Source organism: Bradyrhizobium erythrophlei, from assembly GCF_900142985.1.
GTDB classification, from domain to species: domain Bacteria; phylum Pseudomonadota; class Alphaproteobacteria; order Rhizobiales; family Xanthobacteraceae; genus Bradyrhizobium; species Bradyrhizobium erythrophlei_B.
Map to the genome: position 1 here is coordinate 6401191 of NZ_LT670849.1, position 55704 is coordinate 6456894.

General features: G+C 62.2%; 54 protein-coding genes and 1 tRNA gene (2 of these 55 cut by a window edge). 39 read left to right on the top strand and 16 right to left on the bottom strand.

Features of this window, described 5'->3' with window-relative positions; genetic code table 11:
• Positions 1-335 carry the 3' portion of a winged helix-turn-helix transcriptional regulator gene (locus tag BUA38_RS30710; RefSeq protein ID WP_072823927.1) on the top strand. 70 nt of this gene lie to the left of the window's left edge, so only the last 335 of its 405 coding nucleotides appear in the window; its start codon lies off the left edge, out of view; its stop codon occupies positions 333-335.
• A gap of 2 nt (positions 336-337) precedes the next feature.
• Here BUA38_RS30710 and dprA read toward each other — a convergent pair whose 3' ends face one another.
• Complete coding sequence (gene dprA, locus BUA38_RS30715; protein WP_072826564.1) at positions 338-1450, bottom strand: DNA-processing protein DprA; 1113 nt, start codon at positions 1448-1450, stop codon at positions 338-340.
• 173 nt (positions 1451-1623) lie between these two features.
• Here dprA and BUA38_RS30720 point away from each other — a divergent pair, with 173 nt between their 5' ends.
• On the top strand, positions 1624-2862 hold the full coding sequence (locus BUA38_RS30720) for an amidase (RefSeq protein WP_072823929.1): 1239 nt from the start codon (positions 1624-1626) through the stop codon (positions 2860-2862).
• On the opposite strand, the gene plsY is transcribed toward BUA38_RS30720, so the two are convergent.
• The 3 genes from plsY to BUA38_RS30735 are packed head-to-tail and all read right to left on the bottom strand — an operon-like array spanning position 2863 to position 5758.
• On the bottom strand, positions 2863-3456 hold the full coding sequence (plsY, locus tag BUA38_RS30725) for a glycerol-3-phosphate 1-O-acyltransferase PlsY (RefSeq protein WP_072823931.1): 594 nt from the start codon (positions 3454-3456) through the stop codon (positions 2863-2865). It lies immediately after the preceding gene.
• Positions 3457-3495: 39 nt separating this feature from the next.
• Complete coding sequence (locus tag BUA38_RS30730; protein WP_072823933.1) at positions 3496-4797, bottom strand: dihydroorotase; 1302 nt, start codon at positions 4795-4797, stop codon at positions 3496-3498.
• A gap of 7 nt (positions 4798-4804) precedes the next feature.
• Positions 4805-5758, bottom strand: a complete 954-nt coding sequence (locus BUA38_RS30735) for an aspartate carbamoyltransferase catalytic subunit (RefSeq protein WP_072823935.1) — start codon at positions 5756-5758, stop codon at positions 4805-4807.
• 194 nt (positions 5759-5952) lie between these two features.
• On the opposite strand from BUA38_RS30735, the gene BUA38_RS30740 reads away from it, so the two are divergent.
• Both BUA38_RS30740 and BUA38_RS30745 read left to right on the top strand, forming a co-directional pair.
• Complete coding sequence (locus tag BUA38_RS30740; RefSeq protein ID WP_072823937.1) at positions 5953-7599, top strand: acyl-CoA dehydrogenase family protein; 1647 nt, start codon at positions 5953-5955, stop codon at positions 7597-7599.
• Positions 7600-7624: 25 nt separating this feature from the next.
• Positions 7625-8410 (top strand): CPBP family intramembrane glutamic endopeptidase, encoded by a 786-nt coding sequence (locus tag BUA38_RS30745; RefSeq protein WP_072823939.1) that lies wholly within the window; start codon positions 7625-7627, stop codon positions 8408-8410.
• Here BUA38_RS30745 and ruvX read toward each other — a convergent pair.
• Both ruvX and BUA38_RS30755 read right to left on the bottom strand, forming a co-directional pair.
• Positions 8405-8878, bottom strand: coding sequence for a Holliday junction resolvase RuvX (gene ruvX / locus BUA38_RS30750; RefSeq protein WP_072823941.1), 474 nt, complete (start codon positions 8876-8878; stop codon positions 8405-8407). The genes BUA38_RS30745 and ruvX overlap by 6 nt on opposite strands.
• 6 nt (positions 8879-8884) lie before the next feature.
• Entirely contained in the window at positions 8885-9775 is an 891-nt protein-coding gene (locus BUA38_RS30755; RefSeq protein WP_072823943.1) for a LysR family transcriptional regulator, read from the bottom strand.
• 105 nt (positions 9776-9880) lie between these two features.
• On the opposite strand from BUA38_RS30755, the gene BUA38_RS30760 reads away from it, so the two are divergent.
• From BUA38_RS30760 to BUA38_RS30795, 8 genes are all read left to right on the top strand, one after another.
• The gene (locus BUA38_RS30760) at positions 9881-10846 is read left to right on the top strand and encodes an NAD(P)H-dependent flavin oxidoreductase (RefSeq protein WP_072823945.1); all 966 of its coding nucleotides are present in this window, start codon (positions 9881-9883) and stop codon (positions 10844-10846) included.
• Between the two features lie 62 nt (positions 10847-10908).
• The gene (locus BUA38_RS30765) at positions 10909-11985 is read left to right on the top strand and encodes an NAD(P)H-dependent flavin oxidoreductase (protein WP_072823947.1); all 1077 of its coding nucleotides are present in this window, start codon (positions 10909-10911) and stop codon (positions 11983-11985) included.
• Between the two features lie 90 nt (positions 11986-12075).
• Positions 12076-12363: an Asp-tRNA(Asn)/Glu-tRNA(Gln) amidotransferase subunit GatC gene (gatC, locus tag BUA38_RS30770; protein WP_072823949.1), complete on the top strand. Its 288-nt coding sequence runs from the start codon at positions 12076-12078 to the stop codon at positions 12361-12363.
• Positions 12364-12443: 80 nt separating this feature from the next.
• Positions 12444-12668 carry a hypothetical protein gene (locus tag BUA38_RS30775; protein WP_072823951.1) on the top strand — a complete coding sequence of 75 codons (225 nt, stop codon included), beginning with the start codon at positions 12444-12446 and terminating at the stop codon, positions 12666-12668.
• Positions 12665-14140, top strand: coding sequence for an Asp-tRNA(Asn)/Glu-tRNA(Gln) amidotransferase subunit GatA (gatA, locus tag BUA38_RS30780; RefSeq protein WP_072823953.1), 1476 nt, complete (start codon positions 12665-12667; stop codon positions 14138-14140). Before BUA38_RS30775 ends, gatA begins: the two co-directional genes overlap by 4 nt.
• Positions 14131-14424 (top strand): hypothetical protein, encoded by a 294-nt coding sequence (locus tag BUA38_RS30785; protein WP_072823955.1) that lies wholly within the window; start codon positions 14131-14133, stop codon positions 14422-14424. The genes gatA and BUA38_RS30785 overlap by 10 nt, the downstream gene beginning before the upstream one ends.
• Before the next feature lie 5 nt (positions 14425-14429).
• Positions 14430-15908, top strand: a complete 1479-nt coding sequence (gene gatB, locus BUA38_RS30790) for an Asp-tRNA(Asn)/Glu-tRNA(Gln) amidotransferase subunit GatB (protein WP_072823957.1) — start codon at positions 14430-14432, stop codon at positions 15906-15908.
• 1385 nt (positions 15909-17293) lie between these two features.
• Positions 17294-17560, top strand: a complete 267-nt coding sequence (locus tag BUA38_RS30795; RefSeq protein WP_072823959.1) for a hypothetical protein — start codon at positions 17294-17296, stop codon at positions 17558-17560.
• Between the two features lie 61 nt (positions 17561-17621).
• Here the strand turns inward: BUA38_RS30795 and BUA38_RS30800 are convergent, their stop codons facing one another.
• Positions 17622-18467: a helix-turn-helix transcriptional regulator gene (locus BUA38_RS30800; RefSeq protein WP_072823961.1), complete on the bottom strand. Its 846-nt coding sequence runs from the start codon at positions 18465-18467 to the stop codon at positions 17622-17624.
• A 91-nt stretch (positions 18468-18558) separates the two neighbouring features.
• Between BUA38_RS30800 and BUA38_RS30805 the strand changes: the two genes are divergently transcribed.
• Positions 18559-19455 carry an SDR family oxidoreductase gene (locus BUA38_RS30805; protein ID WP_072826565.1) on the top strand — a complete coding sequence of 299 codons (897 nt, stop codon included), beginning with the start codon at positions 18559-18561 and terminating at the stop codon, positions 19453-19455.
• A gap of 1 nt (position 19456) precedes the next feature.
• Here BUA38_RS30805 and BUA38_RS30810 read toward each other — a convergent pair whose 3' ends face one another.
• Positions 19457-20350, bottom strand: coding sequence for a LysR family transcriptional regulator (locus BUA38_RS30810; protein WP_072823963.1), 894 nt, complete (start codon positions 20348-20350; stop codon positions 19457-19459).
• A gap of 119 nt (positions 20351-20469) precedes the next feature.
• On the opposite strand from BUA38_RS30810, the gene BUA38_RS30815 reads away from it, so the two are divergent.
• The 6 genes from BUA38_RS30815 (at position 20470) to BUA38_RS30840 (ending at position 26639) form a co-directional block, all read left to right on the top strand.
• Positions 20470-21912 carry an MFS transporter gene (locus BUA38_RS30815; RefSeq protein WP_083588117.1) on the top strand — a complete coding sequence of 481 codons (1443 nt, stop codon included), beginning with the start codon at positions 20470-20472 and terminating at the stop codon, positions 21910-21912.
• Positions 21913-22061: 149 nt separating this feature from the next.
• Positions 22062-23363, top strand: a complete 1302-nt coding sequence (locus BUA38_RS30820) for a PQQ-dependent sugar dehydrogenase (RefSeq protein ID WP_072826567.1) — start codon at positions 22062-22064, stop codon at positions 23361-23363.
• A 260-nt stretch (positions 23364-23623) separates the two neighbouring features.
• On the top strand, positions 23624-23827 hold the full coding sequence (locus tag BUA38_RS30825) for a DUF2934 domain-containing protein (RefSeq protein ID WP_072823965.1): 204 nt from the start codon (positions 23624-23626) through the stop codon (positions 23825-23827).
• 488 nt (positions 23828-24315) lie between these two features.
• A complete protein-coding gene (locus BUA38_RS30830; RefSeq protein WP_156898811.1) occupies positions 24316-25179 on the top strand; it encodes a DUF5677 domain-containing protein in 864 nt (287 codons plus the stop codon).
• Positions 25180-25272: 93 nt separating this feature from the next.
• A complete protein-coding gene (locus BUA38_RS30835) occupies positions 25273-25830 on the top strand; it encodes a hypothetical protein (protein WP_156898812.1) in 558 nt (185 codons plus the stop codon).
• Between the two features lie 80 nt (positions 25831-25910).
• Entirely contained in the window at positions 25911-26639 is a 729-nt protein-coding gene (locus tag BUA38_RS30840) for a TIGR02391 family protein (protein ID WP_072823971.1), read from the top strand.
• Between the two features lie 66 nt (positions 26640-26705).
• On the opposite strand, the gene BUA38_RS30845 is transcribed toward BUA38_RS30840, so the two are convergent.
• Both BUA38_RS30845 and BUA38_RS30850 read right to left on the bottom strand, forming a co-directional pair.
• A tRNA-Ser gene (locus tag BUA38_RS30845) sits at positions 26706-26799 on the bottom strand.
• A gap of 472 nt (positions 26800-27271) precedes the next feature.
• Complete coding sequence (locus BUA38_RS30850) at positions 27272-28414, bottom strand: tetratricopeptide repeat protein (RefSeq protein ID WP_156898813.1); 1143 nt, start codon at positions 28412-28414, stop codon at positions 27272-27274.
• A gap of 509 nt (positions 28415-28923) precedes the next feature.
• Here BUA38_RS30850 and BUA38_RS30855 point away from each other — a divergent pair.
• Positions 28924-30027, top strand: coding sequence for a SphA family protein (locus BUA38_RS30855; protein WP_072823975.1), 1104 nt, complete (start codon positions 28924-28926; stop codon positions 30025-30027).
• Positions 30028-30224: 197 nt separating this feature from the next.
• Here BUA38_RS30855 and BUA38_RS30860 read toward each other — a convergent pair whose 3' ends face one another.
• Complete coding sequence (locus BUA38_RS30860; protein ID WP_425304934.1) at positions 30225-32531, bottom strand: lytic transglycosylase domain-containing protein; 2307 nt, start codon at positions 32529-32531, stop codon at positions 30225-30227.
• Positions 32532-32850: 319 nt separating this feature from the next.
• Here BUA38_RS30860 and dapA point away from each other — a divergent pair, with 319 nt between their 5' ends.
• From dapA to BUA38_RS30880, 4 genes are all read left to right on the top strand, one after another.
• On the top strand, positions 32851-33741 hold the full coding sequence (dapA, locus tag BUA38_RS30865) for a 4-hydroxy-tetrahydrodipicolinate synthase (protein WP_072823979.1): 891 nt from the start codon (positions 32851-32853) through the stop codon (positions 33739-33741).
• 47 nt (positions 33742-33788) lie between these two features.
• Positions 33789-34202: a large conductance mechanosensitive channel protein MscL gene (gene mscL / locus BUA38_RS30870; RefSeq protein ID WP_072823981.1), complete on the top strand. Its 414-nt coding sequence runs from the start codon at positions 33789-33791 to the stop codon at positions 34200-34202.
• A gap of 213 nt (positions 34203-34415) precedes the next feature.
• Complete coding sequence (smpB, locus tag BUA38_RS30875; RefSeq protein ID WP_072823983.1) at positions 34416-34889, top strand: SsrA-binding protein SmpB; 474 nt, start codon at positions 34416-34418, stop codon at positions 34887-34889.
• Between the two features lie 106 nt (positions 34890-34995).
• Positions 34996-35571, top strand: coding sequence for a peroxiredoxin (locus BUA38_RS30880; protein WP_072823985.1), 576 nt, complete (start codon positions 34996-34998; stop codon positions 35569-35571).
• A 144-nt stretch (positions 35572-35715) separates the two neighbouring features.
• On the opposite strand, the gene BUA38_RS30885 is transcribed toward BUA38_RS30880, so the two are convergent.
• Positions 35716-37026, bottom strand: a complete 1311-nt coding sequence (locus BUA38_RS30885; RefSeq protein WP_072823987.1) for an MFS transporter — start codon at positions 37024-37026, stop codon at positions 35716-35718.
• Between the two features lie 243 nt (positions 37027-37269).
• On the opposite strand from BUA38_RS30885, the gene BUA38_RS30890 reads away from it, so the two are divergent.
• Positions 37270-38760 carry a winged helix-turn-helix domain-containing tetratricopeptide repeat protein gene (locus BUA38_RS30890; protein ID WP_244553107.1) on the top strand — a complete coding sequence of 497 codons (1491 nt, stop codon included), beginning with the start codon at positions 37270-37272 and terminating at the stop codon, positions 38758-38760.
• 121 nt (positions 38761-38881) lie between these two features.
• Here BUA38_RS30890 and BUA38_RS30895 read toward each other — a convergent pair whose 3' ends face one another.
• Positions 38882-39547 (bottom strand): uracil-DNA glycosylase, encoded by a 666-nt coding sequence (locus BUA38_RS30895; protein WP_072826568.1) that lies wholly within the window; start codon positions 39545-39547, stop codon positions 38882-38884.
• A gap of 155 nt (positions 39548-39702) precedes the next feature.
• Positions 39703-40332, bottom strand: a complete 630-nt coding sequence (locus tag BUA38_RS30900; RefSeq protein ID WP_072823991.1) for an NYN domain-containing protein — start codon at positions 40330-40332, stop codon at positions 39703-39705.
• Between BUA38_RS30900 and BUA38_RS37275 the strand changes: the two genes are divergently transcribed.
• The 13 genes from BUA38_RS37275 to BUA38_RS30960 all read left to right on the top strand — a co-directional run bounded on the left by BUA38_RS37275 (position 40316) and on the right by BUA38_RS30960 (position 53310).
• A complete protein-coding gene (locus BUA38_RS37275) occupies positions 40316-40528 on the top strand; it encodes a hypothetical protein (protein WP_156898814.1) in 213 nt (70 codons plus the stop codon). The two genes, BUA38_RS30900 and BUA38_RS37275, sit on opposite strands and share 17 nt — an antisense overlap.
• Positions 40529-40686: 158 nt before the next feature.
• Entirely contained in the window at positions 40687-41079 is a 393-nt protein-coding gene (gene rpoZ / locus BUA38_RS30905) for a DNA-directed RNA polymerase subunit omega (protein WP_024512695.1), read from the top strand.
• 322 nt (positions 41080-41401) lie between these two features.
• Entirely contained in the window at positions 41402-43741 is a 2340-nt protein-coding gene (locus tag BUA38_RS30910; RefSeq protein ID WP_072823993.1) for a RelA/SpoT family protein, read from the top strand.
• Positions 43742-43771: 30 nt separating this feature from the next.
• On the top strand, positions 43772-44530 hold the full coding sequence (locus BUA38_RS30915; RefSeq protein ID WP_072823995.1) for a pyridoxine 5'-phosphate synthase: 759 nt from the start codon (positions 43772-43774) through the stop codon (positions 44528-44530).
• Positions 44527-44946, top strand: a complete 420-nt coding sequence (gene acpS / locus BUA38_RS30920; protein ID WP_072823997.1) for a holo-ACP synthase — start codon at positions 44527-44529, stop codon at positions 44944-44946. Before BUA38_RS30915 ends, acpS begins: the two co-directional genes overlap by 4 nt.
• Before the next feature lie 311 nt (positions 44947-45257).
• Positions 45258-46016: a signal peptidase I gene (gene lepB / locus BUA38_RS30925; RefSeq protein ID WP_072826570.1), complete on the top strand. Its 759-nt coding sequence runs from the start codon at positions 45258-45260 to the stop codon at positions 46014-46016.
• On the top strand, positions 46013-46828 hold the full coding sequence (gene rnc, locus BUA38_RS30930; protein WP_083587844.1) for a ribonuclease III: 816 nt from the start codon (positions 46013-46015) through the stop codon (positions 46826-46828). The genes lepB and rnc overlap by 4 nt, the downstream gene beginning before the upstream one ends.
• The gene (gene era / locus BUA38_RS30935; RefSeq protein ID WP_072823999.1) at positions 46821-47750 is read left to right on the top strand and encodes a GTPase Era; all 930 of its coding nucleotides are present in this window, start codon (positions 46821-46823) and stop codon (positions 47748-47750) included. The genes rnc and era overlap by 8 nt, the downstream gene beginning before the upstream one ends.
• A gap of 45 nt (positions 47751-47795) precedes the next feature.
• Positions 47796-48161, top strand: a complete 366-nt coding sequence (locus BUA38_RS30940; protein WP_072824001.1) for a hypothetical protein — start codon at positions 47796-47798, stop codon at positions 48159-48161.
• A 59-nt stretch (positions 48162-48220) separates the two neighbouring features.
• Positions 48221-48970: a DNA repair protein RecO gene (recO, locus tag BUA38_RS30945; protein WP_072824003.1), complete on the top strand. Its 750-nt coding sequence runs from the start codon at positions 48221-48223 to the stop codon at positions 48968-48970.
• A gap of 246 nt (positions 48971-49216) precedes the next feature.
• A complete protein-coding gene (gene parC / locus BUA38_RS30950; protein ID WP_072824005.1) occupies positions 49217-51469 on the top strand; it encodes a DNA topoisomerase IV subunit A in 2253 nt (750 codons plus the stop codon).
• A 136-nt stretch (positions 51470-51605) separates the two neighbouring features.
• Positions 51606-52412 carry an N-acyl homoserine lactonase family protein gene (locus tag BUA38_RS30955; RefSeq protein WP_244553336.1) on the top strand — a complete coding sequence of 269 codons (807 nt, stop codon included), beginning with the start codon at positions 51606-51608 and terminating at the stop codon, positions 52410-52412.
• Positions 52413-52455: 43 nt separating this feature from the next.
• Positions 52456-53310 carry an alpha/beta fold hydrolase gene (locus BUA38_RS30960; RefSeq protein ID WP_083587845.1) on the top strand — a complete coding sequence of 285 codons (855 nt, stop codon included), beginning with the start codon at positions 52456-52458 and terminating at the stop codon, positions 53308-53310.
• Positions 53311-53462: 152 nt separating this feature from the next.
• Here BUA38_RS30960 and BUA38_RS30965 read toward each other — a convergent pair whose 3' ends face one another.
• Positions 53463-54650: an MFS transporter gene (locus BUA38_RS30965; RefSeq protein ID WP_072826572.1), complete on the bottom strand. Its 1188-nt coding sequence runs from the start codon at positions 54648-54650 to the stop codon at positions 53463-53465.
• Between the two features lie 79 nt (positions 54651-54729).
• The gene (locus BUA38_RS30970; protein ID WP_072824009.1) at positions 54730-55041 is read right to left on the bottom strand and encodes a hypothetical protein; all 312 of its coding nucleotides are present in this window, start codon (positions 55039-55041) and stop codon (positions 54730-54732) included.
• A 139-nt stretch (positions 55042-55180) separates the two neighbouring features.
• On the opposite strand from BUA38_RS30970, the gene BUA38_RS30975 reads away from it, so the two are divergent.
• Positions 55181-55704, top strand: partial view of an adenylate/guanylate cyclase domain-containing protein gene (locus tag BUA38_RS30975; RefSeq protein ID WP_072824011.1) — the beginning only. The gene runs 736 nt beyond the window's last position; only the first 524 of its 1260 coding nucleotides appear in the window; it begins with the start codon at positions 55181-55183; the stop codon falls past the right edge of the window.

Sequence of the window (55704 nt, forward strand, 5' to 3'; positions counted from 1 at the left end):
TCGCTTCGGTGCTGGCGCGGGTCGGCGATAAATGGAGCGTGTTCGTCATCATGATGCTGTTCGACGGACCGAAGCGCTTCAACGAGATCAAGCGCCTGATCGACGGCATCTCGCAGCGGATGCTGACGCTGACCTTGCGCGGCCTGGAGCGCGACGGGCTGGTGACGCGCACGGTTTTTCCGACCATTCCACCACGCGTCGATTACGAACTGACCGATCTCGGACGAGGTTTAAGCCAACCGGTCATGGCGCTTGGCGAATGGGCGAAAAACCATCAGATCGAAATCGAGACGGCGCGCGCTCGTTTTGACGGCAGGCGGGAGGCGGCCGAATAGCGCTAGATCAGGGAGATCAGCCCGCCGCCGTGCCGCTCCAGCCGTCCGGCGAGCTCAAGCTCAAGCAGCACGGTTCGCACCACCGCGGCCGAAGCACCCGACAGCCGGATCAGATCGTCGAGCAGGATCGGGCTCGGGCCGAGCAGGTTGACGATGTGCTCGCGCGCGGCTTCATCGGGATCGGGCGCGAGCGGTTCAGCGTCGTCTTCGCGCAACTCAATCGGCCGGCCCATGATCGGCTCGACGGCCTGAATGACGTCAGCGGCTTCGGTGATCAGCGTCGCGCCCTGCTTGATCAGGCCGTTGGTGCCGGCGGCGCGCGGATCGAGCGGCGAGCCCGGCACCGCGAAGACCTCGCGGCCCTGTTCGTTGGCCAGCCTTGCGGTGATCAGCGAACCCGATCGCATCGCGGCTTCGACCACGACCACGCCGAGCGAAGCGCCCGACACCAGCCGGTTGCGCCGCGGGAAATCATGGGCGCGCGCGACATAGCCGAGCGGCATTTCGGAAATCGCAGCGCCTGACGCAAGCAGGGTATTGAGCAGATCGACATGTTCGGGCGGATAGATCCTGTCATGACCGCCGGCGAGCACAGCGACCGTGCCGCCCTCGATCGAGGCGCGATGCGCCGCCTGATCGATGCCACGCGCGAGACCTGAAGCGACGACAAAGCCGGCATCCGAAAGATCGCGCGCCAGCACCTGCGCGAACTTCAAGCCGGCAGCGGAAGCATTGCGCGAGCCGACGATCGCGATCATCGGCCGCATCAAGTTTTCGATCGCTCCGCGTACGCCGAGCAGTGGCGGCGCATCGTCGAGTTCCGCGAGCCGCGGCGGATAGCCGTCCTCGCCTGGCGCGATCAGCCGGACGCCGAGTTTGGCGCTTGTCTCAAGCTCGGCGCGTGCATCCGCCTCGCTCGGAATGCGTTGCGGCTTTGAGGCGCCGCCGCGGCGCGCGAACTCCGGCAGCCACTCCAGCGCCGCCCGCGCACTGCCGCAATGACGAACCAGCGAACGAAAGGTCCGCGGTCCGACATTGTCGGCCCGTATCAGCCGCAGCCGATCGATGCGTTCAGCGTCGGTGATCTGTGTTTTCTCGGGCGCTCGCGTGTCCATGTCGTCCAGCATGGATCAACCGGAGCGCGTGGGGAAGGGGCCACGTCCCCGCAACCCAGCCATCGTCAGGCGCGGGCTTGTCCGGGCCATCCCTGCCTTGCTACGAACACGGGCCAATCAAGACGAGGACGCCCGTTACGACCGCGCCGGGCATGACAAAAGGGAAAACATCCATGATCTCGCTCGCCGACCAGAAGCGCCGTATCGAACAGGGAGCGCTCACCCCGGATGCCGCGCTCGCGGAGTCGCTTACTGCCATCGACAAGCGTGAAGCTGAGATCAAGGCCTTTGTCGCCCGCGCCAAAAATCCGAAAGCACAGAAGGACGGCCCGCTGCGCGGCATCGCCGTCGGCATCAAGGACATAATCGATACGGCCGATATGCCGACCGAGATGGGCGCACCGTCCATTTATAAAGGCAACCAGCCGCGCGCAGACGCCCCGATCGTGATGCAGCTCAGGCAGGCCGGGGCCACGGTGGTGGGCAAGACCACGACCACTGCCTTTGCCGCCAACGATCCGACGCCGACGCTCAATCCGCGCAACCTTGGCCACACGCCGGGCGGATCGTCGTCCGGTTCAGCCGCAGCTGTCGCCGCCGGCATGATCCCGCTCGCGGTCGGCACTCAAACCGGCGGTTCGGTAATCCGGCCGGCGTCGTTCTGCGGCGTCGCCGCGATCAAGCCGTCCTACCGGCTGCTGCCGCCGGTCGGCGTCAAGTGCTTTTCGTGGACGCTCGACACGGTTGGTTTGTTTGCGGCAGACGTCGAGGACGTCGCGATTGCGCTGGCGGCGATCACCGGTCGGAGCGAGTTGAACGCGCCGGAACTGAAATCGCCGCGTATCGGTGTGGTGACACAGGATTTTGCCGGTCCTCCCGAGGCAGGAGGGTCGGAAGCTTTGCAACATGCGGCCCGCGCTGCCGCGAAAGCCGGCGCGTCGGTGCGCGAGTTGAAAATGCCCGAGATCGTTCAGGAAGCCTGGCGCATCCACATTGTCGTGCAGCAGTTCGAGGCGCATCAGGCCTTCGCGTGGGAATATCGCGAGAATTACGACATCATGCCGCCGCTGTTGCGCAAGCGGCTCGACGACAGCCGTCATTTCACGCCGGCCGATTACGACGCGGCGCGCAACGTGACACTGAAAGCGCGCGCGGCGCTGAGCGATATCTTGAAAGACGTCGACGTGCTGCTCGCGTTGTCCGCTCCGGGCATTGCGCCGAAGGGTTTGGATTCGACGGGCGATGCCCGTTACAACCAGCTCTGGACGCTGATGGGGACGCCTTGCGTCAACGTGCCGGCCTATGTGGCGGACGGCAATCTGCCGGTCGGCGTGCAGACGATCGCGGACTTCGGCCATGATGCCAAGGCGATCGCGGCGGCGCGCTTCATGGGGCGGGCGCTGAAGTCGTAATTACTTCTGCCCGATCTTGCCTTCGGTTCCGGCCATCAGCCGGCTGATATTGGCGCGGTGCATGTAGAACAACAGCACCGTCAGCAGCCCGAATAATGCCGCAAGCGCCGGGTGACCGTACCACCACAGGAAGATCGGCGTGATGCTGCTCGCGACCAGCGCCGACAGCGACGAGTAGCGCGAGATCACGGCCGTTATCAGCCATATCGCGCAGAACAGCACCGCCGCCGGCCAGAGCAGGCCGATCAGGATGCCGATATAGACCGCAACGCCTTTGCCGCCCTTGAATTTCAGCCACACCGGAAAGAGATGGCCGAGAAAGGCGCCGAAGCCAGCGAGCATCGCGGCTTCCGCGCCGGCGAGATAGCCCGCGACGATGACGGCGACCGTGCCCTTGAGCGCATCGAGCAAGAGTGTCGCGGCTGCGAGTCCCTTGCGCCCGGTACGCAGCACATTGGTGGCGCCAATATTGCCGGAGCCGATCGAACGCAGATCTTGCGTGCCGGCGAGGCGCGTCAGGATCAGGCCGAACGGAATCGAGCCGAGCAGATAGCCGAGAACGAACGCGAGCAACAGCCATGCAGCCACGGACATCACAGCCTCCTCATCGTCTGACGTCGGCTGGTCGCCACGTTAGACATGTTCGTACACGGTCCGCCCACCGACGATGGTGCGCATCACGCGGCCGGAGAAGCGGGCCTCGTCGAAGGGCGTGTTCTTGCATTGCGATTTGAGGTCGTCGGGATCGAGTACCCAGGGAATGTCGGTGTCGATCACGATCACGTCGGCCGGTGAGCCCGGCCGCAACGTTCCGCCGGGCAGACCGAGCAATTCCGCAGGCCGTGTCGACATGGCGCGGATCATGGTCTTGAAATCCATCTCGCCCTGATGGATCAGCCTTAAGCCGGCCGGCAGCATGGTCTCAAGGCCAATCGCGCCGGGAGCTGCTTCCGCGAAGGGTAGCCGCTTGACCTCGACGTCCTGCGGATTGTGGTCGGACATGATCACATCGATCAGGCCGGATGCAACGGCCTCAACCAGCGCGCGGCGGTCGTCTTCGGTGCGCAGCGGCGGCGACAGCTTCAGGAAGGTGCGGTAGGGGCCGATGTCATTCTCGTTCAGCGTCACGTGATTGATCGAGACGGAGGCTGAAACGTCGAGGCCTGCGTCACGCGCGCGCTTGAGGATATCGAGCGACTCTGTACAGCTTACCGAGGCTGCATGATAGCGACCGCCCGTCAGCGCGACGAGGCGCATGTCGCGTTCCAGCATCACCGCTTCGGCGGCATTCGGAATGCCCATCAGCCCGAGGCGCGTGGCGAATTCGCCCTCGTTCATGACGCCCTCGCCGACGAGGTGCGGGTCTTCGGTGTGATGGACGATCAGCGCGTCGAAATCGCGTGCGTAAGTGAGTGCGCGCCGCATCACTTGCGAGTTGGTGATGCTCCTGTCACCGTCGGTGAAGGCGACGGCGCCGGCGGCCTTCAACAGGCCGATCTCGGTCATCTCCTCGCCGGCGAGACCTTTGGTCAGCGCTGCCATCGGATGGATGTTGACGATCGCGGTGTCGCGGGCGCGACGCAGGATGAAGTCGACGGTCGCGGAATTGTCGATGACCGGCGAGGTCGAAGGCTGGCAGACGATGGTGGTGATGCCGCCGGTCGCGGCCGCCTGGCTCGCGGACGCAAAGGTCTCGCGGTGGCTGGCGCCGGGTTCGCCGACAAAGGCACGCATGTCGATCAGGCCGGGGGCGACGACCTTGCCGGCGCAATTGATCACGTCGGTGCCTTCGGGCACGCCGGCCGCACTGATGCCGCGTTTCAAATCGCGGACGACGCCGTCGGCGATCAGGACGTCGCCCGGTCCGTCAAAATCGCGCGAGGGATCGATCACGCGGGCATTCGCAAGCAGGATGGGGCGGCGATCTTTCAGCATGTTCTTATCACGCGTTCGGCAGGTTGCGGGCGAGCGCTTCCAGCACCGCCATGCGAACTGCCACTCCCATTTCCACCTGTTCGCGGATCAGCGATTGCGCGCCGTCGGCGACGATCGAGTCGATTTCCACGCCACGGTTCATCGGGCCCGGATGCATCACGAGCGCATCGGGCTTGGCGTAAGCAAGCTTCTTCTGATCGAGCCCGAAGTAATGGAAATACTCGCCGGTTGATGGTACGAACGAGCCGTTCATGCGCTCGCGTTGCAGCCGCAACATCATGACAATGTCCGCGCCCTGAAGCCCCTCGCGCATGTCGCGCGCGACCTCGACGCCCATCCGCTCGATGCCATGTGGCAAGAGCGTGGATGGCGCCACGACGCGGACGCGCGCGCCCATGGTGTTGAGCAGGATGATGTTGGAGCGCGCGACCCGCGAATGCATGACGTCCCCGCAGATCGCAACCGTCAGCCCTTCGAGCCGGCCCTTGTTGCGGCGGATGGTGAGCGCGTCGAGCAACGCCTGCGTCGGATGCTCGTGCGCGCCGTCGCCGGCATTGATGACGGAACCGTCGACTTTTCGCGCCAGGAGTTCCACCGCGCCCGAGGCGTGATGCCGGACCACCAGAATATCCGGATGCATCGCGTTCAGCGTCACGGCGGTATCCATCAGCGTCTCGCCCTTGCGGATCGAGGACGAGGATACCGACATGTTCATGACGTCGGCGCCCAGCCGTTTGCCCGCGAGTTCGAACGAGGACTGCGTGCGCGTCGAGGCTTCGAAGAACAGGTTGACCTGGGTGCGGCCGCGCAGCGAGGTGCGCTTCTTGTCGACCTGACGGTTCAGTTCGACATATTCCTCGGACAGATCGAGGAGACCCGTGATGTCGGCGGCGGAAAGGCCCTCTATGCCCAGCAAATGCCGGTGACCGAGGACGAAGGTCGATTTCGATATAGATGTCATTAAAGCGAGAGCTATAGGCGCGCCGGAAGCGGGGGGCAAGGGCGAAGAGGGAACTTAAAAGTTATCCCCCGGTCAGTCCTGTCCGCCGCCACGATTTCCTGCAAGGTTTTGTCCACCATGCCGCTGGAGCGGCGCATTTTTCGCTGCGGCGAGGGTGCCGTCCCGCGTATGATTAACAGGCACGGGGATGTCCAATGGCCAAAGCTTCATTCGCGACCCATGAAGTGCTCAACCAGTCGCCGCCTTTCGTCGACGTGGATCTGTTCGCGCTGGATACGGCGCTGCGTGAGGCCGTCGCCGCCAATGGCGGCGCGGCGGCTGCGAAGGAACTCGCCCAATTCGGCCGTCACTGGGGTTCGGCCGCCATGGCCGAACGCGGGCGGCTGGCCAACGAGAACACGCCAAAGCTCCGCACTTTCGACTCCCGTGGCAATCGGCGCGACCAGGTCGAGTTTCATCCCGCCTATCACGAATTGATGGCCCACAGCGCGCACGCCGGATTGCACAATTCGACCTGGGGCGCGGACGGCCGCCCGGCAGGCGCGCCGGCCGAGGTGTTGCGCGCGGCGAAGTTCTATATGGCCGCCGGCGTCGAGACCGGGCACCTGTGTCCGATCACGATGACGCGTGCGTCCGTGGCCGCGCTTGCCGTGCAGCCGGATATTCTCAAGAAGACCATGCCGGTCATCGGCACGCGCGCTTACGACCCGGCGTTTGCGCCGTGGTCGTCCAAGCGCGGCATGACGCTCGGCATGGGCATGACCGAGAAGCAGGGCGGCACCGACGTCCGCAGCAACATGACGCGTGCCGAACGGGATGGCGGCGCTTACCGTATCACCGGGCACAAATGGTTCATGTCGGCGCCGATGTGCGACGCCTTTCTGGTGCTGGCGCAGGCCGACCAGGGCCTGAGCTGTTTCTTCATGCCGCGGTTTCGCACCGACGGATCGGTCAACGCCATCCAGTTCCAGCGGCTAAAGGACAAGCTCGGCAATCGCTCGAATGCCTCCTCCGAAGTCGAGTTTGTCGGCGCCTATGGCGAGCTTGTCGGTGAGGAAGGCAAGGGCATCCGCACCATCATCCAGATGGTGCAGCTGACGCGGCAGGATTGCGCGATTGCCTCCGTCGGCCTGATGCGCTCGGGGCTTGCCCATGCGCTGCATCACACCCGCTACCGCAGCGTGTTCCAGAAGCATCTCTCCGATCAGCCGTTGATGCGTGCGGTGCTGTCGGACATGGCGCTGCATGTCGAGGCCTCGATCGCGCTCGTGATGCGGCTCTGCCGCGCCTTCGACCATGCGCCGGTCAGTGCCGATGAAGCGGCTTACATGCGACTCCTGACGCCCGCGATCAAATACTGGACCTGCAAGAGCGCGCCCGGATTCCTCTACGAGGCGATGGAGTGCCTCGGCGGCAACGGCTATGTCGAGGAGGGCATTTTGGCCCGGCACTATCGCGAGTCGCCCGTCAATGCGATCTGGGAAGGCTCCGGCAATGTGATGTGCCTCGATGTGCTGCGGGCATTGTCGCGCGAGGCGGAAGCCGCCGCCGAAATCCTGAAAAGCTTGGCGCAGGAAACCAAGGGCCTGCCCGGCGCGGGCGAGGCGGTCAATCAGATCGGTCAGGCGTTCCGCCGGGGCGATGCGGAGGGCATCGCGCGGCTGGCTGTCGAAAAACTGGCGCTTTTGGCTGCGACAGCGGCGCTGAACGCCATATCGCCACGCCATGCCGAACTATTCGCGAATACCCGCCTTGCCGGGAATCACGGCGGCATGTACGGCGCTGTGGAGCTTGCGCCCGACGACATCGGCCGGTTGCTCGACCGCGCCTTGCCTGCATGAAACTTGCCTGCATGAAAGTCAGTTGATGGATTCGCTCAATCCGGAATCACTTGTTGTCGCCGACGCACCCGTGACGTCCAGCCCGCGCGTCTGGAAGTTCTGGGGCACGGCGTTCTGGGGCCTCGTTGTTTTCATAGGCATGTTCGTCGGCCAGCTGGCCGTCGTCGGCTGGTTTTTGCTGCGTCAGGATGCGCCGATCAACTGGGACACTTTTGGCGATGCCGTTACGGCTGTCGTCAGCAACGGCCTGACGATCTCGCTTTCGGTCATCACGGGATTGCCGGCTGTCGCCGCGGCGCTGTGGGTCGCGATCCGGATCAAGCGCGCCGGCTTTGCCGATTACCTCGGCTTGCGTTCTTTCTCATGGGCAAATCTTGGAATCGGCACGGTCGCGCTGTTCGTGCTGGTCATGGGATGGGATGCGCTGTCGCGGGCCACGGGGCGCGAGGTCGAACCCGGCTTCATGGGCGACGTGTTGAAAACCGCGCGCGCCGATAACGCACTATGGCTTCTGGTGATCGCCTTCTGCGTCGCCGCGCCGATCACGGAAGAATTCTTTGCCCGCGGCTTTCTCTACCGCGGCTGGTCGGAATCGTTTCTGCGGGTGCCCGGCGCGATTATCCTGTCGTCGCTGGTCTGGACCGGGCTGCACCTGCAATACAACTGGTACTTCCTTGGCGAAGTGTTCTCGATCGGCGTCCTGCTCGGCTACATACGCTACCGCAGCAACTCGACCTGGCTGACGATCATTTTGCACGGCCTCAACAACTTCGCCGCCGTGGCGCAGACCTTCCTGCTCACGAGTTCATAGCTTTTTTGAAAGCCGGTCCAGCGCGCCCTGGAGGATGAAGATCGCCGCGTGCTCGTCGATCACCTCGGCGCGGCGGGCACGGCTCATGTCCATGCCGATCAGCTCGCGTTCGACCGCCGCCGTCGACAACCGTTCGTCCCAGAGCGCTATCGCAAGCGCAGTCAGCTGTGAGAAATTGCGCGCAAAGGCCCGCGTCGATTGCGCGCGCGGCCCTTCACTGCCGTCCATGTTGATCGGCAGGCCCAGCACGAAGCCGACCGCGGCCCGTTCGGTAGCGATCTTGAGCAGACCTGCCGCGTCGGCCTTGAACGCCTTGCGCTGGACGGTGGTTACCCCCGTTGCCAGCCGGCGATCGGGATCGGATACGGCAACGCCAATGGTCTTGGTGCCGAGATCAAGGCCGATCAGCGCGCCTCGCGCGGGCCAATGCTGGGCTGCTTCGATCAATGGCAGGATGAGGGCGGGCATCCTGTTTTACGCCGCAATCACGCGTTCGGAGTCGTTAAGGCAGGACGTAAAGCCGCTCAGCGCACTGTATTGATGGGCGCTCCGGCGCTGGATGAACAGCGTGCTGACCCGTGACCATACTGTGTCGAGGGTATGTATGCTGACGTTTTCGCGCTGCTCGCTGCGTTCGACTACGGCGCGGGGTAATACCGAGACCCCCATGCCGGCGGCGACACAGCCGATCATGCCGTCAAGCGTGCCAAGTTCGAAGCGAACGGCTGACGGCCAACCGAAATCGGTAAATAGCTGCTCGAGCCGCTGGCGATAGGTGCAGCCGGTTCGAAACACCAACGCCGTCGGACCGGATTCAGGCGTGCCGGCACGCAAAGCGGCGAGGCTGGTGAACCGGCGCGGCGTAACGAGCACCAGTTCCTCATGGAAAGCGACGGTCGAGACGAGATCGGAATGCTCGATCGGAGCGGCAACGAAGGCGCCGTCTAGCGTGCCGGTCAACACGGCGGCGACGAGAGCTGCGGTCGTTGCGGTCGTGAGCGTCAGTCGTACTGCCGGGAACCGGTGGTGAAAATCGGCAAGAAGCCCGGGTAGCCGCACCGCCGCGGTTGTCTCCATCGAGCCGATCGAGAGCGGACCTTTCGGCTCGCCATCATCGCGTGCGGCGAGCATCGCTTCGCGCGACAACGCGGCCATCCGCTGGGCATAGGGAAGCAGCCGGCGACCAGCGCCGGTCAGGGTCATGCCACGGCTGTGCCGTTCAAACAGTGCGGTGCCAATTTCGGCCTCAAGCGTTTTCACGCGCTGGGTAACATTGGACTGCACGGTGTTGAGCTCTTCCGCGGCTCGGGTGATGCCGCCGTTGCGCGCCACGGCCGAGAAGGTCACGAGATCCGTCAATTCCATCGGTAAACGTCCGTTTTCATTTTCAGATGGTTGAGTTCTCTAATATTCGTTTTTTAAGAAAGGTACGCCGCGCTACGATGCCTGTCCATAGCGAGGAGGACGATCATGCCGATCACGACGCCACTGATTTCGCTTTTGGGCATCAAGCACCCAATCCTTTCCGCGCCTATGGACATCATTGCGGGCGCACGGTTGGTCGCCGCGGTTAGTGACGCCGGAGGCTTCGGTATTTTAGGCGGCGGTTATGGCGAGAAGGATTGGCTCGCGCGCGAAACCGCAAAGCTGAAAGCATGTACAGCATCCTTCGGCATCGGTTTCATCACCTGGAGCCTGGCGAAGCAGCCGGAGGTGTTGGACATCGCGCTGGACGCAAAGCCGCGCGCGATCATGCTTTCGTTCGGCGACCCAAAACCGTTTGCGCCGCACATCAAGTCGGCCGGCTGTCTCTTGATCTGTCAGGTCCAGACCGAGGATATGGCGAAACAAGCGCTCGATGCCGGTGCCGATATTCTGATCGCGCAGGGCACGGAGGCCGGGGGCCACGGCGCGTCTCGAACGACTCTCGACATCGTGCCCGCCATTGTCGATCTGGTGGCGGGCCGCGTGCCGGTCGTCGCGGCCGGAGGCATTGCCGATGGGCGAGGGCTGGCTGCGATGATGGCGTTGGGTGCGAGCGGCGTTCTGCTCGGCACGCGGTTTTATGCTAGCGTCGAATGCGACGGAGCCGAGGATGCCAAGCGGCGAATTTGCAAGGCGAATAGCGGCGAGACCATTCGCAGCTCCATCTTCGATTTTTCGCGCCGCCGGTGGTGGCCGTCGCCGTTTACCGGCCGCGTTTTGATCAACGACCACGCGCGCAAGTGGAGGGGGCGGGAGGTCGAACTGATCCAGAACCTGGACGTGGTTGTGGCCGAATACGCCGTCGCGCTCGAGACCGGCAATTTTGATATAGCTAGCGTCATTGCCGGCGAGGGCGTTGGCCTGATCCACGACGTTCCGCCAGCCGGCGCGATTGTCGAGCGGATCATCACCGAGGCCGAGCAGATTATCGCGGGCCGGCGCAACTCTTAGATTTACCAACCGGCGCAACGCTGCGCTGGAAACTCTTCTCAAGCAAGAAAAGAGGCTCACCTATGTGGCCGGATCGCCGCATCCTGAATCTGTTCAAGACCGAATTTCCGATCGTCCAGGCACCGATGGCAGGTGCGATGGACGCTGATCTGGTGATCGCGGCGGCGCAAGGCGGAGCGCTGGGTTCGCTGCCTTGCGCGATGCTCTCGGCGGAGAAGGCGCGCGAGCAGGTCCAAATCATCCGTCAGCGGGTGTCGGCGCCGGTGAACATGAATTTCTTCTGCCACAAGCTGGTCTCAGCCGACCCATCGCGCGAGGCCGCGTGGAAAGAACGGCTCGCGTCGTACTACACGGAGCATGATCTTGACCCCGTGGCGCCGGTGAACGCTGCCAACCGTGCGCCGTTTGACGGCGCGATGTGTGAGGTTGTCGAGGAACTCAAGCCCGAGATCGTGAGCTTTCATTTTGGTCTGCCCGAGAAAGGTCTGCTGGCGCGGGTCAAGGCGGCCGGCTGCAAGGTCATTTCTTCGGCCACGACGGTGAAGGAAGCGGTCTGGCTTGAAGAAAGCGGGGCGGACGTGATCATCGCGCAAGGCGCCGAAGCTGGCGGCCATCGCGGCATGTTCCTGACCGACGATATTACCCAGCAGCCCGGCACCTTCGCGCTGGTGCCGCAGGTGGTCGACGCCGTGCATGTGCCGGTGATCGCGGCGGGCGGAATCGCCGACGGGCGGGGAATTGCGGCTGCCTTTGCGCTGGGCGCGGCGGGGGTGCAGATCGGGACGGCGTATCTGCGTTGCCCGGAATCGAAGGTTTCCGCGCCGGCGCGAACCCTGCTGGCGCAAGGGCGGGACGATTCCACTGTGATCACCAATGTCATGACCGGCCGGCCGGCGCGGGGGCTGGTGAACCGGGTCATGCGCGAACTGGGCCCGATTTCGCCTGACGCGCCGGAATTTCCCCATGCGGCGACCAGTTTGGCCCCCTTGAAGGCGGCTGCCGAAAAGCAGGGCAAGCTCGATTTCACCAATCTTTGGGCCGGGCAGGCCGTGCGGCTGGGGCGGGACATGCCGGCGGCCGCGCTGACCCGGGCCCTGGCCGGTAGCGCCTTGGCGCGGTTGAGCAAAATGGCGGGGTAACCCGGTCGTACCGCGGCGGTTGCGGCGCAAAACCGGGCTCTGCTATACGCAGGGCGCTAGCCTGAAAATCCGCAATCGAGGCCATATATAATGTCGGTCGATGCTGACACCGTTCGCCGTATCGCGCATCTGGCGCGGATCGGGGTGAAGGATTCGGAGATCTCCCACCTCCAGGGCGAATTGAACGCCATGCTCAAGTTCGTCGAGCAGCTTGAAGAGGTCAATGTCGACGGGGTCGAGCCCATGACCTCGGTCACGCCGATGGCGATGAAGAAGCGGGCCGATGTGGTCAACGATGGCGGCATCGCCGACGACATCGTCAAGAACGCGCCCGAAACCCAGGATCATTTTTTCCTGGTACCGAAAGTCGTCGAGTAACATAGCGTTTTCGAGCGAAGTGGGTACGGTTCGCGTGAAGAAAACGCGTCAAATAAAGAGTCAAATACAAGAGTCATCCGATGTGCATGCTCTGTGACGATGAAAAGGCCTACCGCGCCTACATGGAATATCTCGACGCCCAGGAGCGGCAGGGCAAGGCCGCCGATCCCGACAAGGCGATGGACGCCGTGCTCGATGCGCTCGAAGCCGCCAGTCAGGCGCGCGGCGAGGTGAAGCGCGATGATCCCGCCAACGACAAGACATTGTCTCCCTTCTTCTGTAGCCCGGTTAACAACAATAAATGACCGACCTGACATCGCTGACGCTCGCTGAGGCCAAAGATGGCCTCGCGAAGAAGTCCTTCACTTCGCTTGAACTGACCGACGCGCATTTGAAGGCGATGGAGGCCGCGCGCGTCCTCAACGCCTTTGTGCTGGAGACACCGGACCGCGCGCGCGACATGGCGAAGGTCGCCGACGGCAACATCGCCAAGGGCGAGGGCGGTCCGCTCGCGGGCATTCCCTTGGGCATCAAGGATCTGTTCGCGACCAAGGATGTGAGAACCACCGCCTGCTCGAAAATTCTCGGCAACTTCGTGCCGACCTATGAATCGACGATCACCTCGCAGCTATGGCGCGACGGTGCCGTGCTGCTCGGCAAGCTCAACAACGACGAATTCGCGATGGGCTCGTCCAACGAGACCTCGTGCTTCGGACCCGTCGTCAATCCGTGGCGGCGCGAAGGCTCCAATACGTCGCTGGTGCCGGGCGGCTCGTCCGGTGGTTCGGCTTCGGCCGTTGCCGCGCTGCTCTGCATGGGCGCGACCGCGACCGACACCGGCGGATCGATCCGCCAGCCGGCCGCGTTCACCGCAACCGTCGGCATGAAGCCGACCTACGGGCGCTGCTCGCGCTGGGGCATCGTCGCTTTCGCGTCCTCGCTCGATCAGGCAGGTCCGATCGGCCGCACCGTGCGCGACACCGCGATCCTGATGCGCTCGATGGCGGGTCATGACCCGAAGGACACGACCTCGGTCGACGTCGCCGTGCCCGACTACGAAAAGGCGATCGGATCATCGGTCAAGGGAATGAAGATCGGCATCCCCAAGGAATATCGCCTCGACGGCATGCCGGGCGAGATCGAAAAGCTCTGGAGCGAAGGCGCGGCGTGGCTGAAGGCGGCGGGCGCGGAACTGGTCGAGGTGTCGCTGCCGCACACCAAATACGCGCTGCCGGCCTATTACATTGTCGCGCCGGCGGAAGCCTCTTCCAACCTCGCGCGCTATGACGGCGTGCGCTACGGCCTGCGTGTGCCGGGCCGCGCCATCTCCGACATGTATGAGAACACCCGCGCCGATGGCTTTGGCGCCGAGGTGCGCCGTCGCGTGATGATCGGCACCTATGTGCTCTCGGCCGGCTACTACGACGCCTATTACTTAAGGGCGCAAAAGGTGCGGACGCTGATCAAGAAGGACTTTGAGGATTGCTTCGCGAAGGGCGTGAACGCGATCCTCACTCCGGCGACGCCGTCGGCGGCTTTCGGCGTCGGCGAGAAGGGCGGTGCCGATCCGGTCGAGATGTACCTCAACGACATCTTCACGGTGACGGTGAACATGGCGGGCCTGCCCGGCATCGGGGTTCCCGCGGGCAAGGACAGCCAGGGTCTGCCGCTCGGCCTGCAACTGATCGGGCGTCCGTTTGACGAAGAGACGTTGTTCTCGCTCGGTGAGGTGATCGAGCAGGCCGCCGGCCGCTTCATGCCGGCGAAATGGTGGTAGTCATGGCGGCCCTGAGGTCCACGCTCGCTAACGCAGCTCCCGAAGGCGGCCTCTCGCCGCCGCTCGCCGCGTTGTGGTGGGCGGCCAAGGGCAATTGGGACGCCGCGCACAAGATCGTGCAGGACGAGAGCGACGCCAACTCCGCCTGGGTGCATGCCTATCTGCACCGCGTCGAGGGCGATCTCTCCAACGCCGGGTACTGGTATCGCCAGGCCGGTCAGCCGGTGGCGAAGGATTCATTCGAAAGCGAGTGGGAGCGCATCGCTTCCACCCTCGAAAGTTAAAACGCATGACGGCAACGAACGGCAAACTGATCAAGGGCGCGACCGGCGACTGGGAAGTCGTGATCGGCATGGAGGTCCATGCCCAGGTCACCTCGAACGCCAAGCTGTTCTCCGGCGCCTCGACCGAATTCGGCGGCGAGCCCAATTCCCACGTCTCGCTGGTCGATGCCGCGATGCCGGGCATGTTGCCCGTCATCAACGAGCAATGCGTCAAGCAGGCCATCCGCACCGGTTTGGGGTTGAACGCGCAGATCAACCTGCGTTCGGTGTTCGACCGCAAGAACTATTTCTATCCCGACCTGCCTCAGGGCTATCAGATCAGCCAATACAAGTCGCCGATCGTGGGCGAGGGTGAGGTGATGGTCGAGCTCGAAGGCGGCAAGACCGCCACCATCGGCATCGAGCGGCTGCATCTGGAACAAGATGCCGGCAAGTCGCTGCACGATCAGTCGCCGACCATGTCGTTCGTCGATCTCAACCGCTCCGGCGTGGCGCTGATGGAGATTGTTTCAAAACCGGACATCCGCGATGCGGAGCAGGCCAAGGCCTATGTGACCAAGCTGCGCTCGATCCTGCGCTACCTCGGCACCTGTGACGGCGACATGGAGAAGGGGTCCTTACGCGCCGACGTTAACGTGTCGGTGCGCAAGCCAGGCGGGCCGCTCGGCACCCGCTGCGAGATCAAGAACATGAACTCGATCACCTTCATCGGGCAGGCGATCGAATACGAGGCGCGCCGCCAGATCGAGATCATCGAGGAGGGCGGCGCCATCGACCAGGAAACGCGGCTGTTCGATCCCAACAAGGGCGAAACGCGTTCGATGCGCTCCAAGGAAGAGGCGCACGACTACCGCTATTTCCCGGATCCCGACCTGCTGCCGCTGGAATTCACCGACGCCTACGTCGCCGAATTGAAGGCGGACCTGCCGGAACTCCCGGACCAGAAGACAGCGCGCTTCATCGCCGAGTTTTCGCTCTCACCCTATGACGCCAGCGTGCTGGTCGCGGAGCGCGAGAGCGCGGACTTCTTCGAGACGGTGCTGACGAAGCTCGCCAACCAGCCGCGCGACGGCAAAGTAGCAGCCAACTGGGTGATCAATGAGCTGTTCGGGCGGCTGAACAAGGAAGGCCTCGCCATCGGCGCCTCGCCGGTGTCGGCCACGCAACTCGGCGGCATCGTCGACCTGATCGGCGAGGGCACGATCTCCGGCAAGATCGCCAAGGATCTGTTCGAGATCGTCTGGCAAGAGGGCGGCGACCCCCGCGGAATCGTCGAAGCGCGCGGCATGAAGCAGGTCACTGACCTCTCCGCGATCGAAAAGGTGGTCGACGAGATCATCGCCGCCAATCCGGACAAGGTCGCGCAGGCCAAAGCCAAGCCGCAGGCGCTCGGCTGGTTCGTCGGTCAGGTGATGAAATCATCCGGCGGCAAGGCCAACCCGCAAGCCGTTAACGATCTTCTGAAGTCGAAACTCGGCATCTGAGTTCTCTCATCGACACCGCGCGCGACGCGTGCGCGGTTCACGCGTGGTCACCGATCATTCACGATGTCCAGAGATCGGCGCCTTACCTGGCGTGAGGTCGCCGCGAATCGGCCCCAATCGAATCGAGCCGGAATCCGACGCTTGGCGAGCGACGACGGGCCGTAAACGCGCTTTCCGCAAAAAATTTTTTTGTTGCCAAAATCCCGATTCGGAGTCCGTGCGACTCGCCTCCGAGCGGACTTTCGAGCGCCGCGCGCGGTTTGACGCGCGAGCGCGATCGATATCGCGAGAAACAGAAAGTACTTCTACACCAGCGTTTCGTGCGTATTTTTGATTTTCGTTTCGGCTTCTCGTTCGGATTTTGCGCGTTAACGTTTGAGTGTTTGAGCGTTGCTGCGCGGCTCGCGCATCGCGCGCACGCGGCGCGAGGCGTCAACCCTTCCTTAAGCGGGAAGCTGTTTTTTTCGTTGTGTTGGTGTATTCGGGATGTAGTGCATCTCGATTCCCGAGTGCACGCAGCGATTAAGCCATCTCACATTGGAGGGCAACATGGCCAAGAAAGCGAAGAAAGCGAAGAAGGCGAAGAGCGCAGTGAAGAAGACTGCGAAGAAGACCCGCAAGGTCTCCAAGAAGAAGTAAGTCTCGCCTTTAAGAAGATGCCGGCGGTTTGATGCCGGCACGTCACACGAGCCTTCGACGGTTGCTTCCTTAAAGAAGCGGATTTGAAGAGCGGCTCTTGTCGACGAAAGAGGGTGTCGGCGAGACATCAGGTCAAACGGCTGGATCGTATTTTAGGGGAGCTTGCTCCTGCTAAAGGGCGGTCCGGCAGAAGAAACAGGTTTTCTTCGTTCGGTGCGGATCCTTATCGTGGTTCGCAAATTTCACCGGCCCGAGGGCGCGAATGCCTCAAGGTCTCTGAAATCTGGTCCTGACGTGTTCGCCGACGCCCTCGTTCCGAGCCGGTGTGCCCTGAGCCCGGCTAGCTATTCCCAACATCTATTCCAGCTTGATCGGCCGTAACCGGCAACCGGCTTTGTGCGCGGGGGCAGGCCAGGGCTGTCCCGTCGGCCGGCGCGACGGTGAGTTGGTCCGTTGCGGCAATGGTTACTGGCGCGCGAAACGACAGGGTAAACCGATTTCTCAAATAGACGAGAAACCCGCATAAAGCGGGCACTTCGCGCGTTTTGCTGTGGCAGCGGCCGGCAAACCGTTTACGCCCGATTCATCCCGACCTTTAAACTGTCCTTCAAATTTGAGCGGTCATGATCGCCCCCACAAGCCGGTCAACGGCGACGCGCAATCCAAGCGCAATGGGGAAAACAAACTGGACAGGGGCCGCGCGCGGAAAACACGCGCGGTACTCAACAAAAAATGGGGAGACTACAATGTTTCAGGGTTCTATCGATCTGGATCTGGCCATTCCGGTCACGGCGACCGCCATTCCGGATGTGCTGTTCGAGCGTGGGCTTTACTGGTCGAGCGGCCGCTCCGGCGTCGTCAACCTGATCGCCGCGCACAAATGGTTCAACCTGGCTGCCCTCAAGGGCCGCAACGACGCGGTTCAGATGCGCCGCGAGGTTGCCGAACTGATGTCGAACGTGGAAATCGCCGCCGCCCAGCGCGAAGCCCGCGACTGGATGAAGGCTCATTGATTGCCTGACGGCGTTTGGCGGGATCAAGGAGATAGGAAAGATCTGCTTTCCTATTTTCCGGCTACCGCGACGTGGCTTCACCTTTGTCAAGCAGCGCGGCGATCTGGTCGCGAAGCTCCGGCGTGGTCGGGTGATAGACGACGAGGCTGAGATCCGGCCGTCCATCGACGGCGAAGGCCGAATATTCGAACGTGACCTTGCCAAGAACGGGATGTTTGATGTGCTTGACGCGTTCGCCGTGATGGCGGACCTCGTTGTCGCGCCACATCGCCTTGAACTCCGGGCTTAGCCGGCACATCTCGTCGACCAGCAGCTCCATCTCTGCCGCCGCGCCCGCTCGCGCGACGTCGATCCTGAACGCCCCCAGAACGAATTCGGCGACGCTCTCCCATTCATACTGCGCGTCGCGTGCACTGGGATCGAGGAAGATGAAGCGCAGGATATTGCGTTGTTCCGGCGGCATCGCGCCGTAATCAGTCAGCATCACGGCCACCGCACGATTCCAGGCGACGACGTCCCAGGTTGCAGTTCTGATCAGGCCAGGGCTCGGCTCCAGCGCATCGAGCACGCGTTGCAGCCGCGGCGTGACGCCGTCGTCCTTCTTGTAATGCGCTTCGGGCGGATGACCGAGGCCGAGCAGGAAGAGATGTTCGCGCTCGAGTTCGGTCAGCATCAGTGCGCGCGCGATCCGGTCGAGCACATCGGCCGACGGCGAACCGCCGCGTCCTTGCTCAAGCCATGTGTACCAGGTCGGACTGATATTGGCGCGCTGCGCCACTTCCTCGCGGCGCAGTCCCGGCGTGCGGCGGCGCTGCGACGAAAATCCCAGCGCGACCGGGTCGAGTTTGGCCCGGCGCGTTCGCAGATAGGTCCCGAGCAGGCTGTCGTTGGCGACGGTCTCGCTCATCCTGTTAGCCATTATACTACGATAACGTCACTACTTTACCAGGATACACCGAAGACCGACATCTGTCTCCACCAAGCAAGGAGACTTGATCATGCATGTGTTCGTTACTGGCGCGACCGGATTCATCGGCTTGACCGTCACCAAGGAGTTGATCGCAGCCGGCCATCAGGTGTCGGGACTGGCGCGTTCGCCGGAGAAAGCGAAAGCGCTCGCGGCCGCCGGCGCCGAGGTCGTGATGGGATCGATTCAGGATCTCGACGGTGTGAAGCGCGCCGCCGCGAGAGCCGATGGCGTCATTCACCTTGCGTTCAACCACGACTTCTCGAAATTCGTCGAGAACTGCGAAGACGATCGGCGCGTCATCGCGGCGCTCGGCTCGGTGCTGGAAGGCTCCGGCCGGCCGCTGATCGTCACCTCCGGCACCTTGATCGCCAATAGCGCGCCAGGCCGGCTCGCCAGCGAAGAGGATGAAGCCATCAACTCCGAGGCGCATCCGCGCGCGGCGTCGGAAGAGGCCGCACGTGCGGCGGCGGCGAAAGGCGTCAACGTTTCCGTGGTGCGCCTTCCCCAGGTTCACGACAGAGCCCGGCAGGGCCTTGTTACGTTCGCGATCGGCATCGCGCTTGAAAAAGGCGTGTGTCCCTATGTGGGCGACGGACAGAACCGCTGGCCGTCGGCGCATATTCTCGACACCGCCCGCCTTTACCGGCTGGCGCTGGAGAAGGCAGAACCCGGCGCCACCTATCACGCGGTTGCGGAAGAGGGCGTCTCGTTTCGCGATATCGCCGAAGTCCTGGGGCGGCAGTTGAAGCTGCCGGTCAGGTCGATCAGCCCGGACGAGGCCAAGGATCACTTCGGTTGGCTTGCGGTGTTTGCCGGTTTCGATGCGCCGGCCTCCAGCGCGCTGACGCGACAGCGCCTGCAATGGCAGCCGAAGGAGCGGGGGCTGCTCGCCGACCTTGCAGAGCTGGAATATGCGGGCTGGTGATCTATCGGCGTATCGATCTCGGCCGAACCGCTGTCTTGATCGAGCCCTGTGCGCGATGCTCACGGAATGCTGCCGTGAGCGTCCGCAACGCGCTCCGCGATCTCGCATCCGACAGATTTGAATGCAGCACGATTTCGGAAAGTGGAAGCTGCGGCAGGCCGAGCTTTTCGCCGACCTCGATGACGCCAGCCGGCGCGACGCGATGCGCCAGCGCGCCGACCGCAATGCCGGCCGAAACCGCGGCGATGACGGCCGCCATCCCACCACCCAGGAAGACCTCGATCCATTCCACGTGGGCTGCATCCAGCACGCGAGTGGCCGCATTGCGAACGCCGCACGACGCCGAGAGCGAGGCCAGCCGCAGCGGTTCGCCCTTGCGATGCGCGAACTCCGGCGCGGCGAACCAGCTGAAGCGTTCCTCGCTCAGGACTTCGCCGTCGCGGCGATCGTCTTCCTTGCGAACGATTGCCGCATCGATCGTGCCACGATCGAACCCATCGAGCAGATCGCGCGATGTCCCCAACTGAACCTCGATCAACAGCGCGGGATCATGCGCACCGAGGCGGGCGAGCAGGACGGGAAGTTCGGGCCCGGCCACTTGATCGGCGATCCCGAGCGTGAAGCGGCGCGATGTCGTCGAAAGTCCGGCGACCGCGCGCTCATGCGCGGCGAGGAAGTCGCGCGCAACACTGAGAAACGAGGCGCCGCGCGCGGAGAGCCGAACCAGCCGTGGCGTTCGCTCGATCAGCTTCTCGCCGAGCCGGTCCTCCAGGCGTTTCAGCTTCATGCTGATCGCAGCTTGCGAGGTGTCGAGGGCTGCGGCAGCGCGTGTGAAGCTCTGAAAATCGGCTACCAAAACAAATGCTTGCACGGATTCGACGTCGAGGATCGTCATGGGAATTCATATCCAGGTGTTATCTCAAATATAGATACACATCCCAATTTGTTATTTCAAATCCAAAGCTACATCGGACGTCGCAGGCGGCGATTTTGGCCGCCGATCAGGAGCACATCATGAGTGTCGAAGCGGGCGCTGATGCCACGGCATTGGCGCGGCGAACGATTGTTGAAGAGGGCGATCCGCGCCGCTGGTTTGCGTTGCCGGTGTTGTTGATCGGCGCCTTCCTGCCGATCCTCGATTTCAACGTGGTCAATCTGGCGTTGCCTGCGATACGGCAAAATCTCGGGGCGACATCGAGCGAAGTACAATTCGTCATTTCGGCTTATGCCGCGACTTATGCGGTGCTGCTCATCACCGGCGGACGGCTTGGCGACTGGCTCGGCCGCAGACAGATGTTCATGCTCGGCGTCATCGGCTTCACGCTGGCCTCGATCCTGTGCGGCACGGCGTGGTCGCCCGGTGTGCTCATTGCCGGCCGCGTCCTGCAGGGACTGACCGCAACCGTGATGGCGCCGCAGGTGCTGGCCTCGATCCGGGTGCTGTTTCCGCCGGCCGAGCAGGGCAAGGCGCTGGGGCTCTACGGCGCGACCTTCGGGCTCGCCAATATCGTGGGCCAGATTCTCGGCGGCGTGCTGGTGTCGGCGCATCCGTTCGGGTTCACTTGGCAGGCGATTTTCCTGATCAACATTCCGATCGGGCTTGCCGCACTGGTTGGAAGCCTGTTGTTTCTTGGCGACTCCCGCGCCGATCACGCGCAGCGGCTCGACATCGGCGGCGTGGCGCTGTTGTCGGTGACGCTCGGTCTTCTGGTTTATCCGCTGGTCGAAGGACGCGAGAGCGGATGGCCGGCGTGGATGATCGTGATGCTTGTGCTGGCGCCGTTCGCGCTGTTCGCCTTCGTCGGGTTTGAACGGCGGGTGGCGTTGCGGGGAGGATCGCCGCTCGTCGATATGTCGCTGTTCCGTGAGCCGGGCTTTGCGATCGGGGTGGCAATGGCGCTCATCTTCTACACGCTGTCGTCCTTCTACCTGACGTTCTCGGTCTATCTGCAAGGCGGGTTGCATCTGACGCCGCTGGGTGCCGGATTGCGAACGCTGCCGTTCGGCGTTGGATATTTCGCGGCTTCATTTGCCGCGGCCGGCATCATGCAGCGGCTCGGCCCACGCGCCCTGACGTTGGGTTTTGCTGTCCAGGTGTTCGGCTTTGGATCGGTGGCGCTCGCCGTCATGGGACCATTGGCCGGCTATCTTGGCGCCGCGTTGGTCGTGGCGGGCGTCGGTTTCGGCATCGTGATGCCGTCCGTGATCAAGGCCGTGATCGGCGGCATCGACCCGCGTCACGCCGGGCTTGCCTCGGGTATCGTCATCTCGACCTTCCAGATCGGGGCAGCGCTCGGTGTCGCCGTCATCGGCGGCGTTTTCTTCAGCGTGCTCGGAAACGGGCAGGGGCTCACGGCCCACGCTCACGCGTTTGTTGTCGCGCTCGCCTGTAACGTCGCGCTGCTGGCGGTTGGCGGCGTGTTGTCCTTGTGGTTGCCGGCCAAAGGCCACGCATAACGATTTATGCCGCGGGCTCCTGCAATCGCGGGAGCGTGTGAAGTCGTGAACTGCCCGCCGGCGGCGTCGAATTGGCCGATCTGGCAATTTGCTCCGCATCATTTATGGTGCGCGGCCTCGGATACGGTCAGGTTGAGCAGGCAATTGTCATGAGCATGTCCAGCATTTTTGCGCGCGTGGTCGCGCTGGTCGGCGCGGGCGCGCTCCAATGGCGGCGGCTGCAAGGTGATCAGCCCCAGGCCGCCTGGGGCAGCTCGCCGATGATCCCGACGGCGAAGCCACAAGGTGCGCTTCCGACGCTCAAGATGCCGACGGCAAGGGGCTGGCGACAAGGGGAGAAGCCGGTCGCAGCGGCCGGGCTCAAGGTCAATGCATTTGCGGCCGGATTAGACCATCCGCGCTGGATCGACGTACTACCCAATGGCGACGTGCTGGTCGCCGAGTCGACACAGGTCGCAAGTCCGGCTCGGAGCGTGTTCCATTACGCGATGCAGGCGACGATGCGGCGCGCCAATGCGCTCGGCGTCAGCGCCAATCGCATTACGCTGTTGCGCGATCTCGACGGCGACGGGATCGCCGAAAAGCGCTGGGCGTTCATGGAAGGCCTCAGCCAACCCTTCGGCATGGCGTTGATCGGCGACACCTTCTACGTCGGCAACACGGATGGCGTCGTCGCGTTTCCTTACGCGTCGGGGACCGACCGCATCACCGCGACGGGGCGCAAACTCGTCACCTTCAAGCCGGGCGGCCACTGGACACGGAGCCTGCTGCCGAGCCCTGACGGAAGGAAGCTTTATGCCGGCGTCGGCTCGCTTACCAACATCGCCGACGAAGGCATGGAGGTCGAAGCGGGCAGAGCGGCGATCTACGAACTGGATCTGGCAAACGGTTCGAGCCGCATCTTCGCGAGCGGCTTGCGCAACGCTGTCGGTCTGGCGTGGGAGCCGACCACCGGGGTGCTCTGGACCGTCGTCAACGAGCGCGATGGCCTCGGCGACGAGACGCCGCCGGATTATCTGACTTCGGTCCGCGACGGCGGCTTCTACGGCTGGCCATATTGTTATTGGGGGCAGACCGTGGACGATCGCGTGCCGCAGGATCCTGCCATGGTCGCCAAGGCGATCAGGCCAGATTATGCGCTCGGCGGTCACACCGCTTCGCTCGGCCTGTGCTGGGTACCCGCAGGCACGCTTCCGGGATTTCCGGACGGGATGGCGATTGGCCAGCACGGCTCCTGGAATCGCAGCACGTTGAGTGGCTACAAGGTTGTGTTCGTGCCGTTCGAGAATGGCCGGCCTTCCGGCCCGGCACGGGACATCCTTTCTGGCTTCCTCGCACCCGACGAACGCGAGTCCTACGGGCGGCCGGTCGGTGTCACGCTCGGGCCCGATCGCTCGCTGCTGGTGGCTGACGATGTCGGTGACGTCATCTGGCGGGTGACGGGCGCATGATCTTTCAATCGATCACGGCAGCATGTTCGCGCATTTGGGTAGGTAGACGCGCGGTCGGCCCAGGGTGGCGACAAATTGCGCGAATCTTGAATTAACCAATCGTTAACCAACTAAGCTGATGCTTCTCCTCACGAAGCGACGGAACCGGACAGCCGGGCCGGCAGTCGCTCGGAGTAAGCCCGCGGCGTAGTGCCCGCCGGCTTTCTCACTAGGGGCGAGACGTTCTGGTGGCTTCATCCAACTCTTAATGGAGGATCATCATGCACGACCTAGAACAGGCTATTCGCGAGCGCGCCTATCGCCTTTGGATCGAGAGTGGTTGCGAAGAAGGACGGGCCGATCACCATTGGCTCGCGGCGCAAAGGTCGATCTTGGGCGCGCTGCTTGGCGCTCGGGAGGATGCCACGGAAGTCCCGGCGAAGCCGAAGAAGGTGAGGTCGCCCCACAAAAAGCGGGCGGCCTGAGCAAAGCCAACAGCCAGCTATCCAAACGAAAACCCCAGCCCGGGGTTGGGATCGTTCACGTACATCCGGTGGGCGATCATCGATGCGTGCCTTTCACGCTTTCGACGAACTTCCTAGGGCAAATAGGTGTGGATAGCAGCGTCTTCCTCGCCCGTGCTCACTTAGGGTAAATCACTGCCGCGAGCGAGTATCCGCGAAGAACTGCAAGGCGGCGATCCCTTAGCCGTTCTTGACCGCTTCGAATTGTTTCTTCGCGCCAGTTGCGACATGTTTCTTGTCGCGGAACAGCCGCTCGTTGGCAGCTGTTTTTGACGGCCGTGAGATTCATGACTGTGTCTGCTGGCTAAACTGCCCTTTTTTTGTGGCGCATAATTATGTTAAACAAAATTATGAAAAGGTCAAAGCAGAAAATCCGCAAACGAAAAGTAGGGCGACCTAAAACACTCGATGCCACGGAATTCGTTGGGATTAGACTTCCCGCGGATCTGTTGAAGCGTATCGAGGATTGGGCACGAGGCGGCCGCGTTCACGGCCGTTCGCAGGCCGTTCGCGCCTTGATCGATAAATCGATCTTGGCCCTCATGCCAAGGCAGAGCGAACCTCGCGATCCCGAGTTCGCGAAGTCGGTAGCGTACGCTCAGAAGCTTCTCGACGCTTCGATCGCAGTCGTCGGCGCCTGTCATATCAATCTGAACGCGCAGGGCGCGCGCGATCCAAAGATTGTAGCGCTTTCGTTGTTGTGTAGGAGCATCTCTAACTTCCGGGCTTCGGTTCGGTTGGCGCAACAGGACCAGCCGAGCGAGGCTCGCGCGATGGTTCGCCTGCTCAACGAAAACCTGCTCTGGATCGGCTCCCTCCGTGAAAAGCGTGCGGAGTTCGTAAAGGAGATGATTGAGGAAGAGCGGCACAATCAAAAAGTACTGGCGCAGGTGACGCTCGATCTCACGCGCAAGCACGGCGGCGACATTGCCTCTGACGGCGCCTTGCAGCTCAGGAATATCGTGAGAAAGCTCAGCGGCCAATCGAAGGGGCAAAAAACGTTGAAGGCTGCCGAGGTCGCGTCAGCCGGAGTCGTTGAGCTCGCTTACGTCGAGTACCTGCGCTTTTCGCTGGACGGGGTACATTGTTCGGTCACTGCCCTCGGCAAGCATCTTTCACGCGAGGAAGGCGAGCTGACGTTAAGCATTGTGCCGAACACATCTCCATCAGAGCAGCTCGACACCGTTCTCCATGCGTGCCGTGCGTTGATGGGCGTCGCGGTTGCTGCGAACGAGATGGTCGGCTTCACATCTGCGAGCGAACTTTTGAGCGCGGCGGTTGACGAGTTCGAGCGGAATGGTTGGAGGTTCTGATCGATGCCTGGCTTAATCGACTATTTGCCCGACGCCGATGCCTTGGTCTCGCTCGCACCCGAGGATCGGCGAATGCTGCGACGGTAGCTGTCAATGCCCCCAAAACCGCCTGCCCCCGACGAATGGGATCATCTCGTTGCAAAGATGGGCGCGCTCACGCTCGCGGTCGGCACTCTAGAAATGGCGATAACCGCCGTCGTGTGCCGCATCGTCGGAAAGACGGAGAGGGAAATTGGGATCCGCACCAACAGTGGCTGGTGCAAGAAGTTTATTGAGGTCGCGCCCGCATCCTGGCCTGACCAGGCCCGCGAGGAGCTCGCCGTGCGGCTCAAAAAAATCCGACGGCTGTACAGACGACGCAACCAGATGGTTCACGCCGCGCTAGGACGTGCTGGTGACGATTCGATTTCCGGTGTCCCCGCCGGCAGTGTGGTCGATCTTCGGACCTATGGAATCGGGTTCACACGGCGGAAGGGTAACACCTGGACGATCGGCATCGTTGGCAAGCGTCTGCACCTGGGCGAGATCGACAAGCTCACCGAAGATGTTCACAGCGCGCGCGTCGGGCTCGTTCCCTACATGGAGTTGGCAGACGAGATTAGGCACCCGCCGAAGCCGTTTCCGATGCCGGCGCTCGGGAAACGCCTTTGATGTTGAGGCCCCCGTTTGGCCGCGGTCGCTCGGGCCCGGCGTTTGACGAGTTCGAGCGGAATAGCTGGAGGTTCTAACCGATGCCTGGCTTGATCGATTATTTACCTGACGCCGACGCCCTGGGTTCGCTCGCGCCCGAGGATCTCGGCATGATCCTGCTCGATCTGATGCACCGGGTACGAGGTCCAAATCCGGCATTCACTCAATCCGATTTCGTGATGCCGATCTGGAACGCGAACGCAACCAGCTTCCCGATCCACCGCAAGGAGGACGTCAATCGAGCCATCGCCGAGGCGTGGCAATGGCTGGGGAACGAGGGCTTGGTAATGGCCAAGCCAGACTCCAACGGCTGGTTTTGCCTCACTCGAAAAGGCGCCTCGCTAAAATCCAGAATCGACGTGGACGCTTATCGCCAGGGCAACATTCTCCCCGTGGCGGTGCTGCATCCGAATCTGGTCGGCAAGGTGCGACCGATGTTCATTCGCGGCGACTATGACGTCGCTGTCGTGCAGGCTTTCAAGATCGTCGAGGTTTACGTTCGCGAAGCTGCGAGCCTTCCCGACGAGCTCGTCGGTCAGAAGCTTATGAGGACCGCCTACAATCCGGAGACCGGCCCGCTCGCGGATATGAGCACGCCGGCCGGCGAGCGCCAGGCAGTGATGGAGTTGTTCTCCGGTGCGATCGGCCACGGCAGAAATCCCGCGAGCCACCGTGATGTGGCGATTTCGCGGACCGCAGCTGCACAGCTCATCGGCTTGGCGAGCTACCTGCTTTCGCTTGTCGATGACTGGCAGGAGCTTCGGAGGTAGAGCCGGAGGTGGTGCTCGCATCTCTCGGTAAAGGCTTTTGTAAATCAGTTGCTTAAGACGATGAACTGGCGGAGCCGGAGGGATTCGAACCCTCGATAGGCCTTTACAAGCCTATAACGGTTTAGCAAACCGCCGCCTTCAGCCACTCGGCCACAGCTCCAACAAGGCGGATATGCCCGACACTGGGCTGAGCCGCAAGCCGCAGATTTGGCAGCGGTCTCAGATGCGAAAAGCGCGGCATCCCCTCGGCAATGCCCATTAAGGCGTGCGTGCCTTTTGTGCAACAGCTTCGAGAAACATCGATCCCAAAGCTTCGGTTCAGCCGTCTTTATGTTGCGTGTGCATGAAGCTTCGGTAATCCTCCGAGCCGCGACGGAGGGGGGCACCCGAGGTCGTCCGTTCTTGGGGTTCGCAGGAATTCCCGCTTTCATGCGGGAGAGGCGAGGGCGCTAAGCAGCTGAGCAGTGTTCCCGGGGGACATATCCTGGGGGGTATGGGGGAACCTGCTCAGCTCTTTCGCCCCTTTTTATTTCCGCCACCCGCATTTCCGCGCCCATCGTAAAGACATCCACCGCAGATCTTCATTGCTTCGAGGTTTCACGGCTTCCAGGCGCGGGTCCCGTTCGCGGGCCTCACTTGAGCTGGATCATCTCGGCAACGGCGGCGGTCGATTCGATGAAGCCTGGCGGGCACTCGTCGGCCGCGAGCTTGAGCAGGCGCTGCGCCTCCTTCCTGTTCTTGGTCAGAAGCGCCATCTCACCGCTGTAAAAATTGGCCTCGCAGGTCTGCGCGGCCTTCGTCTTCGGATCGGTGTCGAAGGCCGCACCATAGGTTTGTTCGATGTTGGACTGCCCGAGGAAGAGGCGGATCACCGGCGCCGGCCAAACCGTCATGTCGAGTTTTTTGGCGGCTTCCGCCAGATGCGTCGGCGAATTGTTGCGCCGTTCGGCGAGGTCGCGCCAGAGCGCGGTATAGGCATCGGTCGGGCTGAGCTCGGCGGCCTTGGTGAAGTCGGCGAGCGCGTCCGGGTTGCGGCCTCCGATGACGAAATAGGCGACGCCGCGGTTGAAGTAGGGCGATGCTTCATCGGCGTCGAGCTTAATGGCCTTGGTAAAGTCTTCCAGCGCCGCGGGCGCATTGCCGAGCAGATAAGATAGCTGGCCGCGGACGAAGTAAGCGACCGCGTAATTGGGGTCGAGCCACAGGGTGTCGTTCATGTCGGATATCGCGCGGCGGACATCGCCCTTGCTCTTGTAAAGTTCGCCGCGCGAGAAGTAGGCAAGCGCATAGCCGGGATCGAGCCGGATGGCTTCATCGAGATCAGCGAGCGCGCGATCGAGGTCGCCCTTGTTCTTGTAGAGATTGCCGCGCGTGGCGAAACCCCACGCGTTTTTCGGATCGAGCCGAAGCGCTTCGTTGAAGTCGGCGAGCGCATGTTCAGAATCGGATTTGATTAGGTAGACATTGCCGCGATTGAGATACGCGGCCGCGAAATTGCGGTAGATGCGGATGGATTCGTTGCAATCGGTCAAAGCCCGATCGGAATCATTCTTGGCCCACCACCATCCGCAGCGGCTGCTCAAGGCGCTGGCGCGATCCTGCGACGACATCTTGGAATCGCTGACGACCCGGTCGCAGGCTGCGATTCCCTCGTCCGCCTTGTTGAGTTGGCCGGCGAACTTGCAACGATCGAGATCGGCTTGATCCGCAGCCGACGCATCGTTGAAAGAGATCGCAACCGCTGCCAACGCGAACGCAAACACTGAAAAACGCAATTGATCCTCCCGTGGTGCTTGCCTGCAGCCGCTGCTTGATCGCAGTCGATTACCTACGTTGGCAGGCGCTGCTCCTGCAACCTCGTTGATACGAAATCGGTAAACTGCGCGCTTGCTGGGCTGTTGTTGCCCTCGCGTAAGGCGGTCCGGAATCAGACGTTGAAGCGCTACAACGTGCACAACGTTACGTCGAAAATTTCACGTCGAGGAATTTTGAATTACGCATTTACCGCTGATGAATAGACGAAAAACATTAGTAAAATCAGTTTGTTACCGATTTGTCTGTCGCGGGCTTGTGTGTGCATATTTTGCAACACCGCCCGGAAATATGTCTGTGACGAAGAGTCATCGGCCAAGTTTAAATTGCCTTTTGGCCTGCGAGCGGCGACGCTCGGAGCAAGAAATAGGCACGCCGGATTCGTCGCGTTCGGATCACTTCCGATGACGAGCAGACAAGTAAAAAGCCGGCGGCCTGGGGTGGTTTTGCGTTTGACACGACGAGGGGACACATGAAATCGAACATCAGGGCACTTTTGGCGGCGGCGGGCATGGCCGCTTTCGCGTTCTCGCCGGCCAGCGCCTATGAAGGCGGCATTCAGTTCCAGCAGAAGCCGGGCATCTTCATCGGCGCCAGCGCCGGCGTTCCGCCGCCGGGCATCTATATGTTCGATCAGGTCTGGACCACTCAGCAAAATGTGTCTGGACCTGTCACGAGCAGCATCGGCAACAAGAACGGTGTGCAGACGGCGGTTGACGTTCAGGGCTTCGTCTTCGTTCCGGGCTGGACCTTCCTCGGCGCCACCTACGATGCAGTTCTCGCGCAGCCCTTTGGCATGGTGAGCATCGGTCAGCCGCTATCATTGACGCCAACGCAGATCGACATGTTTAGCGGCGTCCACAACACCTATTTCGTCCCGGTGGAATTGAGCTGGAAGCTCGGAACCAGCGGCTTCGTGGTCAAGACGGGTCTCGGTATCTTTGCGCCGACCGGCACCGTTCAGGGCGCCGCGGGTCCCGCCGTTGGCGGGACCTGCCTTACCGCGGTGGGCTGCAACGGTTTTGCCAACTTCGGCAACAAGTACTGGACCTTCCAGCCCGAGTTGATCGTGTCTTATCTGAAGGACGGCTGGAACCTGAGTGCCGCGCTGTACGAAGAGTTCAACACCGCCAACCAGATCGACCATTATACTCAGGGTGACGTCTTCCACGCCGACTTCACGGCCACCAAGACCATCGGCAAGTGGACCTTGGGCCCGGTCGGCTACTACGTCGCGCAGGTCTCGAACGACAAGTGCTCGGATGCCACCTGTCTCGCAACGCATCCGCTCGGCTTGGCTCCCGGCGGCAATCCTCTGGCCGGCAATACCCAGCGATTCCAGTTGTTCGCGGTCGGTGGTCTCGTCGAATACAACTTCGGCCCCGCGAGCTTGTCGGTGTGGGCGACGCAGGAAGTCTACGCGAAGTCGTCCGGTGGTATCCTTCCGCCAGGGGTCGCCGGACCGTTCGCTGTTGATACCTCGAACACCCCAAAGGGCATGACGGTCCTCGCGACACTCAGCTACCGCCTCTGGGCTCCGGAAGAGCCGGCGAAGGCGCCGATGCTCCACAAGTAACCGACGCCAACAGCGTCCTGATCTGAAAATCCCCCTTTCGGCCGATGCCGGAAGGGGGATTTTTCTTGTGCAGTCAGGTTCTCTTGACCGGGGCTGTCTTGAGCGAGGTTTGTCGAGGCGCGTCTGCCATGGCGCTGGCCCGAAAAACGGACTCCGCAGTTTCAGGGCAGGGACCGGAAAACCGGCGGGGCGAAACGCTATTCGACGTTGCCGCGATGCAGATCGGCCTCGATTTGCAGCCGCGTCCCCCCGCCGAAGCGGGTGCGATAGACCTGCAAATTCTCCATGATCCGCTGCACGTAGTTGCGCGTTTCGGAGAACGGGATGAGTTCGACCCAGTCGACGGCGTCGACCTTCGGGTCGCGTGGATCGCCGTAACGATCGATCCATTTTTTGACGCTGCCGCGGCCGGCATTGTAGGCCGCAAACGTCATGATGTAGGAGCCGCGATAGTCGTCGAGCAGGCCGCCGAGCTCGGCTGCGCCGAGCGCCGCGTTATAAACGGAATCGGTCTTGAGGCGAGTGAGGTCGAAATTGGCGCCGTATTTCTTGCAGACATATTTCCCGGCGTCCGGCGTCACCTGCATCAGGCCGTAGGCTTGCGCCGGTGAGACCACGGCCGGATTGAAGGCGCTCTCCTGGCGCGCGATGGCGTAGATGATGCTCTGCTCGACATCGGGGCCGATCGATTTGAACGGCGGAATGCCCGTCACCGGATAGGCGTAGAAATCGAAAGGCAGCCCGCGATTGAGCGCGGCCTTGCCCATCAGCAGCATGCCGCGGGCATCGCTGTAGCGCGCAGCCAGTTCGCCCAATCCGACCAGCGCATCGGCGTCGCCGTTTTCCCCCATGTCGCCAAGGATCGGGATAGCGATTTCGCCCTCGCCGAGTTCGTAGAGCAGTTGCACAGCGCGCACGACCTCCAGCCGCTCGACGCTGCGGCCGCGCGCGCTTGGCACCCCGTTCAGATCGATCTGGGGCAGGCCGAGCTTGGCGCGCGCCAATTGGCCATAATAGCTCGTCGATTGTTCCGCCGCCGAGGCATAGGCGGAGCGCGCTTCCTGCGAACGTCCGGCGGCTTCCGCCGCGCGGCCTTGCCAGTAGCCGGCGCGCGCCAGCGTCGTCGGATTGACGCTGCCGACGCCGATGCGTGCGAAATGCTGGGCTGCGGTCGCGGGATCTTCGAGAAAGCGCAGCGCAATCCAGCCGGCGGTGAACTCCTGCTCGGTCTTGTAGATGTCGCGTGAGGGCAAGGCTGCGTCGCGCGCGATCAGGTAGGCGGTGCGGCGTTCGCCGACATCGATCATCTTGCGCGCCAGCAGCCGGCGCTCGATCCACCATTCATCCAGATTGTAGAGCCGGCCGGGATCCTTCGGCGCGCTCAGCATCAATTGCGCCGCTTCGGCAAATTTTTCTTCGCGGCGCAGGAGCTGGATCCGGCTGAAGACATAACCGGTGTCGTTGCGTAATTCGCCCGGCACGGTTTCGAGCAGCGCGCGGGTATTGGGTGCCTTGTGGAAGCCCGCGATACGCGCCTTCGCCAGCGCGACGTGGCCGCTGCCGAGCCGCTTGGCGGCGCGCAGCGCGATCTCGTGCTCGCTGCCATAGAGGAAGTAGTCCATCCTCGCTTTTTGATCGCCGGGCGAGAGTAGCGCGCCAAACAGATCGAGCGCCGTGGTCTCGGTGTCTTCCGACATCGGATCATTACGCCAGGCTTCCCGCACCAGCCGTTCCGCATTGGCCCTGTCGCCGCGTCCGATCATGACGCGCGCCAGCGCGAACTTGCCTTTGGCCGAGATCGGCGACTCGTTTTCGAACCACGACCAGACGGTCGCATCCTCGCGGTGATCGTCCCACAGCGCCGCCTCGATCCGTCGCCGCAGGAAAGTCTGCGAAGGCCAGCTTGGATTGGCTGATATGAAGGCACGATAGCGCTCGACCGACGCATCGTTGTTGTCGCTGCGCAATACGATCCATTCCGCAAGCTTTCTTGCCAAGGGATCGGAGATTGCCGATTCCGCTTGCGTCGCGTCAGCCGGCTTGTGCTTGCGCACGAGGTCGATGACGTTCTCCAGGGCTTCCTTGTCGGAGGTTGATGTCGAGGACGTCGAGGCGACCGCCGCCGGCACCGTCGGCTTGCGGGCAGCGGCGGGGGGCAGCGCCGCATGCTGGCGTGTTGCGGGCGCCATCGCCGCATTGGGCACAGCGGACGCTGCCGGAGCGACCGTCGGCTTAAGCGTTGTCTTGGGCGAGGCCTTGTCTGCCGTCTTCTCGGCCTTCTCGGTCTTGGGCACGACGCTGCGCGCGATCGGGCGCGCCTTCGGCATCGGGACCTTGTGCTTGGCCGCCGCTTGCTTCGTTGTCGCTTGCTTGGTGGCAGTCTCTTTCTTGGTCTCGGTTTCTTTCGCGACAGCCTGCGCACCGATGATGAGCGCAAGCGTCGTCGCCAAGGTGGTTGCCATGGCTGTCGAACGCAGGGCGGCGGCGCGAGCAGATCGGATCACGGCATTCCTCTGCGGCGAATCACGAAAGACCTCAGCAATAGGGTCTAGTTTATTGAATATTTGGAAAGAACGCCCGGTACGCGGGGCCAGTGGAGTGGATTTGACATTCGTTAACCGCTAGCAGCGGATTCGCGATGCGAACGTCAAATCCTGACCACTCGGCCGTTGTTTGCGTCATCACCACGGCAAAATCGCGGCCGGGAGCTGCCCGGCGCGCCGGTTTACGGACCTTTCGTCAAAGCGTCATACCCGCTATGAATGGCTAAATTCAGTGCTGAAGAGGGAGCGGTCCGGCCGTTTCCCGATTAGGGAGAAGCCCATGGCAGCGAAGACGAAATTCCGCGGATCCTTCACCGCCCTGGTCACGCCTTTCAAGAATGGCTCGGTCGATGAAACGGCGTTTCGCGGGCTTGTGAACTGGCAGATCTCGGAGGGAACCAACGGTCTCGTGCCGGTCGGAACCACGGGCGAAAGTCCGACGCTGAGCCATGACGAGCACAAGCGCGTCGTCGAATGGTGCATCGAGGAGGCGGACCGCCGGGTTCCCGTGATCGCTGGCGCCGGTTCAAACTCCACCAAGGAAGCGATTGAACTCGCCGAGCACGCCGAGAAGGCGGGCGCCGATGCGGTGCTGGTGGTGACGCCCTACTACAACAAGCCGACCCAGGAAGGCCTGTTCCAGCATTTCAAGGCGATCAACGATGCCATCGGCATCCCGATCATCATCTACAACATCCCGCCGCGGTCGGTGATCGACATGAGCGTCGACACCATGGCGCGGCTGTTCCAGCTCAAGAACATCGCCGGCGTCAAGGATGCGACCGCCAGCATGGTGCGGGTCTCGCAGCAGCGGGCTCAGCTCGGCGAGGATTTCAACCAGCTCTCGGGCGAGGACGCGACCATCATCGGCTATATGGCGCATGGCGGCCACGGCTGCATTTCCGTGACCTCGAACGTCGCGCCGCGGCTGTGTTCGGAATTCCACCAGGCCTGGCAGAAGGGCGATCACACGACGGCGCTGAAGCTCCATGACAAGCTGATGCCGCTCCACACCAACCTCTTCATCGAAAGTAATCCGGCGCCGGTCAAGTATGCGCTGTCGCTGCTCGGCAAGATGGAGGAGAAGCTGCGTCTGCCGATGGTGCCGGTATCGGAGCCGACGCGCATCGCGGTTCGCAACGCGATGGTGCATGCCGGATTGATCAACTGATTTTTGGTGGTGCGGCCGATAGGCTGCTTGATTGAGGGGGCCTGCAAATGCTGAAGGATTTTCGCGACTTCGCCATGAAGGGCAACGTCGTCGACCTTGCGGTCGCCGTGATTATTGGCGCTGCCTTCGGCGCTATCGTCACTTCGCTGGTCGCCGACATCATCATGCCGATCGTCGGCGCCTTTGGCAGCCTGGATTTTAACAATTACTTCCTGGCGCTGTCGAAAAACGTCACAGCAACGAACCTTGCCGATGCGAAGAAGCAGGGCGCGGTCCTGGCCTACGGCAGCTTCCTCACATTGACGGTGAATTTCATCGTCGTCGCCTTCGTGCTGTTCATGGTGATCCGCATGATGAACCAGCTCAAGCACAAGGAAGCGGCCGCTCCCGCCGAACCGCCGAAACCTTCCGCGGAAGTCGTGCTGCTGACCGAAATTCGCGACCTCCTGAAGAAGAACTAGCGCTGCCTCCGGCCGGCGCTGCCGGTGGAGTGGATTTGACATTCGCTACCCATCTAGCCGCGAACTCGTCAAGCGAATGTCAAATCTAAAACTCCACTGGAGACTTATTTGCCAGTGGTCCTTCAATTCTAACATTCGCAAAAAGCAGCGGCTGAGAAGCGATGCGAATGTTAGAACTGGACCACCGGGTACGCGACAAAGAAAGCATTGGACGTGGCCGAGACGAAAGAGCGCCCCATCAAGATCATTGCGGAGAACCGCAAGGCCCGTTTCAACTATGCCGTAGACGATACGGTTGAAGCCGGGATTGCGCTGACGGGCACCGAAGTCAAATCGCTGCGCAGCGGCAAGTCGACGATTGCGGAATCCTACGCCGATTCCAAAAACGGCGAGATATGGCTGATCAACGCCAACATTCCCGAATATCTGCAGGCCAACCGCTTCAACCATGAGCCGAAGCGGCCGCGCAAGCTGCTACTGCACAGGAAGCAGATCAACCGCCTGATGGGCGCGGTCGATCGCGATGGCATGACGCTGATTCCGCTGAAGCTCTATTTCAACGAGCGTGGCCGCGCCAAATTACTGCTGGCGGTAGCCAAGGGCAAAAAGCTGCACGACAAGCGCGAGACCGCCAAGAAGCGCGACTGGGGCAGGGAAAAGAGCCGCCTGATGCGCGCGCGGGGATAGTCCGTCATTGCGAGCGGAGCGAAGCAATCCAGCCTTTTGGACCGAACGGAACTGGATTGCTTCGTCGCTTCGCTCCTCGCAATGACGACGGATGGAGAAATGGGCAATGAATCAGAAAAACCTGCTTGAAGTCGACTGGAGCAAGATCCCGGCGCCGACCGATGACGGCGCCGCCGATCATCTCAAGGGCGCGACGATCCCGTCGATCAGCCTCGTCGCCACCGATGACACCTCGGTCACGCTGTCGGCGCTGAAGGGCCGCAGCGTCGTGTTCGCCTATCCGCGCACGGGCGAGCCCGGCAAGATTTCGCTGGTCGATGATTGGGACATGATCCCGGGCGCGCGGGGCTGCACGCCGCAAACCTGCTCGTTCCGCGATCTGTTCGCCGAGCTCAAGGCCGCCGGCGCACAGCACGTGTTTGGCCTCTCCACGCAAAGCAACGCCTATCAGACCGAAATGGCCTCAAGGCTGCATTTGCCGTTTCCGGTTCTCTCCGATGAGAAGCTTGAACTGACAGAGGCCTTGAAGCTGCCGACCATGGAGGTCGCAGGTCTGACCTTGATCAAGCGGCTGGCGCTGATCATCGACGATGCGCGCATCACGCACGTGTTCTATCCCGTGTTTCCGCCGGACCGGAATGCGCCCGATGTGCTGGAGTGGTTGAAGGAGCAATCCGGTTAGTTCGTCGGACTCAGACATCTGCGATCCCGGATGATGGCGGCACCTTATGCACCCTCCGCCAATGAAGAGTTACCTTAGCATCCGAGCCACGTAGGGGGCCCTGCAGCCTCCTCGGACTCGAAAAATATCGGCCTTGGTTGTTCGTCAACGCAATGCTTTGCCCGCCGTTTCAGGCGCTGCCATCGTGGCGATGAAGGTGATGAAGGCGACCACGATCAGGTAGATCGAGATTGGCCACGAGGCTCCTCCGGTCCATGCCATGAACGTCGCCGCTGCGAACGGGGTAAGACCGCCTATGGCCGCGCCGACTTGGAAGCCAAGCGAAGCGCCGCTGTAGCGCAGCCTTGCTGCGAATAGTTCGGAATAAAAAGGCGCGCCGATGGAGAACCCTACCATTTGCCCGAAGGTGATAGCCGTGACAACCGTCAGTGTAATCGTCAGCGGGTCCTTGGTATCGAGCAGCCAGAACAGCGGAAAGGCGAAGGTCATCGCGAACAGGCAACTCGCGTAGAACATCGTCTTGCGGCCTATCTTGTCGGAAAGCCAGCCGAAAATCGGGATCATCAAGATTGCCACGGCGGCAGAAAGAAGAATGGCATTGATGATCACGTTCCGCGGCATAGCGAGATGGCCGGTGACGTAACTGATAGCAAAAACGCCGACGATAATCGCGTAGCTGACCTCCGAGAGCTTCAGTCCGACGGCCGTGAAAAACGAGCGACGATGACGGGTCAGGATTTCCATCAGCGGCAGTTTGGCCACCTCGTTCTTGGCTTCGATCTCTCGGAAGACCGGTGTTTCTTCGAGTTGCAGGCGGATGTAAAGGCCGACGCCAACCAGAACGATGCTGATCAGGAACGGAATGCGCCAGGCCCAGGCGAGGAAATCTGAATCCGGCACCTGTGAGAGCGCCGCAAATACGCCGATTGCGGCGAGATTCCCGATCGGCCAACCAATCTGAACCATCGACCCGAGAAGTCCGCGGTTTCTGGCCGGCGCATTCTCGACGACCATCAGCACAGCTCCGCCCCATTCGCCGCCGATGCCGATACCCTGAAGCAGACGCAGGAGGACAAGCAGGATAGGTGCGGCGATGCCGATCTGGTCGTAAGTAGGAAGCAGGCCGATCAGGAACGTGCCAAGCCCCATGATGGTAATGGTCATCGCCAGCATCGCCTTGCGGCCGACCCGGTCGCCAAAATGTCCAAAGATAGCGGCGCCCAAAGGCCGGGCCAGAAAACCGACGGCGTAGGTACCGAAAGCGGCTATGGTGCCCAGTGCCGGATCGGACAGTGGAAAAAACAGCTTGTTGAAGACGAGAGCGGTTGCCGTGCCGTAGACTAAAAAATCGTACCACTCGACCGCCGTGCCGATGACGCTTGATACAACGACGCGCTTTATTTCGGTGGTGTTGTTCGTCGATTCGCTGAATGAAACGTGCTCCGCGATGCTCATATTCCAGCCTCCCCTCGCGCCAGGATGTGGGTAGCCGCCGATACTCTGCCAGGACATTCGATGTAGTGCTTTGAGGCCACCTTTAGACGGCATCCATTTGCATTCAGGCCGGCTTGATTTTGCTATATCATACTGCCGCGGGTATTCGCCGGCCTGACAATCAGGGGGGCACCTAAGCTGCTATTTTCATTTAATAATTGTTCAGTTGACACGGACCGGCGCGAGCTGCGCCATGAGGGAGAATTGCGCCCCGTCGAGCCGCAGGTCTTTGACCTGTTGGAATTCCTGATTAAAAACCGCGATCGGATGGTGAGCCGGGACGACTTGCTGGCGGCAGTTTGGAACGGGCGCATCGTTTCGGAATCGACGCTGGCGAGCCGCATCAATGCGGCCCGAACTGCCATCGGCGATAATGGTGAAGATCAGCGATTGATCCGGACCGTTTTGCGCAAGGGCATCCGCTTTGTGGGCGCAGTGCGCGAAGAGGAAAAGCCCGTCGTAGCAACGACAGGCGTTGCCACGGAACAAGCAAGGTTCGCGCTGCCTCTGCCGGATAGGCCCTCGGTCGCTGTGCTTCCCTTCTCCAACATGAGCGGCGATTCCGAGCAGGATTATTTCGCCGACGGCATTTGCGAAGACATCATCACCGGCTTATCCAAGCTGCGCTGGTTTTTTGTGATCGCGCGCAATTCGACGTTCATCTACAAAGGCAGGGCTGTCGACATACGCCAGGTCGGGCGCGAACTCGGGGTGCGCTACGTCCTGGAGGGGAGCGTCCGCAAGGGCGGCAGCCGCGTGCGCGTCACCGCCCAGTTGATCGACGGCGCGACCGGCAAGCACCTCTGGGCTGACCACTACGATCGCGATCTGACCGACATTTTTGCGCTCCAGGACGAGATCACCAAGAAGGTTGTGGCCGCAATTGAGCCTAAGCTGCTGGAGGCCGAAGGCATCCGTTCGCAAAACCGCTCGCCGGAAGACCTTGATGCCTGGGACATGCTGATCCGTGCCAACTCGCTGTTTTGGCGGCTGACCAAGGACGAGAGCCAAGCCGCAATTGCGATCCTTAAGCAGGTCGTCGAACGACATCCCTTCTACGCGCCGGCCCACGGTATGTTGGCCTTTATGTTGTTGGTGTCGCGTCAGGGTGGGTGGCACTTGATGGAGCCGCAGATTGCCCAAGCCACGACCCTCGCCGCCCGCGCAGTGGAGCTCGACGACAGCGACCCATGGGGGCATCTCGCCTTGGGCTTCGTGGCCTTCACGAGGCGGCAAACCGACGAGGCAGTGGAGGAATTTCAGCGCGCGCTCGATCTCAACCCGAATTTCGCTGCCGCCTATGGCTTTCTCGGCTGCGCGCTCGCCTTTGACGGTCGATCCGATCAGGCCATAGACCACATTGAGCAAGCCATCCGAATGAGCCCGCACGATCCCCAGAACGCGTTACTCAACGCGGCCCTCGCTGCTGCTCATTATCAGGCGGGTCGCTATGTCGAAGCTGTCGGCTTCGGCCGTAAAGCCATTCAACAGCGATTCGAATTAACCAACGGGCATCGAATTTACGTCGCCAGCCTGGCCCAGGCGGGCCAAATTGATGATGCTCGCTCAGCTCTCGCGCGACTACAGGAATTGCATCCTGAGAATTCGATTGCCTGGATCGAGCGCAACGTCCCTTACACGCCGGGACCGATGGCAAAATTCCTCGAAGGCTTCCGCAAGGCAGGGCTGCGATAGCCCCGGCGCTCGGCCTCGCGAATTGCTGCATTTGGGCTTTTGGGCAGTGCTGTGATGTCCGATTCGAGTCTGTAATGCGTACCGAAGTCCGTCGAGTACTCTGAATTTATGGGTCCACGCCCTAGTTAAGATCAGCCCGCACTTTGGCGAACACGCTGCGAAACATCTCGGGCGTCAGCACGCCGGTGTTCGTGTTGTAACGCGAGCAGTGATAGCTGTCATAAAGCCGGAACCGGCCGGCCTCATGCACCGCGCCATGCCCAAACGGTGCGGTCACGGCGCGAATACCCAATGTCTTGATGGTCGTGTCGTGCGCGATTCGGCCCAGCAAAACCATCGCCTTGAGCTTTGGCATGCCCTCGATGGCAGAAACGAGAAACGGCCGGCAATTGGCGATCTCCGCGGGCAGGGGCTTGTTCTGCGGCGGCACGCAATGCACGCCGTTGACGATCCGGCAATCGACCAGCGTCAGGCCGTCATCGGGCCGGGCCTGATAGGTGCCCTTGGCGAAGCCATATTCGATCAGGGTGGCGTAGAGCAGGTCGCCCGCATAGTCGCCGGTGAACGGGCGCCCGGTGCGGTTGGCTCCCTGCAAGCCCGGCGCAAGGCCGACGACCGCAAGCTGACCGTTCTGGTCACCGAACGCAGGAACCGGGGCGTTGAACCACTGCGGGTTTTGGGCGCGATTGGCTGTGCGGAAGGCGACGAGCCTTGGACACAATGGGCAGTCGCGATCGGGCTCGATTCCAGGCGGGCGCGGAAGCCGCTTAGCCGGCCTAGCGCCCACTTTCCGAAGTTCGTGCTCCACCTCAGCAGCCCCCTTTCACGAACTTCGGAAAGTTATGGGCACTAGCAAATCTTAATATTCTGGTGCCGCTCCTCCATTTGAAATTCCTGGGCGGAGTTTGCCGCTTGCGGTGCAGGAATTTCAAATGGGCGGCGCTAGTCGTCGAAGTCTTCGGCATCGCCCCTCGAGGCCAGCGTCGTCGCCCGTTGCAGGAACTGCGGGGCATGATGGCGAGGTTCGCGGGGCGCAGGGCGTTCCGACGGGTCGCGTCCGAGTTTGGATTGCAGCTCGACCAGGTCGGTGAAGACGTCGGCCTGGCGGCGCAATTCGTCGGCGATCATTGGCGGCTGGCTCGAAATCGTCGAGATCACGGTCACCCGCACGCCCCGCCGCTGCACGGCCTCGACCAGCGAACGGAAGTCGCCGTCACCGGAGAACAGCACGATCTGGTCGACATGCTCGGCAAGCTCCATCGCGTCGACGGCAAGCTCGATGTCCATGTTGCCCTTCACCTTGCGGCGGCCGCTCGCATCGATGAATTCCTTCGTTGCCTTGGTGACGACGGTGTAGCCGTTGTAGTCGAGCCAGTCGATCAGCGGGCGGATGGAGGAGTATTCCTGATCCTCGATGATGGCGGTGTAGTAGAACGCCCGGACCAGCGTGCCCCGACTTTGGAATTCCTTGAGAAGGCGCTTGTAGTCAATGTCGAAACCGAGCGTCTTGGCGGTAGCGTAGAGATTGGCCCCATCGATAAAGAGCGCAATCTTATTGGAAGCGGGTGACATTCATAGTTCTCACAAGGTTGTTTCCGGCAAGCTTTTTGGCACGGCGGCAGAGCCCCGCGCATTAATGATCATGCTGCTGGTGCCCTGCGGTGTCCAGACGCCGCCGGAAATAGATAGGTCGAAACAACCGGAAGTGGATTTTGTCAACGCAATGAAGCGTTTTCTTGTCCGTGCCGATGTTTATGACAAGATGTGACAGCTCGAAACCGTCTTGCTGCCGGGGTCCCCAATGTGGGTTATCAGAGCAATTTATGTAGGCCAAATCACAAATTATTCTTGCGAAATGGCCCCCGGCTCTATAACTACCCCAAAATAATCACATATTTCCTCCCTCAAATAACGGAGCGACAGTCGATGGCTCGCGTCACCGTGGAAGACTGCATTGATAAGGTCGACAACCGATTCGACCTCGTCCTGTTGGCCGCACATCGCGCCCGTATGATTTCGTCCGGATCGCAACTTACGGTCGATCGGGACAACGACAAAAATCCGGTTGTATCGCTGCGTGAAATCGCGGATTCGACGATATCCCCGGAAGATTTGCGCGAGGAACTGGTTCATTCCTTGCAGAAATTCGTCGAGGTGGACGAGCCGGAGCCCGATACGGTTCCATTGATCGGTTCGGCCGGCGCCAGCGTCGATGCCGACGACACCGAAGTCGCGGTCGAGCGCATGACCGAGGAAGAACTGTTGAAGGGTCTCGAAGGGCTCGCGCCGCCGGAAGAGCAGCCGGAAGAGGACGAGTAATCGTTTGGATTACGTCTGAAGGGTTTACCCTGTCAGCCTCACTCGGTTGTTGAATTCGAAAGGGCCCGGACCATCGTTCCGGGCCTTTTGCGTTCTGACGCGCCATTTTTTGTTTACCATCTGCCGCGGCAGTGGCCTGAGGCCGCCGCAAATTGTCTCCTATTTGAATCGCCAACGGCCGATTTCTCATTAAACTATCGTCTCGTTTCCCGAGAGCCGGCGTGTCCTCGAGGGTGCCGTCCGGCCGGGGAACCCACTACATTAACCCTATCGGGGGCAAGCAGACCGTATCCAGCGGGGCTGCGGGTGGGAGGTGTTGACGATGGCGCAGCGGCGCCAAAACTCGGAGCAGATGCAGGCAGCGAGCCCGGTCTCGGTGGCCGCGCCTTCGCCTGCGCCGGCCGCTAGCTCGGCTGCGCCGGGCTCTCCTTCGGCTGCGCCAGCCCTGGAGGGCAGGCCCGCCAAGTCGCGCGCGCGCATGATGCGCCAGTACGACCTGGTCGAACGCGTCCGATCCTACAACCCCGACACCAATGAAGACCTTCTCAACCGCGCCTACGTCTATGCGATGAAGGCGCACGGCTCGCAAACGCGGGCGTCCGGCGATCCCTATTTCTCCCATCCGCTCGAGGTCGCGGCGATCCTGACCGACCTCAAGCTCGACGATGCCACCATCGTCTCGGCGCTGCTGCACGACACCATCGAGGACACCGAGGCAACGCGCGCGGAAATCGACCAGGTGTTCGGCCAGGAGATCGGCGCGCTGGTCGAGGGCCTCACCAAACTGAAACGGCTCGAGCTCGTATCGCGCGAAGCCAAACAAGCCGAGAACCTGCGCAAGCTTCTGCTGGCGATTTCCGACGACGTGCGCGTGCTCCTGATCAAGCTTGCCGACCGCCTGCACAACATGCGCACGCTGGAATTCGTGCCGCCGGCATCGCGTCGGCGCATCGCCGAGGAGACGCTCGACATCTATGGGCCGCTTGCGGGGCGCATGGGCATGCAGGAGATGCGAGAGGAACTCGAGGATTTGTCGTTTCGTACCCTCGATCCGGAAGCCTATTCGGTGGTGCGGCAGCGGCTCGATTCGCTGGCCGAGCACAACCGCAACCTGATCGGCGAGATCGAAAGCCAGCTCTCGAAGGACTTTCAGAAGAATGGCGTGAAGGCGCATGTCTACGGCCGCCGCAAGCAGCCCTTCTCGATCTGGACCAAGATGCAGCGCAAGTCGGTCGGCTTCGAGCAGCTCTCCGATATTTTTGGCTTCCGCGTCGTGCTGAAGGACGTCGAAAGCTGCTACCGCGCGCTCGGCATCGTCCACACCACCTGGCCGGTGGTGCCCGGCCGCTTCAAGGACTACATCTCGACGCCGAAGCAGAACGACTACCGCTCGATCCACACCACCGTGATCGGTCCGGGAAAGCAACGCGTCGAGCTGCAAATCCGCACCGAGGAGATGGACCAGATCGCCGAGCTCGGCATCGCCGCGCATGTCTTCTACAAGGACCTTGCGGAATCGCCGACCGAGCGGCTGAAACACGAATCCTCGGCCTTCGCCTGGCTTCGCCGCACCATCGCGATCCTGTCCGATAGCGCCAATCCGGAAGAATTTCTCGAACACACCAAGCTCGAGCTGTTCCACGACCAGGTGTTCTGCTTCACGCCGAAAGGCAAGCTGATCGCACTGCCGCGGCAGGCCAATGTCATCGACTTCGCTTATGCCGTGCATACCGACGTCGGCAACAGCGCGGTCGGCTGCAAGATCAACGGCAAGTTTGCGCCGCTGTCGTCGGAATTGCAGAACGGCGATGAGGTCGAGGTGCTGACCTCCGACGCCCAGTCATCGCCGCCGTCGGCATGGGAATCGCTGGCCGTCACCGGCAAAGCGCGCGCCGCGATCCGCCGGGCGACGCGTACGGCGGTGCGGGACCAGTATGCCGGGCTGGGCCGCCGCCTCGTCGAGCGGCTGTTTGCCCGCGCCAAGATCGAATATGCCGACGACAAGCTGAAGGGCGCGCTGCCGCGGCTGGCGCGCGCCTCGGTCGACGATGTCATGGCCGCGGTGGGACGCGGCGAAATGAAGGCCTCCGACGTCGCGCGTGCGATGTATCCCGACTACAAGGAAGAGCGCGTGGCGCGCTATGGCGCCAAGAAGGGCCTCACCGACAAGCTCAAGACGAGCGGGCCGGTCGGGGTCGGGAAGAGCCTTTCCGCCATCCCGATCCGCGGCATCAATTCGGACCTGCCGATCAAGTTTGCCCCCAACGGCGGCGCGGTGCCGGGCGATCGCATCGTCGGCATTGTCTCCCCCGGCGAGGGCATCACGATCTATCCGATCCAGTCGCCGGCGCTGAAAGACTTCGAAGAACAGCCGGAGCGCTGGCTCGATGTGCGCTGGGATGTCGATGAGTCGACGCCGCAGCGCTTTCCGGCGCGAATCGTCGTCGACAACGTCAACGAGCCCGGAAGCCTCGCCCAGATCGCCACCGTGATCGCCGAGCACGACGGCAATATCGACAATATCAACATGTCCCGCCGCTCCCCCGATTTTACCGAGCTCACCATCGATCTTGAGGTCTATGACCTCAAGCATCTCAGCGCTATTATCGCCCAGTTGCGCGCCAAGGCCGTCGTCGCTCGCGTCGAGCGCGTCAACGGGTAATTTGGCTGCTGGATTGTCTCGGTGAACTCCATGGTCCCCCCACCGCTACGTCTTGGAGTAAACGTCGATCACGTCGCCACGCTGCGCAATGCGCGCGGCGGTGCGCGGCCTGATCCGGTGCGCGCGGCGCTGCTTGCGATCGAGGCCGGCGCCGACGGCATCACCGCGCATTTGCGCGAGGACCGCCGCCACATTCGCGATGAGGATATGGCGCGGCTGAAAGCCGAAATCTCCAAGCCGTTGAATTTCGAAATGGCGGCGACGGACGATATGCTCCGGATATCGCTTGCGACGAGGCCGCACGCGGTCTGCCTGGTGCCGGAACGGCGGGCAGAGCTGACCACGGAGGGCGGGCTTGACGTGGTCGGTCAGCACAATGCGCTGGCGCCATTCATCGCGCGATTGAACGATGCCGGCATCCGGGTGTCGCTGTTCATCGCCGCCGATCCCGCCCAGATCGAAATGGCGGCCAAACTGCGGGCGCCGGTCATCGAGATACACACTGGCGCCTGGTGCGACGCGGTGGTCGATGGTCATGCCGGGAAGGCCGACGCCGAATGGAAGCGCATCGTTGCGGGCGCGGCGCTGGCGCGCGCGGCGGGCCTTGAAGTGCACGCCGGCCACGGCCTGGATTACACGACCGCCGAGCGAATCGCGGCGTTGCCCGAAATCGCCGAACTCAACATCGGCTACTTCATGATCGGCGAGGCCTTGTTCGTTGGCTTGAGCGAAACAGTTCGGGCGATGCGGGCCGCCATGGAGCGGGGCCGGAAGGCGGGCAGGGCATGATCATCGGTATTGGCTCCGACCTGATCGACATCAGACGGGTCGCCAAGGTCATCGAGCGCCACGGCGACCGCTTTCTCGACCGGATCTTCACCGACGCCGAGCGCGCCAAGGCCGACCGGCGGGCCAAGAATCAGAACATGGTGGTGGCGACCTACGCCAAGCGCTTTGCCGCCAAGGAAGCCTGCTCGAAGGCGCTCGGGACCGGGATCCGGCAAGGGGTCTGGTGGCGGGACATGGGCGTCATCAACCTGCCGGGCGGCCGGCCGACCATGCAACTGACCGGCGGGGCGCTGGCCAGGCTGGAGGCGCTGACCCCGGTCGGATTCGAGGCCAAAATCGACCTCAGCATCACCGACGATTGGCCGCTGGCGCAGGCTTTCGTCATCATTTCGGCCTACGATGCACGCAAGGCATAGCGTGGTTGCAAGTGCGCCTGATCTAAAACAAAAAGGTCATATTTTACAATGGCTTGTGAAATCTTGATAAAGCTGTTGATTGCGCGACTCCCCACAACCGTCTAAAACGCAAGGCGCGTTCGGACCAAGTCCCGCATTATCAGAAACCAGTGGTCCGATTCGAACATTCGCATCGCTTCCCAGCAACCATTTTTGCGAATGCCAGAATCGAAGCCATATCCTTGACGCGAAGCATGTGGCTGGTCGCGCAGAGGATCATTTCTGCCGCTATCGGCGCGGCTGGAATTAAGAAGCAGGAAGTTAGGGAATACATGAGCGTGACATCCAGCACCAAATCCGAAGGCAGCCTGGGCGAGACCATCCGCGTCATCGTTCATGCCCTGCTGATCGCGCTCGTCATCCGCACGTTCCTGTTTCAGCCTTTCAACATTCCGTCGGGATCGATGAAGGCGACGCTTTTGGTCGGCGACTATCTGTTCGTCTCGAAATATTCCTACGGCTATAGCCACTACTCGTTTCCACTCTCTCCGCCATTATTCTCGGGCCGCGTCTTCGGTTCCGAGCCTGCGCGCGGCGACATCGTGGTGTTTCGTCTGCCGAGAGAAGACTCCACCGATTACATCAAGCGCGTGATCGGGTTGCCGGGCGATCGCATTCAGATGAAGGAGGGCCTGCTCTATATCAATGACACGCCGGTCAAGCGCGAGCGTTTGAGCGATTTCGTCGGCGAGGACCCTTGCGGCTCGGGCGCCACCGCGCGGGTGAAGCGCTGGAAGGAGACGCTGCCCAACAGCGTCACCTACGAGACGCTCGACTGCATCGACAACAATTCGCTCGACGACACGCCGGTGTACACCGTGCCGGCGGGCCATTTCTTCATGATGGGCGACAACCGCGACAATTCCACCGACAGCCGCGTGCTGTCGGCGGTCGGCTACGTGCCGTTCGAAAACATCGTCGGCCGGGCCCAGATGATTTTCTTCTCGATCGCCGAAGGCGAACACGCCTGGATGATCTGGCGCTGGCCCACCGCGGTGCGGTGGAATCGCATTTTCAAAATCGTGCGATGAATCAAGACGCATCCGATATCATCCCCCCGTTGGCGGCCGGCGAGGCAACTCCGCACATCGAAGCCGGCCGTGAGGCTGCGCCGGCGAAAAAGAAGCGGCCGAGGTCGGGCTCCAAGGCGGCCACTGCAGCGCTGGAGGCGCGGATCGGGCACAAGTTCGCCGATTCAAGTTTGCTCGCAACCGCGCTGACCCACGTTTCCGCGCTCAAGCCGTCGCGCAAGCGCGGAGACAGCTATCAGCGTCTCGAGTTTCTTGGCGACCATGTGCTCGGGTTGATCGTATCCGACATGCTCTACCGTGCCTTTCCGAATGCCGATGAGGGCGAACTCTCCAAGCGCCTGGCCGATCTTGTGCGCAAGGAAAGCTGCGCCGACGTCGCCAAGACGCTTGGGTTCGTCGACGACATCAAGCTAGGGGCGGTCGGCGCGGGCGTCGGCGCGCGGTTGCGCAAGTCCGTGCTCGGCGACATCTGCGAGGCGGTGATCGGCGCGGTGTTTCTCGACGGCGGCTATCAGGCCGCCGCGCAGTTCGTCGAGCGAAACTGGTCCGAGCGGATGCACAAGCTGCGGCGGCCGTTGCGCGATCCCAAGACCACCTTGCAGGAATGGGCGCAGGGCAAGGGCCTGCCGACCCCGGTCTATCGCGAGATTGAACGCACGGGCCCTCATCACGATCCGCAATTCCGTATCGCGGTCGAATTGCCCGGACTTGAATCGGCTGAGGGTACCGGCGGCAGCAAGCGCGCCGCCGAGAAGGCCGCGGCCTCCGCGATGATCGCGCGCGAGGGCGTTGGCGGCGGCGGCAATGACTGAAGCCTCGCCGGATGACGCCGCGCCGCCAGCTACGAGATGCGGCTTCGTCGCGCTGATCGGCGCGCCCAATGTCGGCAAGTCCACGCTCGTCAATGCGCTCGTTGGCTCCAAGGTCACGATCGTCTCGCGCAAGGTGCAGACGACGCGGGCGCTGATCCGCGGCATCGTGGTCGAAAACAACGCGCAGATCATACTCGTCGATACGCCCGGCATCTTCGCGCCGAAGCGGCGGCTCGACCGCGCCATGGTGTCGATCGCCTGGAGCGGGGCGCATGACGCCGATCTCGTCTGCGTGCTGCTCGATGCGCGTGAAGGTCTGGACGCGGAGGCGGACGCGATCCTCACCAAGCTCGCTGACGTCGCGCATCCGAAGATTCTGGTCATCAACAAGATCGATCTCGTTGCCCGCGAGAAGCTGCTCGCGCTTGCCAAGGCCGCCAACGATCGCATGGCCTTCGCCCAGACGTTCATGATCGCGGCGCTGTCGGGCGACGGCGTCGACGATCTGCGAACTACACTCGCCAGCATGGTGCCGCCGGGGCCGTTTCATTATCCGGAAGACCAGATGTCGGATGCGCCGATCCGGCACCTCGCCGCAGAAATCACCCGCGAGAAGATCTTTCAGAAATTGCACCAGGAACTGCCGTATCGCTCCACCGTCGAGACCGAAAGCTGGACCGAACGCAACGACAAATCCGTACGCATCGAGCAGACGATCTATGTCGAGCGCGAGAGCCAGCGCAAGATCGTGCTCGGCAAGGCCGGCGCCACCATCAAATCGATCGGCGCGGATGCGCGCAAGGAGATCGCCGAGATCATCGAGCAGCCCGTGCATTTGTTCTTGTTCGTGAAGGTGCGCGAGAACTGGGGCGAGGATCCCGACCGCTATCGCGAGATGGGGCTCGAGTTCCCCACCGAATGATCGCGGAAATGCTTTAAGAAAACAAAGAGACTGTTGGCGTCGCCGATGAAAGTTCCGAACAACGTCGTCTGGTTCGAAGTGCTGCTGTATTTGTCGCTGACGCTGGATGCGCTGTCCGTCGCGTTCGGGGATCGCGGCAGCGTAGGCGATCTGCTGGCGCCGATGTTCCTGGAAGCCGGCCTGATCCTGTTGCTGGTTTATTTCGTTCATCTCGCGGCGCAAAAGCGCAAGAACTGGCCGCGCTGGGTGCTGACGGCGCTGCTCGTGCTTTCGGTGTTGTCGCTGCTGCCGGAACTGGCCGAAAACGGCATCGAAATCGGCAGCGGCATCGAACTCGTGTCCTGCGTTCTGACCGCTGTCGGACTCTATTGCTCCTATACCGGCGACGCGCGAGGCTGGTTTAACGCTTAAGTGTTGAGCGCGCGGCTCCCGAGGCTGCGTCTTCGATCGGAATCCGGTAAACTTGACCGATGGAATGGACTGACGAAGGCATCGTGCTGGGGGTGCGGCGGCATGGCGAATCCTCCGCCATCGTCGAACTGCTGACGCGCAGCCATGGCCGTCACCTCGGCCTGGTGCGCGGCGGCGCGGGAAAACGGATGCGGCCCTTGCTGCAACCCGGCAACAGCGTCACGGCCGTGTGGCGGGCGCGGCTCGACGAGCACCTCGGCTATTACCTGATCGAGGGCACGCGGCTGCGCGCGGCGAACCTGTTTGGCTCGTCGCATGCGGTCTATGGCGTGACGCATCTAGCCTCACTGGCGCGGCTGTTGCCGGAGCGCGACCCGCACGAAGACATCTACGAGATGCTCGATCACACGCTCGACGATTTCGAGGACGCCAGCGGCGCGGCCGCGCATCTGATCCGCTTTGAACTTGCCATGCTCGCCGAACTCGGCTTCGGGCTCGATCTCGAGACTTGTGCGGCGACGGGATCAACGACCGATCTCGTCTACGTCTCGCCGAAATCGGGCGGGGCGGTGTCACGCAGCGCCGGCGCGCCGTTCCACAGGCGGCTGTTGCGGCTGCCGGCATTCCTGCGCCAGAGCGAGGAGGGCGTTTTCGTCTGGACCGAGCAGGATCTGCGCGATGGCTTTGCCCTGACGGGACTTTTTTTGCTCCGCCATGTGCTGGAGCCGCGCGGGCAGGGCCATTCCGACGCCAGAGACGGCTTTATCAACGCCGTAACGCGTCCGCGCGCCAAGCTCGCGGTTTCGTAACCTCACTAGTGGAGTGGATTTGACATTCGCTATCTACCCAACCGCAAACTCCGGAAGCGAATGTTAAATCCAAAACTCCACTAGAATCATATATTTTGCTAGTGGTCCTTTGATTTAACATTCGCAAAAGTGGCTGCCGAGAAGGGATGCGAATGTTAAAATCGGACCGCTAGCAGCCTAAATTGGGCCACTGATTCGCAGAACAAACCCTGCTTCTTGCTTACCTGTACTGGATAACGATTTCTCATGGGAAAACGAACCCCGCCGCCTGAGCCGGCCGAAGTCCACGAGGTCATGCTGCGCGACGCTCTCGAAGAGCGCTATCTCGCTTATGCCCTCTCGACCATCACAGGTCGCGCACTGCCGGATGCGCGCGACGGGCTGAAGCCCGTGCACCGGCGCATCCTCTACGGCATGCGGCTGCTCAATCTTAATCCGACCGCTGTTCCCAAGAAGTCGGCGAAGATCGTCGGCGACGTCATGGGTTCGTTCCATCCGCATGGCGACCAGGCGATTTATGACGCCATGGTGCGCCTCGCGCAGAATTTTAGCTCGCGCTATCCGCTGGTCGACGGCCAGGGCAATTTCGGCAATATCGACGGCGATAATCCCGCCGCCTACCGCTACACCGAAGCGCGCATGACCGACGTTGCGCGCCTTCTTCTCGAAGGTATCGATGAGGATGGGGTCGAATTCAAGCCGACCTACGACAGCACCGCTAAAGAACCTGTGGTCCTTCCGGGCGGGTTTCCGAACCTGCTGGCGAACGGTGCGCAGGGAATTGCGGTCGGAATGGCGACCTCGATCCCGCCGCACAATGCCGCCGAGCTTTGCGATGCGGCACTGCACCTGATCGACAAGCCCGATGCGAAATCGAAATCGCTTCTGAAATGGGTCAAGGGTCCGGATTTCCCGACCGGCGGCATCGTCGTCGATTCCAAGGAATCCATCGCCGAGGCCTACGTCACCGGGCGTGGCTCGTTCCGTGTCCGCGCCAAGTGGGAGCAGGAAGAGGGTGCGCGCGGCACCTGGGTCGTCGTCATCACCGAGATTCCGTACCTGGTGCAGAAGTCGCGGCTGGTCGAGAAGATCGCCGAGCTTCTCAACGAGAAGAAGCTGCCGCTGGTCGGCGATGTCCGTGATGAATCCGCCGAAGATGTTCGTCTCGTGATCGAGCCCAAGTCGCGCGCCGTCGATCCCGAACTGCTGATGGAATCGCTGTTCCGGCTCAGCGAGCTGGAAAGCCGGATTCCGCTCAACCTCAACGTGCTGATCAAGGGCCGGATTCCCAAGGTCGTCGGCCTTGCCGAATGCCTGAGGGAATGGCTCGACCATCTGCGCGATGTGCTGATCCGTCGTTCCAACTACCGCAAGGAGCAGATCGAGCACCGCCTGGAGGTGCTCGGCGGCTTCCTGATCGCCTATCTGAATATCGACAAGGTGATCAAGATCATCCGCACCGAGGATGAGCCGAAGCCGGTCTTGATCAAGACGTTCAAGCTGACGGAGGTCCAGGCCGAAGCCATCCTCAACATGCGCTTGCGCAATTTGCGCAAGCTGGAAGAGATGGAGATCCGCGGCGAAGACAAGGAGCTCCGTGCCGAGCTGAAAGGCATCAAGGGAATCCTGGCTTCAGAAGCCGAGCAATGGACGAAGGTCGGCGAACAGGTGCGCAAGGTCCGCGACATGTTCGGATCGAAGACGCCGCTCGGCAAGCGCCGCACGCAATTCGCCGACGCGCCGGAGCACGATCTCGCCGCGATCGAGGAAGCCTTTGTCGAACGCGAGCCGGTGACGGTCGTGATCTCGGAAAAAGGCTGGGTGCGTACGCTCAAGGGTCACGTCGCTGATCTTTCGGGGCTCACCTTCAAGACCGACGACAAGCTCGACCACGCTTTCTTTGCCGAGACGACGTCGAAGCTGCTGGCGTTCGGCACCAACGGCAAGTTCTACTCGCTCGATGTCGCAAAACTGCCGGGCGGCCGCGGCCACGGCGAGCCGATCCGCATGTTCATCGATCTCGACCAGGATGCGGCGATCGTGTCGACCTTCATCAACAAGGGCGGCCGCAAGTTCCTGATCGCAAGCGGGGAAGGGCAGGGCTTCATCGTCAACGAGGATGACTGCGTCGGCAATACCCGCAAGGGCAAGCAGGTGCTCAATGTCGAGGTGCCCAACGAAGCCCGCGCGATCGCGGTCGTCGCGGGCGATCGCGTTGCGGTGATCGGCACCAACCACAAGATGGTGATCTTCCCGCTCGATCAGGTGCCGGAAATGGCGCGTGGCCGCGGCGTACGCTTGCAGAAATATCTCAAGGCCGAGCTGTCTGACGTCGCTGTGTTCGATGCCAAGGAAGGCCTGAGCTGGAAGGATTCCGCCGGCCGCGATCAGAGCATGACGACGAAGGAGCTGTCCGACTGGAACGGCAACCGCGCCGACGCCGGCCGTCTCGCGCACGGCCTGCCGAAGTCGAACAAGTTCGGCAAGGCGGTGGAATAATACTCGACCCCCGTGTGATCTGACGGCGCCGCCCCATTGTTCGGGCGGCGTCTGTCACGATAGAGTGGTATGCAAGGCCTCATAAGAGCCGAAGCAGCGAACCACAAAACCGGGGAGAAGCAGCGTGAACAGAGCCATTGGTCTGGCGGCCGTTTTGGGCCTTGCGGCGATCGGCCTGGCCGAGCCCGCAAATGCCGGCGTCGAGAAGCTTTACATCCTCAATTGCGGCGAGGGCCCGGCCGGCGACATCTCGCGCTGGTCGCCCGGCGTCAACGAAGGCAAGTCGATGGACTTCGTCGACAACTGCTATCTAATCAAGCACTCTCAAGGCTGGTTCCTGTGGGACACCGGCATTCCGGATGCGGTAGCCGACATGCCGAATGGCCTTACGCCCGCCGATCCGAAGGCGGTCACCTGGCATCGGCCGAAGAAGCTCGCCGCCCAGCTCGAGCAGTTGGGCGTGAAGCCGTCCGACATCAAGGCAATGGCGATCTCGCACACCCATCCCGATCATATCGGCAATGTCGAGATGTTCCCCAATACGATGCTCTATGTGCAGAAGGCGGAATACGAGTGGCCGGGCGCCAACAACGCGCCGCGCTTCAAGCCGGAACATCCTGTGACCAAACTTGAAGGCGACCGCGATGTGTTCGGCGACGGCAGCCTCGTTATTCTCGCGACCCCGGGTCACACGCCGGGGCACCAGTCGCTGCTGGTGAAGCTGCCGAAGACCGGCGGGGTGATCCTTTCCGGCGACGCCGTTCACTTCAAGAGCAATTGGGAAAACCGCGGCGTGCCTGCCAACAATGTGAGCAAGGAACAAACGCTGGCGTCGATGCAAAAGATCGCGGATCGGCTGACGCAGGACAAGGCGATGCTCTGGATCAATCACGACAAGGCCCAGCGCGATAGCTTGAAAATGTCGCCGGAGTCTTATGAGTGAGGTGATTTCACCGCTCGATAGCCTGCGCCGTCGGAGGCGCACCATGGCAGCGGCGCTCGCCGTTGCATGGACGACGATTGTTGCGCTTCCCGCGCAAGCCGAACCCGAGTGGAAAATCGCTTTTTACGACGACATCCGCATTGAAGTCGCAGCGGAAGGCCGCGGGCCGCTCATTGTCATGTTGCCCTCACGCGGCCGCGGTGCCGAGGACTTCGACGACGTCGCGAACGAGCTGGTCAAGGCCGGTTTTCGCGTGTTGAGGCCGCAGCCACGTGGCGCTGCGCTCAGCCTCGGGCCGATGCAAAATCTAACGCTTCACGATCTCGCCCGCGATATCGCCGTCGTCATCCGCAACGCCGGCGATGGCGGTCCCGCCATCATCGTCGGACATGCGTTCGGCAGTTGGGTCGCGCGCATGACGGCGATCGATCACCCCGAACTGGTGCGTGGCGTGGTGATGGTGGCCGCCGCGGCCAAGGCCTATCCCGTCGGTTTCCCAGGCGCGAAGGAGTTGTCGGAAGCGGTACAAAAATCCGGCGACTTCGCGCTGCCGACCAGCGAGCGGCTGAGGTATCTGCGACTGGCTTTCTTCGCGCCCAATAGCGACCCGAGGGCCTGGCTTCAGGGCTGGCATCCGGCGGCAGACGAAGTGCAGTTGGCCGCCGGCCGCGCCACCAAACAGTCCGAGTGGTGGTCGGGCGGCGGCGTGCCTCTGCTCGACCTTCAGGGCGAGCTCGACCCATTCAAGCCGCGCACCATGTCGAACGAGATGCGCGACGAATTCGGCGAGCGCGTTTCCGTCGTCGTGATCCCGGATGCGAGCCATGCGCTGGTTCAGGAACAGCCGAATGCTGCGGCTGCCGCAATTCTCGGCTGGATCGCCAAGCTGCCGCAGTAGAGCGTTTCCAAGCGAAGCATGCCCTCGGACTTGCCGCCTTCGCTGAAGCTTCGGCGGCCGGGTGAGCTAGTGGCCCGGCGAAGCCTTGGCGGCGACGTGATCCGGGGGGTGGGTACCGGTTCGCGTGAAGAAAGCGCGTCAAAATAAAATCGCTAACCGCCTGCCGCCTCGGATTCTGACCGGCCGGAATCCGGCCGCAACAGACAGAGCGCCAGCAACGCCGCGAGGCTGAGCGCGGACGACACCAGCAGGACCTTGATGCCGATCAGGTCGATCAGGAGCCCGAACGCCAGGGGTGCTGCCGCCTGCGCCATGCGTGCCGGCGCGCCGATCAGGCCGAGGCGATAGCCGTAATCCTTCGGTCCGAAGATCGCGAGCGGCAGCGTGCCGCGCGCGATCGTCAGAATGCCGTTGCCCATGCCGAAGAAGACCGCGAACGCGCCGGCGGCTCCGCCACCGGCGACCGCGAGGATCGCCGCCCCGATCGGATGGGTGAGACAGGCAAGCCGCGTCGAGACCAGCGGATGATAGCGCTTGAGGAATGTGGCCTCGAGAATGCGCGCGAATACCTGTGCCGGGCCGAATAGCGCGCCGGCCGCCACCGCCTGCACGGCCGTGGCGCCGCCAGCCTCGAGAATGCGCGGCATATGCGCCGCCATTGCGCCGGTCACCGTCCAGCCGGCGGCAAAGGTGAAGGCGAGCAGGATCATGGTGCGATCGATCGGGATCTGCGGTTTGACCGCGTCGACCGCGGCCGCCTTCGCGCCCGCAACTTTCGGAAGCACGAAGAAATTGAGCGGCAGGCCGATCAACAGGTGCGCCGCCGCCCAGGCAAAGCAGGTGTCGCGCCAGCCGATATGGTCGAGCCCGAACGCGGTCAGCGGCCATCCGACGGTAGAGGCAAAACCCGCCATCAGCGTGATGCCGGTGATCGGCCCGCGCGCCGCGTCGCCATAAATGCGGCCGAGCGCGGCGAACGCCGCATCGTACAGACCAAACCCCATGCCGATGCCAAGCAGCAGCCAGGCCAGCAGCAAAACCGGAATTGAGGTGGTGACGCCGAGCAGAATCAGGCCCGCGGCGATGGTGAGGTTCGAGGCGCAGAGCACCGGTCGTCCGCCGAACAGATCGATCTGCCGGCCGACGCGCGGGCCGAGCAGCGCCGAGATCACGAGCGCGGCCGAGAAGGCCGCGAAAATCCAGTTGGCGGACATGCCGAGGTCATGGCCGATCGGATCGGCGAGGATTGCGGGCAGGTAATAGCTCGAGGCCCAGGCCAGCGTCTGCGTGGTGCCGAGCGCGACAACGATCGGAAGCCGGCGGTTGGAGTCGGACGCCATCAACATTCCCAAAAAGGCGTCATTCCGTCAGCGCCTTCGTTTCCAGATGTGTATCGCCGGGCATGGGTGGGTTTGTGCTTCAATCGCCCTTGCCGCGCTCCTTGATGATGAAGCCGGTTGCCATCATCGCGATTGCGCCGATCACCGCGCCCGTCAGCGCTTGCGAGGCGAAGATCTGGACCTGCGTCGGCTCGTTCAGGCTTCCGTTCGCAGTGACCACGGTCGAGGCGTATTTCTGCAACAGCAGCCCGCCCAGACCGCCCGTCACGATGCCGACGAGACTATGGCCCCAGAAACCGAACCGGTGCTCATGGGCGACGGCAGAAGCGATGTTCGATCCGACCAGACCGGCCACCGTCTGGATGATCAAATTGGCAAACGTCCACTCCATTTGATGGAGCCCCCTTATGAATTTTCAAGATCGTCCTCCCCCCAAGGTCAATCAACTCAATTGATGCCGCTCGTCAAGCAGGGCGGCGCGCAGAGGGTCGGACTATCGCGCGCCACGATCGCACGGCATAATCCACTCCATGGAAATTGCTACCCGCGTCGGGTTGATGAACTGGCTGGTCAGCCAGGGCCTCACCGGTTTGCCCGAAAACGATCTGATCCGCGGCTTCTGCGAGCGCTGCCGCGCCGCCGGCCTTGATCTATCGCGCTGCCTCGTCTTCATCGACACGTTGCATCCGATCTTCGAGGGCCGCGGCTTTCGCTGGAACGACATCGAGACCAACGAGACCGACCGCTTTGAATACGGGCCGACCGACGAGGGCGATGCGTCGCGAAACTGGCGGCGTTCGGTGTTTTATCACATGCTCGAGCAGGGGCACGACGAGATCAGGATCGATCTTGCCGAGCACGCAAAGCTCGATTTCTCGCTGCTTCCGGACTTGGCCGAAAAAGGCCATCGCCATTTCATCGGCTTTGTCCATCGCTTCGGCGAAACCGGTGCGCTCGGGCAGATGGATTGTTTTTATTCCTACTGGCTGACCCGGCGCGAAGGCGGCTTTGACGACCGCGAGCTCGACGCGTTACGCGACCTCGTCCCGGTCTT

What these genes read in the sequence shown, in the direction of transcription:
- gatC (WP_072823949.1), top strand. Translation starts at nt 12,076, where the DNA reads ATGTCGGTCGATGCTGACACCGTTCGCCGTATCGCGCATCTGGCGCGG.
- BUA38_RS30740 (WP_072823937.1), top strand. Translation starts at nt 5,953, where the DNA reads ATGGCCAAAGCTTCATTCGCGACCCATGAAGTGCTCAACCAGTCGCCG.
- acpS (WP_072823997.1), top strand. Translation starts at nt 44,527, where the DNA reads ATGATCATCGGTATTGGCTCCGACCTGATCGACATCAGACGGGTCGCC.
- BUA38_RS30970 (WP_072824009.1), bottom strand. Translation starts at nt 55,041, where the DNA reads ATGGAGTGGACGTTTGCCAATTTGATCATCCAGACGGTGGCCGGTCTG.
- BUA38_RS30745 (WP_072823939.1), top strand. Translation starts at nt 7,625, where the DNA reads ATGGATTCGCTCAATCCGGAATCACTTGTTGTCGCCGACGCACCCGTG.
- BUA38_RS30805 (WP_072826565.1), top strand. Translation starts at nt 18,559, where the DNA reads ATGCATGTGTTCGTTACTGGCGCGACCGGATTCATCGGCTTGACCGTC.
- BUA38_RS30775 (WP_072823951.1), top strand. Translation starts at nt 12,444, where the DNA reads ATGTGCATGCTCTGTGACGATGAAAAGGCCTACCGCGCCTACATGGAA.
- dapA (WP_072823979.1), top strand. Translation starts at nt 32,851, where the DNA reads ATGGCAGCGAAGACGAAATTCCGCGGATCCTTCACCGCCCTGGTCACG.
- BUA38_RS30800 (WP_072823961.1), bottom strand. Translation starts at nt 18,467, where the DNA reads ATGAGCGAGACCGTCGCCAACGACAGCCTGCTCGGGACCTATCTGCGA.
- BUA38_RS30795 (WP_072823959.1), top strand. Translation starts at nt 17,294, where the DNA reads ATGTTTCAGGGTTCTATCGATCTGGATCTGGCCATTCCGGTCACGGCG.
- rpoZ (WP_024512695.1), top strand. Translation starts at nt 40,687, where the DNA reads ATGGCTCGCGTCACCGTGGAAGACTGCATTGATAAGGTCGACAACCGA.
- mscL (WP_072823981.1), top strand. Translation starts at nt 33,789, where the DNA reads ATGCTGAAGGATTTTCGCGACTTCGCCATGAAGGGCAACGTCGTCGAC.
- BUA38_RS30855 (WP_072823975.1), top strand. Translation starts at nt 28,924, where the DNA reads ATGAAATCGAACATCAGGGCACTTTTGGCGGCGGCGGGCATGGCCGCT.
- BUA38_RS30720 (WP_072823929.1), top strand. Translation starts at nt 1,624, where the DNA reads ATGATCTCGCTCGCCGACCAGAAGCGCCGTATCGAACAGGGAGCGCTC.
- BUA38_RS30785 (WP_072823955.1), top strand. Translation starts at nt 14,131, where the DNA reads ATGGTGGTAGTCATGGCGGCCCTGAGGTCCACGCTCGCTAACGCAGCT.
- BUA38_RS30735 (WP_072823935.1), bottom strand. Translation starts at nt 5,758, where the DNA reads ATGACATCTATATCGAAATCGACCTTCGTCCTCGGTCACCGGCATTTG.
- parC (WP_072824005.1), top strand. Translation starts at nt 49,217, where the DNA reads ATGGGAAAACGAACCCCGCCGCCTGAGCCGGCCGAAGTCCACGAGGTC.
- BUA38_RS30900 (WP_072823991.1), bottom strand. Translation starts at nt 40,332, where the DNA reads ATGTCACCCGCTTCCAATAAGATTGCGCTCTTTATCGATGGGGCCAAT.
- dprA (WP_072826564.1), bottom strand. Translation starts at nt 1,450, where the DNA reads ATGGACACGCGAGCGCCCGAGAAAACACAGATCACCGACGCTGAACGC.
- rnc (WP_083587844.1), top strand. Translation starts at nt 46,013, where the DNA reads ATGAATCAAGACGCATCCGATATCATCCCCCCGTTGGCGGCCGGCGAG.
- BUA38_RS30820 (WP_072826567.1), top strand. Translation starts at nt 22,062, where the DNA reads ATGAGCATGTCCAGCATTTTTGCGCGCGTGGTCGCGCTGGTCGGCGCG.
- BUA38_RS30765 (WP_072823947.1), top strand. Translation starts at nt 10,909, where the DNA reads ATGTGGCCGGATCGCCGCATCCTGAATCTGTTCAAGACCGAATTTCCG.
- BUA38_RS30755 (WP_072823943.1), bottom strand. Translation starts at nt 9,775, where the DNA reads ATGGAATTGACGGATCTCGTGACCTTCTCGGCCGTGGCGCGCAACGGC.
- BUA38_RS30960 (WP_083587845.1), top strand. Translation starts at nt 52,456, where the DNA reads ATGGCAGCGGCGCTCGCCGTTGCATGGACGACGATTGTTGCGCTTCCC.
- ruvX (WP_072823941.1), bottom strand. Translation starts at nt 8,878, where the DNA reads ATGCCCGCCCTCATCCTGCCATTGATCGAAGCAGCCCAGCATTGGCCC.
- plsY (WP_072823931.1), bottom strand. Translation starts at nt 3,456, where the DNA reads ATGTCCGTGGCTGCATGGCTGTTGCTCGCGTTCGTTCTCGGCTATCTG.
- recO (WP_072824003.1), top strand. Translation starts at nt 48,221, where the DNA reads ATGGAATGGACTGACGAAGGCATCGTGCTGGGGGTGCGGCGGCATGGC.
- BUA38_RS30965 (WP_072826572.1), bottom strand. Translation starts at nt 54,650, where the DNA reads ATGGCGTCCGACTCCAACCGCCGGCTTCCGATCGTTGTCGCGCTCGGC.
- BUA38_RS30885 (WP_072823987.1), bottom strand. Translation starts at nt 37,026, where the DNA reads ATGAGCATCGCGGAGCACGTTTCATTCAGCGAATCGACGAACAACACC.
- BUA38_RS30760 (WP_072823945.1), top strand. Translation starts at nt 9,881, where the DNA reads ATGCCGATCACGACGCCACTGATTTCGCTTTTGGGCATCAAGCACCCA.
- BUA38_RS30940 (WP_072824001.1), top strand. Translation starts at nt 47,796, where the DNA reads ATGAAAGTTCCGAACAACGTCGTCTGGTTCGAAGTGCTGCTGTATTTG.
- BUA38_RS30915 (WP_072823995.1), top strand. Translation starts at nt 43,772, where the DNA reads ATGGTCCCCCCACCGCTACGTCTTGGAGTAAACGTCGATCACGTCGCC.
- BUA38_RS30840 (WP_072823971.1), top strand. Translation starts at nt 25,911, where the DNA reads ATGCCTGGCTTGATCGATTATTTACCTGACGCCGACGCCCTGGGTTCG.
- BUA38_RS30880 (WP_072823985.1), top strand. Translation starts at nt 34,996, where the DNA reads ATGAATCAGAAAAACCTGCTTGAAGTCGACTGGAGCAAGATCCCGGCG.
- BUA38_RS30810 (WP_072823963.1), bottom strand. Translation starts at nt 20,350, where the DNA reads ATGACGATCCTCGACGTCGAATCCGTGCAAGCATTTGTTTTGGTAGCC.
- BUA38_RS30730 (WP_072823933.1), bottom strand. Translation starts at nt 4,797, where the DNA reads ATGCTGAAAGATCGCCGCCCCATCCTGCTTGCGAATGCCCGCGTGATC.
- BUA38_RS30835 (WP_156898812.1), top strand. Translation starts at nt 25,273, where the DNA reads ATGCCCCCAAAACCGCCTGCCCCCGACGAATGGGATCATCTCGTTGCA.
- BUA38_RS30825 (WP_072823965.1), top strand. Translation starts at nt 23,624, where the DNA reads ATGCACGACCTAGAACAGGCTATTCGCGAGCGCGCCTATCGCCTTTGG.
- gatA (WP_072823953.1), top strand. Translation starts at nt 12,665, where the DNA reads ATGACCGACCTGACATCGCTGACGCTCGCTGAGGCCAAAGATGGCCTC.
- lepB (WP_072826570.1), top strand. Translation starts at nt 45,258, where the DNA reads ATGAGCGTGACATCCAGCACCAAATCCGAAGGCAGCCTGGGCGAGACC.
- BUA38_RS30815 (WP_083588117.1), top strand. Translation starts at nt 20,470, where the DNA reads ATGAGTGTCGAAGCGGGCGCTGATGCCACGGCATTGGCGCGGCGAACG.
- BUA38_RS30910 (WP_072823993.1), top strand. Translation starts at nt 41,402, where the DNA reads ATGGCGCAGCGGCGCCAAAACTCGGAGCAGATGCAGGCAGCGAGCCCG.
- gatB (WP_072823957.1), top strand. Translation starts at nt 14,430, where the DNA reads ATGACGGCAACGAACGGCAAACTGATCAAGGGCGCGACCGGCGACTGG.
- era (WP_072823999.1), top strand. Translation starts at nt 46,821, where the DNA reads ATGACTGAAGCCTCGCCGGATGACGCCGCGCCGCCAGCTACGAGATGC.